Source organism: Vibrio salinus (genome assembly GCF_021272385.1).
Taxonomy (GTDB): domain Bacteria; phylum Pseudomonadota; class Gammaproteobacteria; order Enterobacterales; family Vibrionaceae; genus Vibrio; species Vibrio salinus.
This window is the reverse complement of sequence record NZ_JAJSDZ010000005.1, coordinates 921,970-979,640: the sequence shown is the minus strand read 5'-3', so window position 1 is coordinate 979,640 and position 57,671 is coordinate 921,970. Positions and strand designations below refer to the sequence as shown.

Sequence of the window (57,671 nt, the reverse complement as noted above, 5' to 3'; positions counted from 1 at the left end):
AATAAACACGGTAGATTGATTTTTAAATTAGAATTACATGTATAAGAAAAAAGCATTGCTAATATTTATACATTAGCAATACTTTATTCATATCCTTATATGGATGTATTGGTTTTAAAATATCATTCAAATAGACTTATTATTTTTTCTGCATTTGAGATCCATGTTAAGTTTTTTTGCTGAATTGTATTTAGCGCTTCTAATTTGATCTTGTTTATTAGGATAGGATCTTTTAAAAGATATTTTAAACAATCAATAATACTATCATTTGATTGTTCGTCGAATAGTAATGCATTATGTTTGTCTTGTAAGAGTTCCCGTATATTTTCAGTATCGGGAGCGATGATTGCTTTGCCTTTGGCTAGATATTCTATCAATTTCAATGGTGATGCCCAGGGGGTAACCGCTGGTTGAATTGCAATATCTATTTGATCTAACCAATATGGCATATCTTCACGCTCAACAAGTCCGGTGATATGAAAGTTTTTTTCAATATTCAAACTTTTGGATAGTGTTTTCAATTGTTCAGATACTGGTCCATCACCAACAATTAGAAATATTAAGTCTGGATTTTTTTCGTTAGCAACGAGAGTCATTACTTCGTCTAAGCGGTGCCATTCTCTGCAAAAACCGACAAAACCGATGACAAGTTTATTACAAAATTTATCAGTGCGTTGCACATTTTCAGTATGATAAAAACGTTTTTGATCGATACCATTTGGTATTACTGTAATTCTTTCTTTGGGGACGCCTGCTTTGATGATAAATGAAGCTAAGACGTTTGTGACCGGTAAGACTTGATCTGCATTTTGCCATACATAGCGCTCAGACCATCTGGCTAACCGATCTAATGAGATTCCTCCATATTTTTTTCTTTCTTCATATAATGGCGAATTTACTTCCAATAATAATTTTAATCCAAAAATTTTCTTGACCCATATACCTGCGGGTAAAAATAAATTATATCGCTCATAAATTCCATCAGGTCGATGTTGGATGACAGCTAAACACAGTTTTACGAATACAAATAGTGAATATCCGAATTCAAGTAACTCAGAAATAGCTTTGGGAACACAGGATCTCAGCTTCGAGATCCATCCACCATCACTACCAAATTTAGCATTTTTTGTTACTTCTGGGGCAATAATAATGACTTCATGACCTAAAGATGTAAGTGCTTTTATTATTTCTTCGACATGTACATATTGTCCATCTTTAGATGCAATACGATGATGATATAGTATTTTCATTAAATAATCTCATAGCATGTTAAGTACAAATAAAAATTAATTTTTTCTATTTATACTATTGAAGATTTCATGTTGTTTTTTTGAAGTGGATTCCCACTTAAACTTTTCTGCATACAGTCTGGTTTTATTTCTATCAATAGGACTGTTTAATATATCTGTTATACCATTTTTTATATCATATGCATTTCTATCAACCAATTTTCCGGCTTCTGGTGTCTGGACAACTTCTGGTGTCCCCCAAATATTTGTTGCGACTACTGGAGTTCCGCATGACATGGCTTCCAGAAGAACATTTGCCCAACCTTCTCTACTGGATGCTAAAACCAGTACATCTGATGCTCCGTAATAATCTGACAGTTTTTCTTGAGTTAAACTACCAAGAAAATGCACCCTTTTTTCCATATTTGTTGTTTTTACTAATGTTTTTAATCTTTTTATATCGGGACCCTCTCCAGCGATAAGAAGTTCAACATTTGGGATTTGACTTATAGCATCAATAACCAGATGATGACCTTTTCTTTCTATGAGGTGACCCACTGATATTACGACAGGGTTATCTTCCGACAGATGGAGTTTCTTTCTTAAGTTCATTTGTTTTTCTTTATCAGCGAAAGAAAATAACTCCAAATTTACACCATTGCGTAATGTGCTGACTTTTCCCGGGGAAGCTCCTAGCTTTATCATTTCTTGTCTAAGAGCCTCACATACTGCCATGTTATGATCACTTTGATTCAGAACTTGCTGGATTTGTTTTTTCTGCTTTTTGAAGCTGGGAATTAGATTAATATCGGTACCTCTGGCGGTAACAGTGAATGGCTTATTTAATTTTTTTGCCACTTTTCTAATGGCAACCCCATCCGGATAAAAATAATGCCCATCTATTAAATCGAAATCGTAGCCATTGTTAATTATTTTTTTTGCCTGATTATAGATACTATATGCCAGTGTTAATGGTGTTAGTGTCATTCCTACTTTAGGAATAGCAAGATAGCGAGGGTGATACACATCAATCCCATATCGTTCTTCAAATTCAGGCGCTTTTGCATATTGAGCATAGCTCCCGAATATTTCGTTTTTAGAAGGAAAATAAGGGATTGGTGCAATAACTTTGGCTTCAATATCTGGATAATGTTGCTGAAGTTGGCGTAGACGTGTTTCAACAAATATTCCATGCTTGGGATTGTTTACAAAAGGAAATAAAGTAGAAACGGTTAATATTTTCATAGGTAATTACTGCCGGTTAAGAAATTGGCCAAACATGAGTAAACACCATAGAGCATCGCTATGGTCGCTTCTGCCACTGGTGTGCTCATTAACTAATTTAGTTAAATATTCCGGTTTAAAATATCCACTGTCAAACATCTGTTCTGAGAGAACATTTGTTTTTAGTTTTTCTTTTAATGGTCCTCTGAACCAATTAGACATAGGAATGCTGAATCCCATTTTAGGGCGATAGAGAATATTGTCGTCAACGTATGGTTCCAGTGCTTTTTTGAAGGCATATTTACCTTGCGTTCCCCGGATATTATCAGCGTTATTAATTGAGAATGCCCATTCAATAAATTGATGATCTAGGAGTGGAGCTCTTGTTTCCAGAGAATTTGCCATGCTGGCTCGATCTATTTTTGTCAGAATGTCTCCGGGTAGCCAGGTTTTGATGTCAAGATATTGAATTAACTTAAGTGGGTCTTCTGAAGAAAAATTAGCTGCATGCTGTTTTATTATTTCTAATCCTGAATAACCATTTAATTGCTTTGTATATTCGGATGTAAACAGCATCTTCCGTTGATCCGCACGAAGTCTGGACATTGTATTTCCATAGGCTTCTATTGTATTCATTGCGAGTGACTGGAACGTCGTTTTTGCTCTTAAGCACCGGGGTGCCCAGTCTGCTTTAGGGTATAACACTCCCAATGTACCAAATAGAGGTTTACGTAGTTGATGCGGTATTTTAGAACGTAAATTTTCTTCTGCCATTTGAAGGCGATAACGACGATAACCAGCGAAAACTTCATCACCACCATCTCCCGAAAGGGCAACTTTTACAGATTGTCTGGCTAATTGGCATACCTTATAGGTTGGGAGTGCAGAGCTATCGGCAAAAGGTTCATCATATATATCAATTAGTCGATCAATAAGATCATAATCATCAGATGATACAATTTTTGATATATGGTTGGTTTTGTATCTATGAGCAAGTTGATTTGCATATTCACTTTCATCATAAGATTTCTCATTAAAGCCGATGGCACAAGTTGTAACAGGATTATTTTGTAGGTTAGCCATCATAGCGACGATAGCACTTGAGTCGACGCCCCCTGATAAGAAGGCCCCCAGAGGGACATCGGCTAGCATTCTAATTTGAACCGCTTCTTTTAAATTACAGATCAAAGAGTCTTGAGTATCTTGCCAGGACAATGTTGATTTTGGTGTTTGGAGATCCCAGTATTGAACTGGTTTAAGTGTAGATCCTGGTGTTAGAAGCAAATAATGAGCAGGATTTAATTTGAAAATATTCTTATAAGCTGTGTATGGATCTGGAAGGTATCCATACATAAGGTATTCTTCTGCAATTTCATTGCGCAATGTTTTGTCTATGTCAGGGTGGCCCAAAAGAACTTTTAGTTCTGAGCCGAAAATGAACTGACCTTTTCGTGTTTGTGTATAATATAAAGGTTTCTTACCTAACCGATCCCGTGCAATGAAAAGCTGTTGTTTATAACGATCCCATAAGGCGAAAGAGAACATCCCTTGAAAACGTTCGACGCAGTTTACTCCCCATTCTTCCCAGGCATGAACAATGACTTCGGTATCTGAGAGTGTTTCAAATTGATGTCCCAGTTCACTGAGCTCAGTGACTAAGATTTTATAGTTGTATATTTCCCCATTAAAAACAACGCAGACAGATTTTGTTTCGTTAAAAACCGGCTGGTGACCTCCTGATAAGTCAATGATCGACAGTCGTCTATGGGCCAAACCTATATTATTATCAATAAAATAACCTTCATCATCCGGCCCTCTATGACTTTGTAACCGGTTAATAGTTTGTAATATTTCTTTATTTATAGGAGAGGCTTGTTGTATGTTGAAAATCCCTGATATTCCGCACATTTTAGTCCTCCATATCGACTTGTAAGGGGCTCATATATTCTGCTGTGTTATTAGAGTAATGGTGTTATAGCTTATTGTATTACCTTAATTATCTTTGTTTTTGTGTCTGGTATTTCTTAAAAATATTGTTTTTAAACGGTTAGATGATAAAACTGTACTGGAAATGGCGATGATATCTGCATATGCTTGTTTTTTTAGTAGAATTTTATAGGATTTAAGCAGTTTTATTTTTAAGTCATTACTTGAACAATAATTATTGATGCAGTACCAATAAATGATTCTTTTTGTATCACCTTTTGCATTTTTTAATGATATTTCAGATGCTTCTTTGTTACTTATTTTTAATGTCGATGTATCGTCTAATGACCACTCTTCTTTGTTATATAAGTGATTTCTACTACTAATCAGCTCACCATGTTTTTCTCCTAAATAATATCTTGCAGAGAAAAATTGAACTGAGTGGTCTGATGAAGAGGCTAATATGGTTTGATCAGCATCAGGAAATGAAATATCCCATTTTGAAGACGGTATTTGCTTGAGTTGTGGTGATAATGCTATCGGTTTATTTATTTGAAATGTACTGTAGTAAATGGATTTACTCCAAGCTGTAAAGATCGAGAAAATAACTATTATACATATTGAAACTTTAAGTTGAGAGTGAATTTTAATTGCTGATTTTTGTGAGGTGGTCGTTATGTTTATGGCTTCTCTCTCTTCATCCTGGAAATAATATGCAATGAAAAACATAAAAATGATGACGAGACTAAAGAAAAACCACCCATAAATAAGGTGATCAGCACCTGTGGCATATTTCATATTACTGAAATTACCAATCATAATGATACCATAAGCCCTAATTCCATTAGCAATTATAGGAAAAGTGGAGGAAAATATAATGAATAGAAAGAATTTCCACCACTTCTTAAAGAAAATAAATGAAAATAAAGTCCCAAGAGCGATGCTTGATATAAGAAAGCGTATACCAGAACAAGCTTCTGCTATTTCAAACTGCCCATTAGGTAATGTAAGGTACATGCCTTCTCTGTAGATCGGAATACCGCTTAATTGGACAAGAGATACAGATATTTCTGCAGTAATATTTTGTAGGAATGGTATTAATTCTTCTCCAAATGGAATGCAGAACGTTAAATAAAGTATTGGGAAATAATATGCTTTTGCGGCTTTTGTGCCAATCATTGCCCAAATAATGAGTTGCAAGCTTGTGATGGTAGCTATATGTTCAAAGAAAGCTATATTGGCAGTGTGACCTATTATCCATAATATGCAAGGCAGGATAAGAAGAGCAACAGGTATCCAGGATATAGTGACAGATGCATCCTTTGCTTTTTGCCTTTCTTGCCAGACTAACCATATACTAATCGGTATTATTAAATAACAGTGTTCATATGTTTTGGAGTGCTCCCATACACCAATCATATTGATTAATGATTTATGAAAGAATACTAACCATGCAGCAAAAGGAAGAGTGAATCTCAGTAGAAGCATGCTTAGCATAAGCTATCCCTGTCTTTTAAATAACTTAATAATGGTGCTAGTTTCGCTTCCCAGCTGTAGGTTTGTTTTAACCAGTCTCTAGATTTACTCGCTGATTGTTTGTTGTTTGTTAATAGATCAATAACCCAGTTTGTGATCTCATCTGAAGATTCTGATACATGGAGATGATCTTTTGGGTAATTTTCGATTCCTTCAATACCTCGTCTTGTTGTGATGACGATTTTCTCCATTGCCATGGCTTCCAGAATCTTGTTTTGTATCCCTCTGGCTATCTGCATGGGGGCGACAGCAGCTTTTGCATGTGATAAATACGGGCGGATATCTTCGACTCTTCCTGTCACTATTATTCCGGGGATTTCCTGAAGGTTCAGTACTTGTTTAGAAGGTGAGCTACCAACAATATAAAACAAACTGTCAGGCAGTTTTTTGTTTACTTTGGTCCAGACATGTTCCGCAAACCAGCTTACTGCATCTGCATTTGCCCAATAATCCATTGCACCTGTAAAAACAATGTAGTTTTGTTCTTTTAAAGAATATTGTTCGCTAAGCTTTATATCTGTTTCAGGTGAAAAAAAATCACAATCGATCCCGTTACATAGAGTTCGAATTTTTTGTTGTTGCTCTTTAGCTAACATATTTTGAAATGTAGCGGTTTCTGCTTCAGATACAAAACAGCTAATTGAAAATTTATCAGCAACATGTTTTTCATATTGTTCAAGAGTTTTATGTTCTCTTGTGTAGATCCAGCGCATTAAACCTTTTCTTTTTTCTGCATATTGTCTCCATTTGTCCGAATCGATATCCGCAAAGTGTATGACATTATGCATTTCTGGTAATTTATCGCCCAATAGGTACTGGGCCATACAGCTGGAGAATACGAAAGCCGTTTTTATGTTGTTTTCAATAATTGTTTTTTGTACCCAATGATTCATCTTATGGCTGTGATAGTACGGCAATGTAATGGGGGTGCCTGAAAATATAGCACTTAACCCTTTTATCTTTGATTTAGTTGTATTTAATTCAACAAAGAATGCATCTTTGCATAAGAGCCGTACATCATTTTTATATTGAAAATCAAAAGGATCATCGATAAAACATCCTAAATAAATATCATAGTGCTTGTTTAAATATTTAAGAATATTACATGTCGCGATTTTATCTCCTTTATTTGCAGGGAAAGGGATTCTATGACAGAGATAAAGCAGCTTTTCTTTCATTATATTATGTTATCCCAGATACTTTGATAGATTGGGCCCAATAACTCGACTTAAAGTTAGTGGCATTTTTTTCCACATACTGATAAAAAATTTATATTTGGGATTGTTTGGTGAAAAATTAGGCAATTGTTTGCTTTTTACTAAAGCTACTTTGTAATGCAACTTTTCCTCTTGCATACCCCAGTTTTTTTTGTATTTAAAAGACCCAGAGTTATGTTTACTTCTTCCAAAATCAAAGCTTTTTATTCCTTTTTCCCTGGCGGTGCACATGAGTTGGTAATACATGTAGTCGTTACTTTTTAAAGAGCGGGCTTGAAGTGTTCCGCCTCCGTAGTAAGGAAGTACGTTACCTTTATAGTAGAAACTGAGGACACTGGATATAGCATGATTTTGATTATCATTAATAATAAGTGTTTCACATTGGTTTCCAAATGTACGTTTCAGGTTTAAAAATAGCTTTTTACTGAATACCGGAGTTCCCAGGTTGCGAACACTTTCAGCATATACGTCATAGCATAATTCGGGATTATCAGTATTATTCCAGCTAAGCTCATTGTTTAACGAATGCCGGACAACGGCTCTTTGTTTCCTTTTTATAGAAGTTAGAATTTGTTCTGAAGAGTCTTCAATAGTCGTAAAAAATGTTGAATGGTGGCAATGTGCTTGCCATGGTTCCCTGGATTCACGACAGTATTTGTCACGTATTTCTACATAATCGACATTTAAATCGCATCCCAGTTTATAAGCTTTAGCTTCCAGCTCATGACGAATATCTTCATCATTTGCGATTACCCCGCCATAGACGCAGAAGGGGGTAGAGATTAGAGCATGACCAAAAATCAGGCTTTTCTGTTCAAAAAGAGGAAGCAAACCCACAATTTTTTCTTCTTCTCCCCTTGTTGCCAGAAGGTAATGCTGACGATGATTAAATACTTCTGTAATTACATTAATCCATCCTGATAAATGGAAAAAAGTGCCATCAGAATGGTTATCAACATAATGATCCCAGTTAGCAAAATCTTGATCAGTTATTTTTCTGATCTTTAGAGTTGCGTTCATCTTGTTACCCATTTAATTGATATGTATTGCTTACTGTGTCCCAGCTAAAGTCAGTCAGTAATCGGTTTAATCTTTTTTCCATTCGACTAATATTCAGGTAATGCCTAAATCGTGATTTGATTGGTATACCAGATACTCTTGGTTGCTCTGTATCAATTTCCCAAGGATGGAAATAGAAACTATAGGGTTGACCTGTTTGTTCAATAAATTTTTGTATCAGAAATTTACTAAGATGATAAGGATAAAGTCTGAAAAAGCCACCTCCACCAATTGGTACATTAAATCCGACACTATTATTAGTTGGTATTGGTATTTCTATTATTCCTTCAGGTCTTAAATATTTGAATCGAGGCCAATCTGGAGCACCATATAAATCATGTTTAACCGGGTATGTGCTACTACTGAAAGTAAAACCTAAATCTGCTAAAATGCTGAAAGCCCACTCATTACTTGGGTCGATGGAAAAACTTGGTGCTCTGTATCCACGAACTTCAATACCGGATGTATCTTCTAAAAACGTTTTTGCTCTGTAGATATCTTCCCGGAACGTTTTCGGCGATTGAGTATTTGCCCTTTTATGGGCGTAGCCGTGACTGGCTAATTCGTGACCATTGTCCGCAATTTTTTTTACTAGCGTAGGGCAAGCTTCTGCCACCCAACCCAACATAAAGAAAGTTGCTTTAGCATTATGATTTTCAAAAATTTCTAATAATCGTTCTGTATTCCTTTCTACTCGGATCGAATATTCTGAGCCCCAATTTTTAAATTGAATTTTATTCTCAAACGCAGCGACATGAAAATAATCTTCGACATCAACAGTCATAGCATTACAGCTTGTCTGAACCATGATTTGACTACCTTATCTATTTGAATCAAATATCCTTATTTGCCTAACGCCCTTTACCAAATAAAATTATTTCTGCTGTTCTCAGTAATATGAGTAAATCGAAAAGAAAACCTCGATTTTTAATGTAATACAAATCATATTTCAATTTTTCTACAGCATCTTGTTTGCTGCTTCCGTAAGGATATTTCAACTGAGCCCAGCCGGTTAAACCTGGTTTAACATTGAACCTATGGTTGTAGTACGGAATATCAAGTTCAAATTCCTCTGTAAATTGAGGACGTTCAGGTCTTGGTCCGACAAATCCCATATCTCCTCTTATAACATTAAACAGCTGTGGTAATTCGTCGATTCTATATTTTCTTATAAAGTTTCCCACTTTAGTGACACGAGGATCACTTTTCTGAGCCCATTTGACACCATCTTTCTCTGCATCAGTTTTCATGCTTCTGAATTTATAGATATCAAATGTTTTTCCTTCCAAACCAGTCCGTTTCTGAGAGTACAAAATAGGGGACTTCCAGCCATCTTCAAGTTTGATTGCAAATGCTGTCAGTATCATGATTGGCCAGGTAAGAGCGAATATCACTAATGCAATTAAACAGTTAAAAAGCCAGTCTATTGATTTGTGAAGTGGGTTATAGTAGTTAGTTGAACCGTAAATAATCCATGAGGGATAAATCTGATTAACGGCAACCTGCCCGGTTTCACTTTCAAAAAAGTCTATAATATCAGTAATTTTTATACCGTATTTTTTACATATGAATAAACTGTCATTTGGTAATACATTTCGTCGCTCATCACATGCAATCACTATCTCATCAATATCGTGATTTAATACAAATTGTTCTAAAGGCTGGTTTAACTCAATTTTGGTTTCGTTTTTTATGCCATTTTCTGAATCGCCACTCATTGGTATAAATGCAACAAATTCAATACCAATACGATCAGTTTTTCTTCGCATATACTGTTCAATTATTTTTGCTCTCTCTCCTGCTCCCAGAACTAAGACCCTACGTATTCCAATACTTTGATAGGGAGTTTTACTAATGATATAACGTACCAACGCTAAAGCTAAAAAAGTGCTGAAAAGATAATATTCGGAGAAATTAGCCGATACTTCATCAAGTATGGTAATTGAGAAAATAAGCTTGATAATAAAATAAGCAAGTAATATTCCGACGAAAATTCTTATAGTAATGCCGTTAAATGTCTCTCGCAGTCGTTGATTATATAGCCCAACAGAAAGAATACATAAAGAAATAATAGACATAAAGATAACTGGATATACAAATGATGATTCCCAGTTATATTCAAATGTATCGGAGATAAAAGCTTTATTCAAAACCATCTCATTAATAAGATATGTTGCAAGTATGGCAATTAAATCTGCTGCTATTATTATGATGCTGCTCAGTTTTAGTTCGTTAAAATGTGACCTACTCATATATTCAACCCTACTATTAATTAATAGCAATGATTAACATTAATTTGATTATTTTTGCTATTTCAATGTGTTAAGCTTTGTTGACTAATAATCCTTAAGCCTTACTATCAATAGAAATTAAATTTTATGTACTCTTTAACATGTAATAAACGCTTATGTAAATTACAAATTTGTTAATTCAAGTAAAATGAGTAGGTTAACTAGTTTAGCCTATTCATACTTAGCAATTTTTTAAAAATGATATACTTGTTTGAGAACTTTTTATTTATTAGAATAATTAGATGGTTATAATTCTCATTAATATCTTTTGTTAATTATGACACTTAAGTTAACGTTTTCTATATATGTTCATCATATTATGATGACATATTTTACTATGCTTTTTAGCTTTGTCGAAAACTTTTGTGTGAAATTGTCTGTTGTCTAATTTGTGAGACAATAGAGGATTGCTGATAAAAGTATAGGTGCTATTAAGTGATTGTATATTATTATTGATATTAATAAATTGTCTAACAGTCGCCTTCCGCCCCATCGTCGTCAGTTTGTTTTAAAAAAAAGACGAAGAAGTAGGGAGGACACTCAAATTTACGGTGGATATTACCATGAAAGGACTTGGTAGATTATTATTTTTCGTTTCTCGCTGTATCGTTCTGTGTTGTTCTTTATTTATCATTGCCTGCTCGAGTTCTCTTCCGGAGTTACCTTCTGCAACAGTACATGCCTCTTTAACAAAAAATATTGATGATTATTCTTATTTGATTGGTCCTGGAGATAATTTGAATGTGTTTGTTTGGGGAAACCCTGAGGTTTCAGGTGATTACACCGTCAGGCCAGATGGAATGATAACAACCTCTTTAGTGGAAGATATTAAAGCTTCAGGGAAAACACCTACAGAACTCGCAAGAGAGATTGAATCCCGATTATCACAGTATATTAGAGAGCCCATTGTGTCGGTGATAGTGAAGGGGTTTACCGGTCCATTTAGTGAACAGGTTCGTGTAATTGGAGAAGCATCTGAACCCAAGGCGATAAGTTATATAGAAAATATGTCTTTGTTGGATGTAATGATTCAGGTTGGTGGATTGACAGAATATGCGGATGGAAATAATGCCAGTTTAATAAGAGTAGTGAATGGAAAGCAAAGGCAATTTGGGTTGAAAATTGATGATTTGCTTACAGATGGTGATATTAAAGCAAATGTCGATATCTTACCGGGAGATATCATTATTATCCCTGAAGCATGGTTTTAAATAAGGGCATATAAATGCAAGAAATGTTTGAAGAAATTATCCAGTATATTCAGGGAATTTGGCTCAAAAGACGTTACATTATGGTCGTGAGTTGGATTGTATGTGTGCTTGGGTGGATTTTTATTACATTACTGCCAAATCAATATACTTCAGAAGCACGAGTATATGCTGATACTCGATCAATATTACAACCTTTGCTGCATGGATTAGCCGTCCAGACGGATCCATCAAGGGAATTAAAGTTAATGGTTAAAACTTTATTAAGTCGTTCAAATTTAGAAACGATTGCCCGGGATGTCGATGCTGACGTAAGAGCTAAAAACAGCGAAGAATATGAAGATATTATCAAGGATTTAGAGTCTAATATAGATATTCGCTCTGCGGGAAGAGAAAATTTATATTCAATCAGTTACACTGGACTGGAGCCAAGTTATACGAAAGAGGTCGTTCAGGCTGCTCTTAATGTGTTTGTAGAGAATACCCTCTCAGAACAGCGGTTAGATACCGATAATGCTAGTCAGGTCATTGCCGGCCAAATTTCTGATTACAAATCCCGATTACAGAGTGCAGAAGCGAAGCTTGCTGAGTTTAAGCGCAAATATAGTGGATTAATGCCGGGAAGTGATCGCAATTACTATTCTATGTTGTCTAAAAATAAATCTGAATTGGAAGATGCTCAGTTAGCGTTAAAAGAAGCGGAAACAAAGCTGAAGTCTATCAAATCACAGTTGCAGCAAGAAGAGTCAAGAGCTGGAGCTCTTGTTTCAAGAGGAAAAACTGAGTATGACGATCGAATTATTGCACTTCATCAAAGGTTAGATGATCTTTCATTTCGTTATACGGATAAACATCCAGATGTAGTAGAAACACGTCATCAGCTTAAGAAACTGGAGGCTCTGAAGAAAAAAAGGCTTGCTACCTATACTGTGAAAGATGTGTTGGCCAATAATCTGGTTTACCAGGACATAAAGAAAAATTACAGTGAGTCTGAAAGTGATGTCGCATCTCTTAGAGTGCGTGTTCAGAGTTATGAAAAAAAGATTGCCGAGCTTCAGAAAAATATAGATACCGTCCCGGATGTTGAAGCTAAGCTTACAGCTTTAACTCGTGATTATCGCATTACTAAAGAAAAGTATGAGCAGCTATTGTCGCGTAAGGAAAGTGCACTGATCTCACAAAGTGTTGGTGACTCATCAGATGATATCAAGTTCCGAATCATTGATGCACCAAGAGTTCCAGAAAAACCATCAGGTCCACCAAGAGCTTTATTTTTGACTGCTATTCTTATTCTCGGCATTGGCGGAGGGATTGGTCTTTCTTTTTTTGTTAGCCAAATATCTCCCGTTATTTCATCTACCGGTCAGATTATGCAGGCTGTTGGGTGCCCTGTATATGGTGTCGTAGGTGCAACTGATATTTCTTGTATGGTTGCGTGGGAAAAAAGGAAAACAAGATATTTTATCCTCTCTAATATTTTGTTGGTGATACTTTTTGTGGCTTTTTTAACAATTAGCATAGTCCCATCTTTGCAAGAATATCTGATGCATGGAGTGAGCGCATAGTGAGTACTATTGAAAAAGCAATGGGGAAATTGAATCATTCTTCTTCTGGTGTTGCTTCAATGACCGATTCAGAACATTTGCAGAAAAATGAAGCAAAGTACATAAAAGAAAATATAACGTTCCAAATAAAACCAGAGCAGCATAACCGGAGCATTTTTATTGATGATGAGCGGCTGGAAAGGTTAGGAATGATAAGTAATAACAGCAGCTTAAAAGAAAGATTCATTAAAGATGAATTTAGGGTGATTAAACATAAATTACTAAAAAATTCAGTTGTTGCGGAAAATGGCGCTAAAAAGCATAACCGAAATTTAATTATGATTTCCAGCGCAAATGCAAATGAAGGGAAAACGTTTATTTCGATAAATTTAGCGTTAAGTATTGCGTCAGAAAGAGATAAGACAGTTCTACTTATCGATGCCGATGTATTAAGTCCCAGTGTAGCAGATACATTAGGGTTTGGAGAGAAACCCGGATTAAACGATTATTTATTGGGTAATGTAGATGATATCGGTGAGATTATTTACCCAACCTCAATCCCTGACTTTCGTATTATGCCTGCGGGTGTGTCTCATGACATGAGTTATGAATTGCTTTCCAGCTCCAGAATGGAAGCTTTGATGGAAGAATTGGCAAATCGTTATCCGGATAGGATTATTTTGCTTGATAGTCCTCCATTAATAGGGGTGGTTGAAACAGTTACGATGTCAAATTTGGTTGATCAGGTGATTGTTGTCGTTGAACAGAATAAAACAAAAGTTTCTGATGTAAAACAAGCAGTTTCACTTTTAAATAACGATGTTGATATAGGATTCGTTATAAATAAAGCGGTGCACAAAGCCGGTAGTGGATACGGTTATGGGTACGGCTATGGATACGGCTATGGTACAAAGGATAAGAATAAATAAGAGCTGTCTGATTCTTCTGGTGCTTTGGTTTATGCGGTATAGCTATGCTGCTGATGTTGTCGTGACACCAAGAATAGAGAGTAAATTTACTTATACAGATAACGTTAATTTAACCAGTGAAGATAAAAGAAGCAGTAATATTACTTCTCTTATTGCCGGTTTGAAATTAAAGTCTGATGGTAATAATGGCAATTTATCTCTCGATTACCAAATTGAGCAGCTCCTATATTCTTATGATTCAGATAAAGATAAATTGTATAACAAATTGAGTTTTTCTGCGGATAAGGGGTTATTTTCAAAGATAAATCTCAGAGGTAAAGCGATAGCTTCGGTTTCGAATGTTGCCCGAAGTATAAAAGAAAATGCGAATACAGATGTTTCAACCGAAAATACGATTGAAAGTCGTAATGTCGGAGTCGGGTTGTCTTATCAGAGTAATCCCTCTGGTGTTATGGATTTACTTGCAAGTATCGATAGTTCACTTACTGATAATGAAGATAGTGTGGGTGATAATACCACTTACACCGGACAAATTGTTTCTAAGCAAGGTCGTGCGGTAAAGAAATATTTCTGGTCTGTTGATTATGACTATAAAGCTACAGTTGGGAAAGAGGATGAAAAGAGTACTGGTTCGTCCGAGTTAGATCAAAAATTTGGGTTACAGCCAGTTAATAGATTCAGCCCTTTGGTGCATTTGTACTATGAGGAATATAGTGGACAAACAGATGATGATAGTGCGGATTCTTCCAGCTGGGGCCCTGGTGTAAGGTACTACATCGATAAGCGTTCTTATATTGAACTTGGGTACGATTTTGTATTAGATGGCGATAATTCAGACTTTTGGCGAGGCGGAGTACATCTTAATCCATCAGAAAAGACTGTTCTTGATTTTAACTATACGAAGCGCTTTTATGGAAATGCTTATGCTTTTTCTTTAACTCATAAGACGAGAAGACTGACTAATTCTATTTTTTATGTAGAGGAAGTAACAAATTATAATAGAGAGCTTTATGTCGAAGGTAGCCAAATAGAGCAACTGACTATTTCTAAAAAGTTGTCATGGTTATCGTCCTTAGCATTACGTCGGACTACTGTGAATCTGGAAGTTTCTTCTGAAAAACAAAAGTCAATGAATAGCCTATCGATACAAAGTGCGAATGTTGATAAATATAGTAGTAAGTTATCTTTAGAACATCATTTAACAAGACAAACAACATTATCTCCTGGTTTTGAGTTTGAGTCCTACGATTTTTATAATCAGGGACAAATAACTCAGGAGGATTACTATCGAAACTGGAGTATTGCCTTTACTAAAAATTTTGCCAGTGATTTATCTATGAACTTAGATCTATCTTATAAAGATCGTTCATCGACAAATAGTAATGATGCATATCAGGAAAGCAGAATTAGTATAAACATTAGGAAAGAACTTTAGTTATGTATGAGTCTTTTTTTGGTTTTTCTGATAAACCATTCAAGTTAAGTCCAGATCCTCATTTTTTTTATGGGAGTGCACACCATAATAAAGCCATCTCTTATCTGCGTTATGGATTAGAATTAGGTGAAGGTTTTATTGTCATTACCGGCCCTATAGGTACAGGGAAAACAACCATAGCCAGGAGTTTAATCTCTTCTCTTGATGAATCTATTGTTGCTATTCAAATTGCTACAACGCGATTAACACCAGAAGCATTAGTGTCTTTGATAGCTGCCAATTTTGGATTGCAAGTTGAAGGGTTAGGGAAAGCGGATGTTCTGAGGCGGTTAGAAGCTTTTTTAAATAACTTACATCGCCAAGGGAAAAGAGCATTACTGGTTCTTGATGAAGCGCAAAATCTGTCATCTGAAACGATAGAAGAATTGAGAATGCTGTCTAATTTTCAGATTGATGATAAGCCCCTTATTCAAAGCTTTTTACTTGGACAGGAAGAGTTAAAACCTATCATTGAGCTTCCTGAAATGGAGCAGTTTAGGCAAAGAATTATTGCTTCGTGTCATCTGAAACCTTTCGATAATGAAGAAACGAAGAATTACATACAGCATCGGCTTAAATTGGTTGGTTGGAGTGATAATCCACAATTAAATAGTGAGGCTTTTGAGTTAATTGCGGATTATACGAAAGGAGTACCTCGTAAAATTAATATTTTTATGGATAGGCTTTTTCTTTTTGCTTTTCTGGAAAATATAACATTCATCTCAACGGAACACATTGAAAGTGTTAAAACTGAGATGGGGGATGAACTCTCAGGAGGGCTACAGAATGCTTCCAAATACAAAATGCGAAACCTAAACGGTGCCGATACCGATACTGGCGTTAAAGTTACTCACAATGACTTGCATGATATAGAAAAAGTGTATAAAACTTTAGCGGAAGTGACTAAAGTTTTAGATGATGTTCTATACCGTAAGACTTTGACTATAAAACATTTGGATAAAATGATTAGAGAGAAGAGAAAAATTTTATCTGAGACCGAGGATGATAAAAGCTTTCAAAAGTTGGCAGGAAAACGTTGGCTTAAGGAGCTAATCAAAGACAGAGATAATGAACTGTAATATAAGGATTTTTATGTGCTTAAAAGTGTTTTAGTTGTTTGTGCTGGTAATATATGTCGTTCTCCTTACGCTGAATATACACTCCGAAAACTGTTGCCGGATCTAAAGGTGACGTCTGCTGGCACAATAGTCAGTATTAGTCATTTGGAAGGGAAACCTGCTGATTTTATGGCGGTGCAAATTGCGTCTGAGTATGGCATTAATTTAAAAGAACACAGAGCCAGACAATTAACATCTGAATTAATTAATGAACATGATGTTATTTTGGTCATGGAGAGAGAGCAACTGGAAGAAATCTGTCATAATTTTCCTGAGGCAAATTATAAAGCTTTTCTATTTTCTCGCTGGATTGGTGCAGTCAATATAGACGATCCATATCAGAAAGATGATCTGACTTTTCGTCTCGTTTTTAACAAGATAGAAGATGCTGCATTAGAATGGGTACGTAAGTTTTAATTTCTCATGTATGATACGGTTTGTATATAGAAAATGCGTTTTTGCCTACTATTATTAATGATGAAAAGGCAGAATGAGTACTCATGATATGTATACAAAACCAACGACTCCAATGAATAACAACGCTTTGAGTATTTCTGGCATGTATGACCCTTTGACTCAGTTATACAATAAGGAATTATTTACACAAGTTGCAGATTCGTTATTACGCATTTCAATTCGTCAGAAAATGCCGGTATCGCTCGCTATGATTTATTTTGCTCATTATGCTTCTCTGAAAGATAAGTATGGCAATTCAGCAGCTGATAATCTGATAAGAGAAAGTGCTCATTTACTTCAATCCATTTCAAGAGACAGCGATGTTCTGTCTCACTACAGTGAAGACAAGTTTGCTCTTCTTTTGTATAACTGCAATTACATATCATCTAAAATTGTTGCCGAGAGAATCCAGAAACATGTCAAAGAGGATTTGGGTAATCAACAACATGAAGTCAGTATTACTATTGGGTTGGCTGAATTTGATGCGAGATATGCCAGTTCTAAAGATAACATTTCCGATCAACTGGTTCATGATGCGTTGGAATCATTAACTAAAGTTTAAAAGCGCTAAGTTGAAAGTCCTGATATACAATAGAGTGCTTCTTTTTGTCTGGTTAATTTTTGTGATTGTTTCTCATCTCCAAATCAGCGAAAATACCCCGCAATTTATTAACCATTGAGATTAGATACCCAATATCGATATATTCGGTATCGGATCTGTTTATACGAAGATTTTTAGTCATGTCTAATGTTCCTCAAGAAGTATCCAGGCGTCGTACGTTTGCAATCATTTCTCACCCGGATGCGGGTAAGACCACTATTACAGAAAAAGTCCTGTTATTCGGACGTGCCATTCAGCAGGCTGGTACGGTAAAAGGACGGGGTGCGGCTCACCATGCCAAGTCAGACTGGATGGATATGGAGAAAGAACGTGGGATATCTATTACCACTTCTGTGATGCAGTTTCCTTATAACGACTGTCTGGTTAACCTTTTGGATACTCCGGGACATGAGGATTTCTCAGAAGATACTTATCGTACACTGACCGCGGTGGATTCTTGCCTTATGGTCATTGATGCGGCGAAAGGTGTCGAAGATCGTACCCGTAAATTAATGGAAGTCACCCGTTTAAGGGATACGCCAATCCTGACCTTTATGAACAAGCTAGACCGTGATATTCGTGATCCAATGGAATTAATGGATGAAGTAGAAAACGAGCTTAATATCATGTGTGCTCCGATTACCTGGCCGATCGGTTGTGGTAAGGAGTTCAAAGGGGTGTATCACATTCATCGCGATGAAACGATTTTGTATTCAACCGGACAGGGCCATACGATACAGGAAGTGAAGATTATAAAAGGTCTGGATAATACGGACCTTGACACTGCTGTTGGAGATGAACTCGCCTCCCAGCTTCGTGATGATCTTGAACTGGTATTGGGTGCCTCTAATGAATTCGATGAAGAATTGTTTCTTCAGGGTGAATTAACACCGGTTTTCTTCGGTACTGCACTGGGTAACTTTGGTGTTGATCATATGCTGGATGGATTAACAGAATGGGCACCATCTCCCAAACCAAGACATGCAAATGAGCGGGTTGTTGAAGCGACAGAAGAAAAGTTCTCTGGTTTTGTATTTAAAATTCAGGCCAATATGGATCCTAAGCACCGGGACAGAATTGCTTTCTTACGCGTGGTTTCCGGCGCTTATACGCAGGGAATGAAAATGAATCATGTACGTACCGGGAAACAGGTTAGTATCTCTGATGCTGTCACTTTCATGGCTGGTGATCGAGCCAGAGCAGAAGAAGCATTTGCCGGTGATATTATTGGCTTGCATAACCATGGCACCATTCAGATTGGTGATACTTTCACTCAGGGAGAAACGCTGAAATTTGCCGGGATTCCTAATTTCGCTCCGGAATTATTCCGGCGTATCAGGCTGAAAGATCCATTGAAGCAGAAGCAGTTGTTAAAAGGTTTGGTGCAGTTGTCAGAGGAGGGGGCTGTACAGGTATTTCGTCCTTTGCAGAATAACGATCTGATTGTTGGGGCTGTTGGTGTCCTTCAGTTTGATGTTGTTGTTGCCCGTTTGAAATCGGAGTACAACGTTGAGGCGATTTATGAGAGCGTCAATGTGGCAACCGCCCGCTGGGTCGAGTGCGATGATGCTAAGAAACTGGAAGAGTTTAAGCGGAAAAATGAGTCTCACTTATCTTTGGATGGGGGCGATAATTTAGCGTATATCGCACCAACAATGGTGAATTTAAATTTGGCTCAGGAACGTTTTCCGGATGTGGATTTTCGGGCGACACGGGAACATTAATCTTATATCTGATAATAAAGCTCCATGTCTGGAGCTTTATTTTTACCGGTATTATCTTTTGCCTTTATTTTTTCTCTGTTTCTTTCCCTGTTTTTTTGTCTTATCTTTGGCCGCTGATGTTTTGACTTTCTTTTTCTTTTTAAAAATAGGTTTTTTGTGTTTAGCACGTAAGCCATCGATAAAGCGCTCTTTAACTTCTTCTTTCAGATAGCGCTGAATTCTGTCCATCATTGGTTGGTCGTGTGCTTCTACTAACGATATTGCAATGCCTTTTTTACCGGCCCGGGCTGTTCGTCCTATTCGGTGAACAAATACATCAGCAGTTCTTGGTAAATCATAATTGATTACGTGGCTGATATCAGGAATATCAATGCCCCGCGCAGCAACGTCAGTAGCAAGAAGAACATTGACGGTGCCGTCCCTGAAACGGGCTATGGCGTTATTTCTTCTGTCCTGTGGCATTTCTCCCTGAATCCAGGCGCACTCAATTTGTTCTGATTCCAGAACAGCACGCAGGGCCGCTAACCGTTCCCGGGTCTTAACAAATACAATAGCCCGTTCAGACTGCTCTGTTAATATCTTTTTCAGTAAGTCATTCTTGTGCGTCAGGGTGTCCGCCCGGTGATACCACTGCGTGATTTTTTTACGCTCTCGTCTGGGTGGTTCTGCGTCCACTTTTGCCGGGTTGTTAAGAAGATCGGCCGTAAATCCTTCCACCCCTTTTCCTTCTAATGTGGCAGAGAAGAGTAATGTCTGTTTTCTCCATCTGCATTCTCCGGACAGTCTGTCTACGGTTGGTGCAAATCCCATATCGAGCATACGGTCTGCTTCGTCGAGAATCAGCCATTCAATGGCCCGGCAGTCAAACCTTTCAGCTTCAATGTATTCCATTAACCTGCCTGGGGTTGCAACAACGATGTCCTGTGTTTGTGCGAGAATATCAGCATGTTCCTGATACTGAACGCCTCCGGTAATTGTAAATATATTTAGCCGTGTATGTGTGGCTAGCAGTTTAGCCTGCTCGGCGACCTGAATGGCAAGTTCGCGTGTGGGGGTTAGGATCAGAATTCTTGCCGGTCCCGGATTACGGCGCGGAAAATCCTGCAGATACTGTAATGCAGGCAGAACAAATGCGGCTGTTTTACCTGTGCCTGTTGGGGCCGATGCCAGCACATCTTTACCATCAAGAGCCTCTGGTATTGCCTGAGCCTGGATGTGAGTTGGTCTGTCAAATCCGGCTTCTTCAATCGCTTGTAGAATGTTTGGGTCGAGGTCTAAATCGGCAAAAGTTCGTATCACAAGCAGCTTCTCCGCGGTCATAAGATCAAATAAGGGGCGGTATTATAGTGGGATCTTCTCTGTTGATCACACTTTATTTCTACATCTTAAGATAAAAGTCCTTAGTTAAGGAGATAAAATCATGGCTGTATTGACCGTTACAGAGAATGGTGAGTGCTTCTTCACAAACATTACCAGGCTGCTTACTCAGGTGTATCAGGTATCTTGACGCTGTTTTGTTTGTTGTTGGGAAGACACGACACAGATGAGTGGTATACCATCCGCAATTTTGAGCAAGTTCCAGAAATCGTTCAGTTTCCGTTGCCGGAAGAATAAAATTGGCTACGCCGTTCTCTGTGGTTAACGTAAAGGCCTGTTCAAGTAGAATATGATGTTTTAGTTTTATGGTGTGTCTTGCTTTGGCTCTTTGATTTAGCCGGGCTGTTTTCCCGGAGTTGAAATACGGTGGATTACAAATGATTCCGGAAAATTTCTTTTCTGGTTGATAATGAGTAATATCCTCTTTTTGAACAGATATTCGTTCCGCCCAAGGCGACATCAGACAGTTTTTTCTTGCTGATTGAATAGCATAGTCATCAATATCCAATGCTGTAATGGCTATTTCCTTATATCGCTGAGCGACCATCAGAGCCAGTAATCCGGTTCCTGTCCCGATATCCAGTACGTGTCCGTGTGAAGGGACCGAAGCCCAGGCGCCAAGCAGTACTCCGTCGGTACTGACAGGCATGCCGGAGTGCCCCCCCACAATGGTAAATTGTTTAAACCGAAAATCTTTTGTTAATTTGTTGTTTGTCATTTGTTGGTTTTTTATGCTAGTAAAAAATACTTTACGATCTATAAAACACTAAATTTATCGCTTTTCTTGAATATTTTATTCTATTTGCTCACTATGCGCCTCTTATTAGTACCGTTGGGTACTAATAAGCAAATACAAAAATAAACACAACATGATAAAAAGGGTGTTCTGTGAAACAGACATTAAAATTATTCGATATTATTGCATTAGGTTTTATGCTTTTTGCATTTTTCCTTGGTGCTGGTAATGTTATCTTTCCGCCTCTGGCAGGACAACTTGCCGGGACAAATTTATTTCCTGCAATGAGTGGTTTTTTATTGACGGCAGTTGGGTTACCTCTTATTGGTATTATCGCAGTTGCGTTAGTTGGTGGTAGTTGGGAACATCTGACAAGAGATTTACCTAAGCGTGTTTCCACTATCATGGCTTCTTTGATTTTTATTATTATTGGTCCGGCATTTGCCGCGCCAAGAACCGGACTTGTCGCTTATGAAATGGCGGTAAATCCGTTATTTCATTCGACCGGCGCTTTTTATCTGACTCTTTTTTCGGTCCTGTTTTTTTCCATTGCCGGTCTATTGTCTTGGTATCAGGGAAAACTTATTGATCTTATTGGTAAAGTTCTTACTCCTGCTCTTTTTATCGGTTTAGTGATTGTCGCTGTCGGAGTGTTTTCTAACCCTCAGGGAATGATGCAAACTCCGGTTGGAGATTACCTTGTTCAGCCATTAACGAAAGGTTTCCTGGAAGGCTATAATACAATGGATACCTTTGCCTCTCTGATGTTTGGTATGCTGATGGTTGATTCCCTGAAAAACAAAGGAATTACCGAAAGTAAAGCCACTACGAAATATCTTATTGCTGCCGCTTTTATTGCCGCCGCCGGACTGGCATTTGTTTATACTTCACTTTTTTATTTGGGAGCGACCAGTTCCTCTATTGCCAGTGGTGTGGATAACGGTGGTACGATATTAAGTATTTATATACAGGCTCTGTTTGGTACTAAAGGACAATTTGTTCTGTCAGTTATTGTTTTGCTGGCTTGCCTGACGACGGCAATAGGCCTGATTTCTGCCTGTTCAGATTATTTCAGTGCTTATACTCCATTTAATTATAAAACCTGGGTTGTTATTAACAGCATTCTGTGTGCTGTGATAGCTAACGTTGGACTTGCACAGTTAATTACCCTTTCTATCCCGGTTTTATTTGCATTGTATCCGGTGGCGATAGCATTAGTTGCATTAACGTTTATCCGGGATTATTTTTCAAATAAACAGGCGACATATCGTGTTGTTCTTCTTACGGCGTTTATTTTTGCATTAATCGATGCAGCAAAAGTAGCGGGTATTGATGTTTCAGCACTCTCAATGCTTCCTCTGTTTAGCATTGGTATGGCATGGTTACTGCCAACCTCTATTGCTATTTCTGTGATGTATTTTGTTCCTGAGAATAAGCGAGTGGTTTCCTCTGAAGCAATAAAAGGTTAGATGATTCGTTCCTCTCACTTTGGATTTTAAGTGAGAGGATAGTTTTCACCTTAGCAATTTTAAACTTTCCCTGTATCTTCATCACATTTTTCAGTACAATTCCGCGGTTAATTCTACACCAGAAAATTGAGCAAACATGTTTGAAATCAACCCAATTAAAAACCGTCTTCAGGATGTGTCAGAGCGCACAGAAGTCCTAAGGGGGTATCTTTGACTACGACATTAGAAAAGAACGTTTAGAGGAAGTGAATGCTGAGCTTGAACAACCGGATGTCTGGAATGAACCAGAACGGGCTCAGGCTTTAGGCAAAGAGCGTTCATCCCTGGAACTTGTTGTTGAGACAATTGATCAGTTGAATCAGGGTGTTGATGACGTTGAAGGATTACTGGAACTGGCCATTGAAGCAGAAGATCAGGAGACCTTTGATGAAATTGAACCGGAGCTGGCTGATCTGGAAGCAAAACTGGAGAAACTTGAGTTTCGTCGTATGTTCTCCGGAGAACACGATGTCTCTGACTGTTACCTGGACCTTCAGTCTGGCTCTGGAGGTACGGAAGCTCAGGATTGGACATCAATGTTGTTGCGTATGTACCTCCGCTGGGCCGAAGATAAAGGATTTAAAGTTGAAGTTATCGAGGTTTCCGAAGGGGAAGTTGCCGGGCTGAAGTCTGCAACGGTGAAATTGTCAGGCGAATATGCCTATGGTTGGTTACGGACAGAAACCGGGGTTCACCGTTTGGTTCGTAAGTCACCATTTGACTCCGGTGGCCGACGTCATACCTCTTTTGCTTCGGCGTTTGTTTATCCTGAAGTTGATGACAATATTGCCATTGATATTAATCCTTCTGATTTGCGGATAGATGTCTATCGGGCTTCCGGTGCCGGTGGTCAGCACGTTAACACGACTGAATCGGCTGTGCGTATCACGCACTTACCAACCAACATTGTTGTTCAGTGTCAGAATGATCGCTCTCAGCATAAAAATAAAGATCAGGCAATGAAGCAGTTGCGTGCAAAATTATTTGAATATGAGCTGCAGAAGCAGAATGCTGAGAAGCAGGCGAATGAAGACGCTAAATCCGATATCGGATGGGGCAGTCAGATTCGTTCGTATGTATTAGATGATTCCCGGATTAAAGACTTACGTACTGGTGTAGAAAACCGTAATACTCAAGCTGTCCTTGATGGCGATTTAGACAAATTTATTGAAGCTAGCCTGAAATCAGGCCTTTAGCTTTTCACCGATAACAGGGTACATCCAAAATGACTGATGCTATTCAAAACGAAAACACTCAAGAAGAAAATAAGCTCATAGCAGAGCGCCGCAGTAAATTGGAACATATCCGCAAAGACAGCAAGGCGAATGGTCATCCAAATGACTTTCGCCGTGATAGCTTAGCGGGCGACTTGCAGTCTCAATTCGGTGAAAAGACTAAGGAAGAGCTGGAAGAGATGAATCACATTGTGGCGGTTGCCGGCCGTGTGATGGCGAAACGAGGCCCGTTCATTGTGCTTCAGGAAACCTCAGGGCGAATTCAGGCCTATGCGGCTAAACCGGTTCAGAAAGAACTCAAAGCAAAATATCAGGGTTTGGATATCGGTGACATTATTGGCGTGAAAGGGGCGCTTCATAAGTCGGGTAAAGGCGATCTTTACGTGAATATGGAAGAGTACGAGTTACTGACGAAAGCACTACGTCCGCTGCCTGAAAAATTCCACGGTTTAACCGATCAGGAAATGCGTTATCGTCAGCGTTATGTTGACCTTATTGTAAATGAAGACTCTCGTCATACCTTTATCATTCGTTCTAAGCTGGTAAGTGCTATTCGTCAGTTCATGATATCAAAAGGTTATCTGGAAGTTGAAACTCCGATGATGCACGTTATTCCTGGTGGTGCAACGGCCCGTCCTTTTGTGACACATCATAATGCGTTGGATATTGATATGTACCTCCGTGTTGCGCCGGAGCTGTATCTGAAACGTTTGGTTGTCGGTGGATTTGATCGAGTCTTTGAGATTAACCGTAACTTCCGTAATGAAGGACTTTCTATTCGCCATAATCCTGAATTTACGATGATGGAGTTCTACCAGGCGTATTCCGATTACAATGATTTGATGGATTTGACCGAAGAAATGTTAAGCTCGGTTGCGATGGAAGTGCTTGGTTCCACCGTAATGCCATATGGTGATGAAATGGTTGAATTCGGTGGCAAATATGCACGGATGAGTATGCTTGAAGCGATTAAGCACTATAATCCGGATCATGAAGATATTCAGGAGCTTGATTATGACGGTGTGAAAGATCGCGAGCATATGATGGCTATTGCTAAATCGCTTCATATGGAAACGGAAACGTTCTGGACATCCGGTCAGTTGCTTGAAGAAATCTTTGGTGAAACCGCCGAGCCTAAGCTGATCCAGCCAACGTTTATCACCGGTTATCCGGCGGATATTTCGCCATTAGCCCGCCGTAATGATGAGAACCCATTCATTACAGACCGTTTTGAGTTCTTTATTGGTGGACGTGAAGTCGCGAATGGTTTCTCTGAGCTTAATGATGCAGAAGATCAGGATGCTCGTTTTAAAGCTCAGGTTGCGGCTAAAGATGCCGGGGATGATGAAGCCATGTACTACGATGCCGATTACATCACTGCACTGGAACATGGATTGCCACCAACGGCGGGTCAGGGCATTGGTATTGATCGTTTAGCGATGTTGTTTACTAACAGTCATACTATTCGTGACGTCATCTTGTTCCCAGCAATGAGACCACAGGTGAATTAACCACCACTAGTTAAATAAATGTAAAACTTTCAACCCTTACTTTTCATAAGTAAGGGTTTTTTTAATTTATGAAAGTTTTTTGTTTCTTTTTTTATAAGGGTGTAGTTTCATAAAATGGTTATTTTTAGGTGAAGTCTCAAAAGTGAGATGGTATATTTGTTCGACAAGTTGTAAGGTAGCGTCTCAGAAATAAACCAAATTCTAATAAGTATAATTACAGAATATTCACTAACAAATATAAGGAAAAGTTCATGGCTAGTCAGTTCCGAATGGACTCAGTTCCTGGTTCTTTAGTTGTCGTTGGCGGAACTTATGAACCTTGGTTATCCGTGTTAGAACAAGTGGGATGGCGTTGTTCACAGGTTGCAGATCTGAGAAAAGCAGATGCGTTATTTTCGGAGCTGGGACCCTCTATTGGTATTGTCGATTTAAGTAAAGATGAGTTCAGTCTGAACGGTATTGCAAACTTAGTGAGCAGTCACAGGCAGGTTCGCTGGATTGCATTTATTCGCGAGTCTCAACTAAGTTCAGATACAATTTGCCAGTTTATTGTGAACTTTTGTATTGATTTCTTTACAGCTCCAATCCCGGATGCTCAGTTACTAAGTACCATCGGCCATCAATTGGGCATGCTAAAGCTAGAGAAAAAAGTATGGCCAAACTGGGGAATGAATGGTGATCTGGGGCTCATTGGTGAATCAGTGCCGATGAAGCGTCTGAGGGATCAAATTAAACGTATAGGACCTACAGATGTCAGTATTCTTATTCACGGCGAAAGTGGTAGTGGTAAGGAATTAGTTGCAAAAGCGGTTCATCAGACTTCTTCTCGTGCCCAGAGGCCATTTGTTCCTGTTAATTGTCGGGCTATGTCTGAAAAGCGGTTTGAAACGGAGCTTTTTGGTATTGGTTTAGACTTTAGTAACAATGAACATCAGTCTATTTTAGAACAGGCTGACGGAGGAACGATCTTACTTAACGATATTCTTTCGATTACGAAAACTCAGCAACTTAATTTGTTGCGTTTTTTCCAGGAAGGAACCGTTGAAACCTCTCAGGGTTTTAAAAAGGTTGATGTTAGGATTTTAGCGGCCAATTCATCCGATATTGAAAAAGCACTGATTGATGGCGATTTTAATGAAGAGTTGTACCATTATATTAATGTGTTAAGAATTAACGTTCCCAGCCTGAAAGAGAGAATGGCGGACATTCCTTTATTAGCCAATCATTATCTTCAGGTCTTTTCTAAAGAATATAATGCTCAGGCTAAGGGGTTTACTGACAGTTCATTGAAAGCGTTAGCCCGATATCAATGGCCTGGTAATATTCGTGAATTGATGAATCAGATAAAACGGGTTGTACTGATGTCAGACTCGGTGATTCTGGAAGAAGATGCATTGGATCTTCCAAAAAGAAGCGAAGGTAAGATGAGCCTGAAAAATATTCGGGAGCGTTCAGAAAAAGAAGCGTTGATGTTGGTGCTGGAATCGAACGGCGGACAAGTTTCGCAGGCTGCAAAAGAACTGGGTATTTCCAGAGCGACAATGTACCGTTTGCTGAACAAGCATAATCTTCTTTCAGAAGAAGTCTTTTAACCAATCAGCTTTTGTTTATGAGTATAAAAGAGCTTCAGATGAAGCTCTTTTATTTTATTACCAAGATGAAGGTTTATGGACAAGGGTTTGAGTAAACCGTAAAGATATCGTCAATTTTCTCCATTACTTCTTCTGACAGAATCACGTCTTTGCTCTGGATATTGGTTTTTAACTGTTCCATTGTTGTTGCGCCAATAATGGTTGAACCGGTAAAAGGCTGTTGGTTTACAAATGCCAGAGCCATCTGAGCTGGGTTTAATCCATAATCCTGTGCCAACTGTATGTAAGCTTCTGTTGCTTTTATCCCCTGAGGAGTAAAATAGCGTTTAAAGCGTTCATACAGTGTGCATCTTGCGCCTTGCGGACGTGCATTATTGAGATATTTTCCGCTCAGAATGCCAAAAGCCATTGGCGAGTAGGCTAACAGACGAATTCCTTCATAGTGACATATTTCCGATAGACCGACTTCGAAGCTACGGTTTAACAGGTTAAAAGGGTTTTGAATGGTAATAGTTCTGGGAAGATCGTGTTTTTCGGCAAGTCGAAGGTAAGTCATTAATCCCCATGGTGTTTCATTTGAAATACCGATGTACCGGACTTTCCCTGCTCTGACGACATCATTCAGCGCCTCAAGGGTTTCAATTATAGGTGTGTTATCGTTTTTTTGTGCAGATGTTTTATAATTTAATTTTCCGAAATAGTTTGCTTCTCGTTGGGGCCAGTGTACCTGATATAAATCTATATAATCAGTTTGTAATCTTTCCAGACTGGCGTCGACAGCCTGATGAATATTTCGGTGATCAAGTGTCATATTGTCGCGAATGTAGGGGACATTTCTGGGACCAGCTACTTTAGTGGCAAGAATTACTTTTTCTCTTTTACCTGACTTTTTAAGCCAGTGGCCAATAAATTCTTCTGTTTTTCCCTGAGTTTTTGCCATCGGTGGAACCGGATACATTTCTGCCGTATCAATGAAATTGATACCACTATCTAAGGCAAAATCCAATTGTTGCTCTGAGTCCTGTTGAGTATTTTGCTCTCCAAACGTCATGGTTCCTAAGCAAAGTTTACTGACTTCTAAATTTGAGTGGGGAAGTTTAACGTATTGCATCGCACATCCTTTTATCGTTGTTTTTACCGTCAGTGTTAGCGTTTTTAGGCGTCAATGTCCAGTATATAATGTAAGCTTTGTAGAGAAACCGTTTCTTTTCGGATTAATATAGCCGGTTCAGAGATAATAATTTTCCAGAATGTAAGCAGTAAAAAGTGTGCGTAGGTAGAATCCACGAGGCAGCGTTTTTATTGGTTTCCCTGTTGAACTGTAAGCTTCCGTTTTAACTCTTCCGTTTGCAGCTTTAGGACGGAGTTGTAAATATTGTCCATGCTTTGCCGTTATTTGCTCAATTTTTCCTAGGACGATAAATTCCATGAGTTCTTCCCAGTCGTCTTTTAACCATTGTTCTTCTTCTGGTGATGGGCTCCAAATCAATGGTGAGCCTGTCTTTCTTTCTCCAATTGGAATTTCCCGTTCCCCTTCAACAGGCACCCAGAGTACACGGGATAATTTATTTTTTACATGACTGGTTTCCCAGGTCAGTCCCTGAACTCCGGTTAATGGGGCAACCGATACAAAAGTGGTTTCAAGAGGTTTACCTGTATGGCTGATAGGAATGGTTTTCAGTTCAATTCCCAGCTTGTCAAAATCCTGTTGAGGACGGCTACCCGATGGTGCGCCTAAATGCCATTCAATAAGCTGTCCAATCCAGCCTTTGTCTCTCAGTAGGTTTTCGGGAACGTTAATGTTTGCATCACCGGCCAGTTCGGCAAGTGTGCGTCCTGCGATTGACCGGGCTCTCGTCAGTAGCTCTTCTTCTGTTTTTGGTTCTGGTTTCATATGAAATAAAGATAAAAAATAAATGAAATTCTATCAAACCCCTTGTATGAGATCTTCTGTCATAGTGATCTAATTTTGGATCGTCTCTTATTCATAACTTATCCACAAAGAATGAAATTGTTCAAGCTAAAAGCAAGGTAATGTATGGGTATACAGTGCAAAGATGAATGTTTATACGGAAAAAAATGAAAAAAAATAGACAATTTTTTAAATTAATGTGGATAAAGCCTGATGTGATGGATCTTTGAACAGAAAAATTGCATTCAGGATCTTTGTTGATCTTTTTGTTTGTTCTTATGATGGCTGTTGGACTTAATTTGATGATTTTAAATATTTTTTTTATTAATTGTTTAACTATTGATAATTAAGGGAGTAATTTGAATATTGGTGTTTTTATACTAATTGATATCTTCTTAACAGGGTTATTCACAGAAAAGGTGAATAAATTGAATTTTGTCACAAAAATTTGTTAATAACTTTTTTGAAAAAGATAAAACAGTGATTTTTGGTTCTGACGCATAAAAATTGTCACAATCTTTCTGCGAAATTTGCTCCTGATGGGGATATGTGGAAAAATCATAATAACTTAAATTTTTTTAGAGGTTTGCCAGTGATCGATGGCGATGGTTACCGATTGAATGTTGGTATTGTAATTTGTAACAACCATGGTCAGGTATTCTGGGCGAAACGATACGGACAACACTCCTGGCAATTTCCACAAGGTGGAATCGATGAAGGAGAAACCCCTGAACAAGCTATGTTCCGGGAGTTATATGAAGAGGTTGGGTTAACAAAGAAAGATGTCAAAATTGTAACGACCAGCCGGCATTGGTTAAAGTATAAATTACCAAAACGGTTAGTTCGTTGGGATTCCCAACCCGTCTGTATCGGACAAAAACAGAAATGGTTTCTTCTGCGTTTGGATTGCCAGGAATCCAGAATTAATATGCAGCGAGGAACTACCCCTGAATTTGATGGTTGGCGCTGGGTAAGTTATTGGTACCCGGTAAGACAAGTTGTTTCGTTTAAGAGAGATGTGTATCGTCGTGCGATGAAGGAGTTTTCATCCTCAGCTATGCCTTTTAAAGAGCGTAAGATGAAAAATAAACGTAGATTAAAAAGAGGATAAGCATGCTGTCTCAGCTTCGGAGTATCGTCGAGCAGGTTTCAAAAATAGACAATATTCAGCAGGCTTTACAGGTTTTAGTCAAAGAAACCTGTCAGGCAATGTCTACCGAGTGTTGTACTATTTACCTCGCTAACGAAGAGAAGCAACGATTAGAGCTGATGGCGACTCAGGGATTAAAATTCAGAGGGAATAAGATCCATATCAGTTATAGCGAAGGTCTTGTCGGACTGGTTAAACGTTCTGCGGAACCTTTGAATCTGGCTGAGGCTTCTACCCACCCCAATTTTAAATATTTTAAACAGCTCGGAGAAGAGATTTATCACAGCTTTCTTGGTACTCCTATTATCTATAGAAAACAGATATTAGGTGTTTTAGTGGTTCAGCAGAGGGAACCCAGACAGTTTAATGAGATTGAAGAGTCTTTTATTGTCACATTGGCGGCTCAGTTGGCTGTGATTATGGCTTCTGCTCAGACTCAGGGACTATGGAAGACATCAAAGCGTCCGAAAAGACAGATTCTTTTTACCGGAATACCGGCTTCAAGTGGCGTAGCAATAGGAGAGTATTGGTGGGATAACAGTCAGCCTGAGCTTGGCGATGTTTTGCCTGCTTCCTGTGTTAATCCTGCTTACGAGCAGGAATGGTTGTCCCGGGCCATTGATAGTGCTCTTGCTGATTTTCGTAAATTGCGCAAGAAGCTGGACAGCGATATCAATAAAGATACGTTAGCCATCTTTGATCTTTTTACCCACCTGTTGAATGATCCTATGCTCAGAAACGATCTCAAGACACGGATTCTTGCCGGAGATCGGGCTGACTGGGCCGTCAGACAGGTTGTTGAAGAGTACTCAGAGCGGTTTGCCAGCATGTCCGATACCTATTTACGTGAAAGAGCTCAGGACTTGAAAGAGTTAGGACAACGCCTACTGTTTTTTCTTTATAATAGCGAAAATGAACAGTATGAGATTAGTTCCCCTGTCATTTTAGTTGTTCGGGAACTGACGGCTTCTATTTTAGCCAGTGTACCGAAGGACAAACTCCTTGCAGTTGTTTCTCTTGAGGGGGCTCCTAATTCTCATGCAGCGATTTTGTCCCGGGCTATGGGTATACCGACGGTCATGGGGGTTACGCTCAACCTCGATAAAATTAGTGGGAAACGGGGAATTGTAGATGGCTACAGTGGAGCCGTTTATGTTGAACCGGACCGGGCTTTGATTTATGAGTATCAGGCACTGGCAAGGGAAGAACGGGAACTGGCGGAAATGGCGGATCGTGTTTTACCTGAGCCCGCCGTAACTCTGGATAATCATCGTATTCAGGTCTTATTAAATGCCGGCTTAAGTGCGGATACCAGTCTGGCTGTGGATCAGGGGGTGGATGGTGTCGGTTTGTACCGGACAGAGATATCATTTTTGTTGCAGCAGAGTTTTCCTTCTGAAGAAGAACAGGTTCAAAGATATCGAAAAGTATTACAGAGTTATCCGGGTAAAAACGTTGTGATGCGAACCTTGGATATCGGTGGAGATAAGCCGTTACCCTATTTACCGATTGAAGAAGATAATCCATTTTTAGGTTGGCGTGGTATTCGTTTTTCTTTGGATCATCCGGATATTTTTTTGATTCAGTTGCGGGCTATGATAAGGGCAAGCAACGGTATTAAAAATCTATCTATTTTGCTGCCAATGTTGTCTGGTATTTCTGAATTAGATGATGCTATTCAACTTATTGAGCAGGCGTATCAGGAAGTAAAGGCTTTAGACTATGATGTCGATATGCCGAAAGTCGGTATAATGGTCGAAGTTCCATCGATGCTGTATTTATTGTCTTTAATTGCTCATCGTATCGATTTTATTTCTGTTGGGACCAATGACTTGACGCAATATTTACTTGCTGTCGATCGGAACAATTCCAGAGTTTCTGATGTCTATGAATCATTGCATCCTTCTGTGTTGCAGGCAATGAAGCACATTATTGATGTATGCGAAGCCAAAGGTTTAGATGTTTGTGTTTGCGGAGAGTTGGCCGGTGATCCTATAGGGGCTTTGTTATTGGTTGGAATGGGTTATCAGAAGTTAAGTATGAATACATCCAACGTGGCCAAAATAAAGTACTTGCTCCGAAACTCTTCTGTAAAAGATTTGAAGAAACTTGTCGATGAAGCGTTACTGAAATCCTACGGTCATGATATTTATAGTATGATGTCGGAATATTTTGAGGAAAATAACTTCGCAGGCTTTATTCGTGCGGGTAAAAAATAATAGTAGTAATTAATGATAACAATAGAATTGATTGCACAGTTATTAATGCTGGGTTGTATTGTCGGCGTTCTGGCAGGGTTATTAGGAATTGGGGGCGGGCTGATAGTAGTGCCCGCTTTATTATATCTGTTACCTCAGGTTGGTATTGATCCTGTTGATGCGATGCAGTTTGCTTTAGGGACGTCACTGGCGACAATCATTCTTACATCAGGATCGTCAGCCCTGCATCATTTAAAGTTTGGTAATGTAGAAATATTTGCGGTTAAATTTCTTTTGCCGGGTATCGTTATCGGGGGATTTTGCGGAGCAACCGTTGCTGAATTAATTCCGGGACAGTACCTCCCCAGAATTTTTGGTGTCATTGTCTTCTTGCTTGCCCTGCAAATGTACCGCTCTATAAAAATTGTCAATCAATACCCAATGCCAAATGCGATGTTTACAACCCTATCCGGTGTTATTATCGGTACTATTGCAAGTCTGGCTGGTATTGGTGGTGGGGCTCTGACTGTACCATTTCTGAACCGTTATGGGGTTGAAATGAAAAAAGCCGTGGGCTCATCTTCGGTATGTGGTTGTATTATTGCTATATCGGGAATGATAGGTTTTATATGGCATGGTGCGCATATTGATGTATTGCCGGAATACAGTCTTGGTTATATCTATTTACCAGCATTATTGTTTGTATCCTGCACATCGATGCTGACAACACGAATTGGTGTCAGGTTAGCAACAAAGCTGCCGACAACGATGTTGAAGAAAGTATTTGCTGTTTTTCTTATGTTAGTTTCGATTAACATGCTTTTCCATTAACTTTTCCCGGCATAATTAAAGGTTTATTTATGACCCAAAGTTATTTTCATTTTCCTCATATAGACCCGGTTGTTTTTTCTCTTGGTCCTATTTCTGTGCGTTGGTACGGTTTGATGTATCTGTTTGGTTTTTTGTTTGCTACATGGTTAGCAAATCGAAGGGCTGATAAAAAGGATAGTGGGTGGAACCGTCAGCAGGTTTCGGATTTATTATTTGCGGGCTTTATCGGTGTTGTTATAGGTGGACGACTCGGTTATGTGCTTTTTTATGGGTTTGATTATTTTCTCAATGATCCGCTGTACTTGTTTAAAATCTGGACCGGAGGAATGTCATTCCATGGCGGGTTACTTGGTGTTATTACCGCTATGTTTCTGTATGCAAGAAAAAATGGAAGGACATTTTTTGGGGTATCAGATTTTGTAGCTCCGTTAGTTCCTTTCGGGCTGGGATTGGGGCGGTTAGGTAATTTTCTGAATGGTGAATTATGGGGGAGACCAACGGATGTACCCTGGGCAATAATTTTCCCCGGTGCAGGTCCTTTACCCAGACACCCTTCTCAGTTATACGAATTGTGTCTGGAAGGCATTCTTCTTTTTGTTGTGTTGAATGTCTTCATCCGGAAACCCAGACCAGCGGGGTCGGTATCCGGACTCTTTTTAATAGGTTATGGTTGTGTCCGTATCTTTGTTGAATTTTTCCGTGAGCCTGATGTTCAGTTAGGGTTGTTTGCCGGGGGGATCTCAATGGGACAGATTTTATCAATACCGATGATTTTTGTGGGTGTAGTGCTTATGTTGTGGGCATACAAAGCAAATCATAAAGTTACTCAATAATGAAGTTTATGAGGATTTATAGTGAAACAATATCTTGAGCTTTGTCAGCGAATCGTCGATGAAGGTAAGTGGATCGAAAATGAGCGAACCGGCAAACGTTGTTTAACCGTCATCAATGCCGATTTAACTTATGATGTTGCCGCTAATCATTTTCCGTTGGTTACGACCAGAAAAAGTTTTTGGAAGGCCGCTGTCGCTGAATTGCTAGGATATATCCGTGGTTATGATAATGCTGCTGATTTTCGTAAACTGGGGACGAAAACCTGGGATGCCAATTCTAATGAAAATGAGGCATGGCTTAATAATCCATATCGTAAGGGAACGGATGATATGGGGCGAGTCTATGGTGTTCAGGGACGTAATTGGGCGACACCGGACGGTGGTCACATTGATCAGCTCAGAAAAATTGTAGATGATCTGACCCGGGGAGTCGATGACCGCGGAGAAATTTTAAATTTCTATAACCCTGGTGAATTTCATATGGGATGCCTTCGCCCATGTATGTATAGTCATCATTTTTCTCTTCTGGGAGATACTTTGTATCTGAACAGCACTCAGAGATCGTGTGATGTTCCACTGGGGTTAAATTTTAATATGGTTCAGGTTTATGTATTTTTAGCATTGATGGCCCAAATTTCTGGTAAAAAACCTGGGCTGGCTTATCATAAAATCGTTAATGCTCATATTTATGAAGACCAACTTGAATTAATGCGTGATGTTCAGCTGAAAAGAGAGCCAAAGCCGTCACCTCAGTTCACAATTAATCCTGATATTAAGTCATTGGAAGATTTGGAAACCTGGGTAACGTTGGATGATTTTGAAGTGACAGGTTATGAGTTTCATGAACCCATAAAATATCCGTTCTCTGTATAAAAAATAGTTTATTTATATTGATTTGTTAATAAAAAGTCCGGAGATATTTTACTCCGGGCTTTTTGTTTTACTCTTATATTATTCAGACGGTTAATGCCAGAATAGAGCCCGGAACGATCAGGAACAAAGTAGTCAGGTAACCGACCACAACTGCTTTACTTTTTACGGCCATTTCTGAAATCATGTCAGCTCCTTTCAGTGGAATATTCCTTAAGAAAGGGATGCCAAAGATAACGATAGTGGCCAGAATATTAAAGGTTAAGTGTACCAGAGCGATTTGAAGGGCAAATATGGCAAACTCACCAGATACAGCTGTTGCTGCTAATAGTGCGGTAATACATGTTCCGATATTGGCCCCCAGAGTAAATGGATAGACTTCTTTGACTTTCAGAATTCCAGAGCCGACAAGAGGGACCATTAAGCTGGTAGTTGTGGATGATGACTGAACCAGAACAGTAACAAGGGTGCCGGACGCAATACCGTGAACAGGGCCCCGGCCAATTGCATTTTTTAATATATGTTTGGCTCGTCCCACCATTAATTTTTTCATTAGTTTGCCCATAACAGTGATGGCAATGAAAATTAAGGCTATTCCCAAAAAGATTAAGGTTATCCCACCGGCTACATCACCAAAGCTTGTCAGAAGCTCTTTTAGTGCGTGTATGACCGGTTTTGTGATTGGTTTGATGAAGTTAAAACTTTTAATACTCATATCACCGGTTGAAAGCAGAGGTGATACCAGCCAATGAGAAATCTTTTCTAAAAAGCCAAACATAAGTTCTAAAGGCAGAAAAATGAGCACCGCCAGCAGATTAAAAAAATCGTGGATTGTGGCGCTGGCAAAGGCTCTTTTAAATTCTTCTTTGCAGCGAAGATGTCCCAGACTGACTAATGTGTTTGTTACGGTTGTTCCGATATTGGCTCCCATAATCATAGGAATTGCAGTTTCAACAGGAAGTCCTCCCGCAACAAGCCCTACGATAATGGATGTCACGGTACTGGATGATTGGATCAGAGCTGTTGCTACTAGTCCTATCATCAGTCCGGCAACAGGGTGAGAAGCAAATTCGAAGAGTACTTTTGCCTGATCCCCGGTTGCCCATTTAAAACCACTTCCTACTAGTGCAACAGCAAGAAGTAACAAATATAGCATGAATGCCAAGTTTGCCCAGCGTAGCGTTCGTAGCGTGTTTGTTACGGGGGTTACAGCCGTCGTCGCCTGGTTCATCATTGATATTCTCCATGGTCAGAGACCATTAATTAATAAGCTCGGCGATAGTAGTGCTTAAATATTTCAAAAATATGACAGTGATAAATAATTGATATTTTATATGCATTAATTGTTTTTCTTTTGATTAACCATTTGAAAAATAGTGATTAATACTAATTTTTAAATGTTTCAGATTATAAAGAAAAGTTAGCTTTGTCACATAATGATCATTTTATTGTCATATAAAACATCGAAAATTCCGATATAAAAGCTAAAATAATTCAAAATATTCGAAGTATTAAAGAGAGAGCTTCAAATGTCGCATTTAAACTACAATCACCTCTATTATTTCTGGATGGTTTGCAAAAATAATTCAGTGACGAAAGCGGCGGATGCCCTCTTTTTAACGCCACAAACGGTGACAGGGCAGTTAAAAAGCTTAGAAGAAAGGCTGGGGGGAAAACTGACCAAAAGAGCAGGCCGTAGTATAGAGGCAACGGAACTGGGTCAGTTAGTTTTTAAGTATGCTGACAGAATGTTTGGATTGAGTTATGAAATGTTGGATATTGTTAATTATAGTCAGCGTTCAAATTTGCTATTTGATGTTGGGGTGGCAGATGCTTTATCGAAAGAATTGGTAAGTGAAATTTTATCCTATGCTATCCCATCTGATAGTAAAATCCATTTGCGTTGTTTTGAATCGACTCATGAAATGTTACTTGAACAATTATCACAGCATAAGTTGGATATGATTTTGTCCGATTGCCCTGTTGATTCAACCAGAAGTCCTGGTCTTTTTAGTAAGAAACTCGGCGAAAGTGTGATGAGCTTTTTTACTTATGGTGATTATGATGGGCAGGAGAGCGATTTGATTGAGCATCTGACAACAAAGAAACTGCTTATCCCCGGTAGTCGGACTGCCATGGGGCGAAATGTCATTCATTGGTTTGATCAGCAAGGTATTCAACCGGATATTTTGGGAGAATTTGATGATGTGGCTTTAATGCTGGCGTTTGCCCAGTCACACCAGAATACGGTGTTTATTGCTCCTTCTTCATTTTTGTTAAATCGTACCGCACCTTCAATGCCTAATCTGGTTGGGGAAATCCCTTCTGTTTCCGAAGGTTACTATGTTATTTTTGCTGAAAGAATGATTCAGCACCCTTCTGTTAAAAACTTATGTGATGCTGACTTAAGAAATTTGTTTCATTTGTAAATTGCTACATTTATGACACCATGATGGATATTCAGTAAAATCTATAGCTAATAGTTAAAAATGAGACTCTTTATTCATGATTTTGCATTGTTAATTGGGTTCTTTTTTTTGAGAATACCCTTATTTATTGAAAATGAATATGCAAATGTGTATTCCCAAGATTTGAGGATTTCAAATGATTGACTTAGAAAAGATGGAGGCTAACTCTGGAAGAGCAGTCGCATTGTTAAAAGCGATGGCAAATGAAAGACGATTACAGATCTTATGTTTGTTGCTTGGCACTGAGTTGTCTGTTGGAGCATTAAGCTCAAAATTATCCCTGAGTCAGTCTGCATTATCTCAGCATTTGGCATGGTTAAGACGAGATGGGCTGGTTCAGACCCGGAAAGAGGCTCAGACGGTATTTTATTCGCTTAAAAGTGAGGAAGTGAAGAGAATGATTGAATTACTGCATGATATCTATTGTTCGGTGAGATAATCCGGATATAAAAAAACCGGCGAAGGCCGGTTTTTTTTATCACTGCAGTGATGAATCAGAGCTAAATTACAGAGCTTTGATTGCAGCAGCAAAACGAGACTTATGACGAGCTGCTTTATTCTTGTGAATAAGGCCTTTAGTTGCCATACGGTCTAGGATTGGTGTTACAGCTGTAAATGCTGCAGTTGCAGCTTCTTTATCACCAGCTTCAATAGCTGCGATAGTTTTTTTCATATAAGTGCGCATCATAGAGCGACGGCTAGCGTTGTGCTGACGACGTTTCTCAGCCTGGATAGCGCGCTTCTTAGCAGATTTACTATTTGCCAAGGGTCTTACTCCCAAAAAACATTAGTTCAGTGACATTTTAAGGGCAGGGAATATCCACTATTTGCTCTTAAATGTCAAATGATTTGTGTAAAAACCCGTCGACACAAAACATTTTTTGGCGTCTGGTGGTCTTCACGGTTAAGATGGCGGGATTCTAACAGTATTTTTTTTTGAATGCTAATACTTATATGGCCTAACCCGAACATTCTTAGGGTAAATTGAGTCTATAGCATTTTTTATAAGTTGAGGTATTAGTGAGTAAGCGTCTTATTAAGTCTGGCATGATTGTAAGTGCCATGACCTTAGTCTCTCGTGTTTTGGGATTAGTGAGGGATGTTGTTGTTGCAAATTTGATGGGAGCCGGGGCAAGTGCTGATGTTTTTTTCTTTGCGAATAAAATCCCTAACTTTTTAAGAAGACTTTTCGCTGAAGGCGCCTTTTCTCAAGCATTTGTTCCTGTTCTGACAGAAAGTTATGCTCAGGGCGATATGGATAAGACCCGTCAGTTGATTGCCAAAGCGTCCGGGACACTGGGCGGGATTGTGACTCTTGTGACGTTATTGGGTGTTTTAGGGTCAAGTGTTGTGACGGCTCTTTTTGGCGCTGGCTGGTTTATGGATTGGTTACACGATGGTCCGGCTGCGCCTAAATTTGAATTGGCTAGTTTGCTACTTAAGATAACGTTTCCTTACCTATGGTTTATTACTTTTGTGGCATTGTCCGGCGCAATATTAAATACGATAGGTAAATTTGCTGTTTCTTCGTTTACGCCTGTTTTTCTCAATATATCCATCATTAGCTGTGCTTTGTTTCTGTCTCCTCATCTTGCTCAGCCCGAGATAGGGCTGGCTATAGGGGTCTTCCTGGGAGGATTGATTCAGTTTATTTTTCAATTGCCCTTTCTCAAACGGGCTGGCTTCTTAGTCCGGCCTAAGTGGGGATGGAATGAACCGGGAGTTGTTCAGATCCGAACTCTGATGGTGCCGGCTTTATTTGGTGTTTCAGTCAGTCAGATAAACTTATTGTTCGATACTTTTATTGCCAGTTTTCTGCAGACAGGATCTATCAGTTGGCTATATTATTCTGACCGGCTTCTGGAATTTCCCCTCGGGTTATTTGGTATTGCTATCGCAACCGTTATTTTACCCGCATTATCCCGAAAACATGTGGACGCTCAGCCGGTTGAGTTTTCTCATACCATGGATTGGGGAGTAAGGATGGTTTGCTTGCTGGGGATTCCGGCGATGCTTGGCCTGATGATTCTGGCAAAACCCATGATTATGGTTCTCTTTATGCGTGGTGAGTTTTCTCCGACAGATGTTGAGCAATCTTCCTTGTCTCTACTGGCTTACGCTTCCGGGTTGCTCAGTTTTATGTTAATTAAAGTGTTAGCGCCCGGATACTATTCAAGACAGGATACGAAAACACCGGTGAAATTCGGAATTGTCGCAATGGTATCGAATATGGTATTTAATGCTATTTTTGCCTGGTTTTATGGTTATATCGGTTTAGCTATAGCGACGTCGGTTTCTGCCTTTATTAATATGGGGTTACTTTATCAGGGATTGCATAAGGCTAATGTTTACCAAATTTCCAGAACAACGCTGTTTTTTATTGTTCGCTTATTTATTGCAGGTGTAGGCATGATAGCAGTGATCTGGTACCTTCTTGAAGATATGCAGGTCTGGCTGAACTGGGATCTTCTTCATAGAGCTCTTGCACTGGCAATTATGATAGGTGTCGGTGCATTTGCGTATATTCTGGTGCTTTCCCTTTTGGGAATCCGGCCAAAACATTTAAAAGCGGCGACAGACTAAAGTAGTTTAGTATATAATCCGTCGGTTTTTGCATTGAGTTAAACGTTAGCAGGTAGTCAACAAGCTCCATGGAACTGATCCGAGGTATACAGAATATTCGAGTGCAGCACCAGGGCTGTGTGATGACAATAGGCAATTTCGATGGTGTACATTTAGGCCATCAGGAGGTCTTAAGTCAGGTTTCGAAAAAAGCGAAAGAGCTGGGGTTGCCTTCGGTTGTGATGACATTTGAACCACAACCAATGGAATTATTTGCTAAAGAGCATGCACCTGCGCGTCTAACACGTTTAAGAGACAAATACGTGCAATTGAGTCGATTGGATATCGATCGTTTGTTGTGTGTCAATTTTAATCGCCATTTTGCCGATTTATTAGCAGAGACGTTTATTCGTGACTTGTTGGTAACTCGCTTGGGTGTTAAGTTTCTTGTTGTTGGTGATGACTTCTGTTTTGGTAAAGCCCGGGAGGGCAATTTTGAGATGCTGAAACAGGCCGGAAAACAATACGGCTTTGAAGTCGTCAGCACAAAAAGTTTTTGTGTGCAGTCTTTACGGGTAAGCAGTACTGCTATTCGTGAGGCACTGGCTCAAAATGATTTAGAAGCCGCTTCAGATATGCTGGGGCGCAATTACAGTATCAGTGGTCGGGTATCTCACGGACGCAAGCTGGGACGAACAATCGGATTCCCTACAGCTAATATACCTTTGAAGCGTTGCGTATCGCCTGTGTCCGGAGTTTATGTTGTTGAAGCTTCAGGAATATCGGGCTCGCCTGTTGGTGGCGTCGCTAATATTGGTCAGCGTCCGACAGTTAATGGTGTCCGTCAGCAACTGGAAGTGCATTTGTTTGATTTTCAGGGAAACCTGTATGGCAGACAGCTTGAGGTTGTTCTCTTACATAAATTAAGAGATGAGATTAAATTTGATACATTTGATGCGTTGAAAAAACAAATAAATTTGGATGCTGAAGCAGCAAGGGTGTGGTTGCTTCAGTTTAAGGGCCAACAGAGGTCATGATTTTTGTTGGTATTTAATGTCTAACTTCGCCCAACATAATGGAATTAAGAATCGATGAGTGAGTATAAAGATACCCTGAACTTACCTGAAACAGGGTTTCCAATGCGCGGCGATCTGGCTAAACGTGAGCCAGGTATGCTTGACCGCTGGTACGCCGAAGATTTATACGGTGAAATCCGCAAAGCGAAAAAAGGTAAAAAATCATTTATTTTGCACGATGGTCCTCCCTATGCCAACGGCGATATTCATATTGGTCACGCACTGAATAAGATTCTTAAAGACATTATTGTAAAATCCAAAACACTTTCAGGTTTTGATGCGCCTTATGTGCCTGGCTGGGATTGCCATGGTCTGCCAATCGAATTGATGGTAGAGAAGAAAGTTGGTAAACCAGGACAGAAAGTTACTGCCGCAGAATTCAGGGAAAAATGCCGTGAGTATGCAGCCGGACAGGTTGAAGGTCAGAAAGAAAGCTTTAAACGCTTAGGCATTATGGGTGAATGGGATAAACCATACCGCACTATGGATTTTGCTACAGAAGCGAATATCATCCGGGCTTTAGGCAAAATTGCTGATAATGGTCATCTTCTTAAAGGGTTCAAACCTGTTCACTGGTGTACCGATTGTGGTTCTGCACTGGCCGAAGCGGAAGTTGAATATAAAGATAAAAAATCACCATCTATCGATGTGCGTTTTAAAGCAAAAGATGCGGATTCGGTTTTATCTAAATTTAAGTTAGAAGGTTCTCAGGGTGAAGGTGATTTGTCTGTCGTTATCTGGACAACGACCCCCTGGACGTTGCCGGCTAACCGAGCCGTATGTTTGCACGAAGATCTGGAATACGTCATTGTGCAGGTTAAAGGTGAACAACCTGAACGTATGATTCTGGCTTCTGAGCTGGCTAAATCAGTCATGGAGCGCGCTGGAATTGAAGATTATGAATTCCTGGGTTATGCCAAAGGAGCTGATCTTGAACTGGAGCAATTTTTCCACCCGTTTTATGATTTCTCTGTACCGGCTATTCTCGGCGACCATGTTACGACTGAATCTGGTACTGGTATTGTGCATACGGCTCCCGGCCATGGTCAGGAAGACTTCATTGTTGGTCAGAAATATAACTTGGAAGTAGCGAATCCGGTTGGTTCGAATGGTGTGTTTTTACCTGATACTGAATATTTTGCTGGTCAGCATGTTTTTAAAGCAAACCCTGCCGTTGTTGAATTGCTGAAAGAGAAAGGCGCGTTACTTCATTATGAAGAATTTGAGCACAGTTATCCTCATTGCTGGCGTCATAAGACCCCGATTATTTTCCGTGCCACTCCTCAATGGTTTGTTTCTATGGATCAGGCGGGTCTTCGTTCTCAGGCTCTGGAAGCCATTAAAGGTATCAAATGGATGCCTGACTGGGGTCAAAGCCGAATTGAAGGCATGATTGAAGGTCGTCCTGAATGGTGTATTTCCCGTCAACGGACCTGGGGTGTTCCAATTGCGCTGTTTGTACATAAAGAAACGGCGGAGTTGCATCCTAACTCACTGGAACTGATTGAAAAAGTGGCCAAGTTTGTTGAAGAAAAAGGCATTCAGGCCTGGTGGGATCTGGAACCTGAAGCTGTGCTTGGCGTTGAAGATGCTCAAAACTATGAGAAAGTTCTGGATACTCTGGATGTATGGTTTGATTCCGGTGTGACTCACTATGCTGTTGTTGATAACCGTGAAGAATTTCATGGTAATGAACCTGATATGTATCTGGAAGGTTCCGATCAACACCGCGGTTGGTTCCAGTCATCGCTGATTTCTTCTATGGCAATGAAAGGGAAAGCGCCTTATAAGCAAGTTCTGACTCATGGTTTCGTTGTGGATGGTCAGGGCCGTAAAATGTCGAAATCAATTGGTAATGTTATTGCTCCGAAAGATGTTACTAAGAGATTAGGTGCTGACATTCTACGGTTGTGGGTTGCATCAACGGATTATACCGGAGAAGTGGCGGTTTCTGATGAGATTCTGAAACGCAGTGCCGATGCGTATCGTCGTATCCGTAATACTTCCCGTTTCTTACTTGCAAACCTGAATGGTTTTAATCCGGCAACGGATATTGTTCCGGTGGACGAAATGGTCGCACTTGATCGCTGGGCTGTAGGGCAGGCGCTGGCTGCACAGAATGAAATCGTGAAATCTTACGACGAATACAATACTCATGCCGTGGTGCAACGTCTGATGCATTTCTGTTCAATTGAAATGGGATCATTCTACCTTGATGTCATCAAGGATCGCCAATATACAGCAAAACGTGGTGGTCACGCGCAGCGTAGTTGTCAGACCGCATTGTATTTTATTGTGGAAGCTCTGGTTCGTTGGATGGCACCTGTACTTTCCTTTACGGCAGATGAAATCTGGAATGCGATGCCTGAATTGCAGGCTGATGGTCAAAAACGCGGTAAATTTGTATTTGCAAGCGAATGGTTCGAAGGTCTGTTTGGTCCTGCAGAGGATGAGGAACTCAATGATGCTTTCTGGACGGATATTCAGTCTGTTCGGGGTTCTGTTAATAAATTGCTGGAAGCAGCCCGTAGCGATAAAACTATTGGTGGCTCACTTCAGGCTGAAGTTGTTCTGTTTGCCGATGATGCTTTAGCGGATAAATTAAATAAACTGGAAGATGAATTACGATTTGTTTTACTGACTTCAAAAGCGGAAGTGAAACCTCTGAGAGAGAAGGCAGATACCGCGCACGAAACAGAATTGGAAGGTTTATTTGTTGAAGTCAATGCAACAAAAGCTGAAAAATGTGAACGATGCTGGCACCATACGTCAGATGTCGGTACGATTGCCGGACATGAGCACATTTGTGGTCGCTGTGTGACTAACATTGAAGGTGCGGGTGAAGTTCGTAAATTTGCTTAAGAGGTTTCATGACTAGGCTTTTTGAGAAAAAATCAGGATTGCGCTGGCTATGGTTGGCGCTCCTTGTTTTTATTGCTGATATATTGACTAAGTTGTTAGTAATGAATTCAATGGGCTATGGTCCTGAAAATCAGATTAACGTGCTTCCGTTTTTTAACCTTACCTATGTACATAATCCCGGGGCAGCCTTTAGTTTTTTAAGTGATCAGTCGGGCTGGCAGCGGTGGTTGTTTACCGGCGTAGCCTTTTTTGTTGTGATGTTGCTGCTTTTTTGGATGAAAAAGCTGCCGGTAACTGAAAAATGGAATAATAGTGCTTATGCCTTAATCATTGGTGGTGCACTGGGCAATGTCTGTGATCGTATCGTTCACGGTTTTGTTGTTGATTTTCTTGATTTTTACCTTTTTGGTGAGCATTTCCCTGCATTCAATTTAGCTGATAGTGCCATTTGCATTGGTGCCTGTATGCTGATATTTGATGGCTTTCGTAAGAAAGAATCCTAATAAGCAGAGGTAATAACCTTAGGCGCTGTCTGTTGATTCAGATAGCGCTTTTTGCTATTAACTGATAAATAATTATTCGATGAGCAGTACAAGATGAAAATATTATTAGCAAACCCTAGGGGGTTTTGTGCCGGTGTGGATCGGGCAATCAGCATTGTGGATCGAGCGTTAGAAATGTACCAGCCACCTATCTACGTTCGTCATGAAGTTGTTCATAATCGTTTTGTCGTTGAAGGCTTAAAGAAACGAGGTGCTATTTTTGTTGAGGAACTGAGTGAAGTTCCGGATAACAATATTGTTATTTTTTCTGCTCATGGTGTTTCACAGGCGGTGAGAAATGAAGCGGCCAATCGTGCTCTGACAGTTTTTGATGCGACTTGCCCATTGGTAACCAAGGTGCATATGGAGGTCGCCCGTGCAAGTCGTAAACATATGGAAGTGGTTCTTATTGGTCATGCCGGACATCCTGAAGTAGAGGGGACCATGGGGCAATACTCCAGTAAGGAAGGGGGGATGTATCTGGTTGAACGTTCCGGTGATGTAGATGAGCTTGTTCAGTTGGTTAAGGACCCTTCTAATTTGCATTATGTCAGTCAGACAACACTTTCCGTTGATGAGACGGCGGATGTGATTGACCGGTTGAGAGCGGTTTTCCCTGATATTCAGGGGCCGAGAAAGGACGATATATGTTACGCAACGCAAAACCGGCAGGATGCTGTCCGGGAGCTGGCGCAGCAGGCTGATGTGATGATTGTTGTCGGATCAAAAAATTCGTCTAATTCGACCCGTCTCAAAGAACTGGCTGAAAAGTTAGGGACACCCGGTTATCTGACAGATTGTCCCGAAGATATTAAGGAACACTGGTTTGAAGGCGTAGAAACGGTTGGAGTTACCGCTGGTGCGTCAGCGCCTGAAGAGCTGGTTAACCAGATTATCAGCAAACTGACTTCATTTGATTCCTCTTGTGTTGAAGAGATTCATGGACGGGAAGAGAATATGTTCTTTGAAGTCCCGAAAGAGCTTCAGGTCAAACAGGTTAACTAACCGGATTAGATACGAGTCATAAAAAATCCCCGCACTCTCAGTGAGACGGGGATTTTTGTGGGCTCAGAAGTGTTAACCGAAAAGCTACTCGTGTTTGATTCCCACTATACCCATATCTTCGCTTTCTGTTCCTTTTGATTGCTTGATGACATATCCCATTACCGCTACGGCAAAGATAAATCCGAGAATTGTAGATAATTGCATTGGCAACCCAAATCCAAGAGTATTGTTACTCAGGATAAAACTGGTACAAACTGTTGTCATGAATAAGGCAGGAACCGATGTTACCCAGTGCAGCTTATTATGTCTGATTAGGTAAGCCGATGCGGTCCAAAGCATAATGACGGCTGTACTTTGGTTGGCAAAACCGAAGTAGCGCCAGATAATCCCAAAATCAACCTGAGTAAGTACGCCGCCAAGGACAAATAAAGGCAAAGCCATCATCAGTCTGCTTTTTAGCGTTTTTTGTTCCATATTAAAATATTCAGCAAGAATTAAACGGCTGGATCGGAATGCTGTATCACCGGATGTAATAGGTAAAATAACCACCCCCAGAAATGCCAGAATTCCGCCGAAGACACCTAACAGTCCGAATGAAGAGCTGTATACAACATTACCCGGACCGCCATTTTTTATGGCTTCAGAGAGTCCGTCCAGTGAATCGAAGAAAGATAATGCAATCATGCACCAGATAAGCGCAATAATACCTTCACCGATCATTGCGCCGTAAAAGACGAAACGGCCATTTTTTTCGTTTTCCATACAACGGGCCATCAAAGGGCTTTGGGTTGCATGGAATCCGGAAATTGCACCACAGGCTATGGTGATAAACAGAGCCGGCCATAAAGGCATATCTTTAGGATTCATATTGGAGAACATATCGGTTACTTTGAAGTCACTCATAACAGAGTGTTGTCCGGATACACTGATGGCAATAAACAAACCAACAGACATGAAAATCAACAATGCACCAAAGAACGGATACAGACGTCCGATAATTTTGTCTACAGGGACAATGGTAGCCAGAATATAGTAAGCAAAAATAGCCACAATCATTACCGTACCACTGATATGAAAACTGGTCTGGTTATTGATTAAATTTGTCAGCATTCCAGCCGGAGCCGATACGAAGACAACCCCAACCAGTAACAATAAGACAATGGCAAAGATGTTCATAAAGTGTTTTGCGCCATTGCCCAGATATTTACCGGTAATTGAAGGGACGGATGCTCCGCCGTTTCGAACCGACAGCATTCCTGAAAAATAATCATGAGTAGCTCCGGCAAAAATACAACCGACAACAATCCACAGCATTGCGGCCGGACCGTATAGTGCCCCCATTATCGGGCCGAAAATCGGTCCTACACCGGCAATATTAAGTAATTGTACCAGATAGACTTTTTTTGTAGACATCGGAACGTAGTCGACTCCGTCCTGCTGGGTATAGGCTGGAGTTTGACGTTTGACGTTAATACCGAAGATTCGTTCTATGAAGGCACCGTAAATAAAGTAGCCTCCTATTAATGCTGCGACGCAGGTTAAAAACCAAATCATAGTGTAATCCTTTTGTTTCGTTATTCTAAGTGCGTAGGTACGATGTTCTTATTCATGTTAAATCGTATTGGACGGTAAGAAAAAATGCATTCAGTTCTTAAATAAGAGGCTGTATTTATATTTAAGTGGTTCTGTGACGAGTTAAGTGGTTTTACATTGCAATAGGATTTCTTCTAGCCAGAGTATGCAATTTGGTGTCATAGTTGTAACTAATGGAATATTAAGAGTAATGTTATATGAAAAAGTGGATTGCACTGATGTGTGTTTTATTTCTGTTTGGCTGCTCTGTTACCGATGTGGATTTAGCTAAAGAGGGGAACTGGTATCAGATTGGTTATAATGATGGCATTGCCGGGTTGTTACAACGGTCTAACAGCGCCTTATCTGAACTGGGGATTGTGAATCAGTCTGAATATGACCAGGGATATATCGATGGAGTGGATAAGTACTGCAACCCGAATTTTGCTTATCAGATTGGTTTAAGTGGCCAGTATTACGAAGGTGTATGCAATGGTTTGAAAAATGGGAATAAATTCCGTATGGAATGGAAACGGGGTTGGGAACAATATAACCGTGGAAGAATGTAATCCTCTCTTGTTGTTAGGGGAGCAGAGAGCATCAGCTCTCCTTTGAGGAACGAATGGCCTGTCTGAGGAAACCATCCGAGCGGGATAATGATTGTTCTGCTTCCTGGCAGGATAGCCCGGTAAGTTCCATTAGTATGGCTATTTTTGCATTATTGTTACTTTGTCTCAGTAAGTCTGTTGCTCTGGATTTATTACACTCTGTTGCCTGCATGACAATTCTGATAGCTCGTGCAACCAGTTTTTCGTTGGTTGCTTTGACATCGACCATCAGGTTTTCGTAGCTTTTACCCAGACGGATCATACTGGCCGTGGTCAGCATGTTTAAAACCAGTTTTTGTGCTGTCCCTGATTTCAGGCGGGTAGATCCGGTTAAGGCTTCCGGGCCGACGATAGGAGAAATGGCTATGGTTGCTGATTGGGCGATGGGCGAGTCAGGATTACAGCTGACTGCGACGGTAGTGGCTCCAATTGAATTGGCATAGTCAATTGCGCCAATCACATAGGGAGTGCGGCCACTGGCCGCAATACCAACGACTATATCATCAGGTGTTAGCTTAATGGTTTGTAAGTCGGATTTGCCCTGCTCGCGGGAATCTTCAGCTCCTTCCTTTGCTTTAAACATCGCTTCTTTACCGCCGGCAATTAGTCCGACAACCATTTGATCGGAAACTCCAAATGTTGGGGGACATTCTGATGCATCTAAAACACCTAAACGCCCACTGGTTCCGGCTCCGCAATAAATTAATCGCCCGTTATTTTTAAAACAGTGGGTTATGTTATCTACAGCCCGTGCTATTTGAGGAAGAACTTTTTCAACGGCAAGTGGCACCATTTTATCTTGTCGGTTCAGGCGTTCAACTATGTCGTTGGTGGACAGTAAATCGATATCCATGGTGTCCGGATTCCGGCCTTCTGAGACAAGCAGAGACAGGGTATTGAGTAACGTTTCGTTCGTCATGGTAATCCTTAGTTAATCTGGCAGATAGACACAACCCAGTGTGGTTGCTTTCTGGGCGCCTGTGACAGACGGAAGGTTTGCCGGAAGGTGATGTATCCGGCGGTAGGCCAGCCAGGCAAAAGCCATGGCTTCCATATCGTCTTCATTGATTCCATAAGCTTTTGTCGTGGTAATTGTCCAGTCAGGAAGTTTATTTGTTAATCCATTTATTATTAGTGGGTTATGAACTCCACCGCCACAAACAATGAGCGTTGGCGCTTTTCCCTGACCTAAAGGTTTAACTGATTGATGAATGGTTTGAACTGTGAGTTCAACCAGAGTTCTTTGCACATCTTCTTTTTGAATAGGTTCGCCATATATTTGTAAGCATTTTTTCAGCCAGGATAAATTGAAATATTCTCTTCCGGTACTTTTCGGGAAGGGTTTTGAGAAATAGTTATCGCTAAGTAACAGAGTCAGTAATGCGGTGTTTGTTTCTCCCTGCTTTGCAAATCTGGCATTTTCATCAAACGGTTTTCCCGTATGACATTCGCACCATTCATCAAGCAGCCCATTTCCGGGTCCGGTATCGAATCCCGTTACGCTACCATCGGGTTGTATCACGGAGACGTTGGCAATTCCACCAATATTCAGAATGACCAGAGATGAATGAGATTGCTGAAATACGGCCTGATGAAATGCCGGTACTAAAGGAGCTCCCTGTCCGTTAAAGGCCATATCTTTGCGTCGAAAATCCGCAACGGTTTGTATTCCGGTTCTGGCGGCAATAATATTGGCATCACCAATTTGCATGGTAAAAGGATTTTTACCTTCTGGCTGGTGGTAGATAGTTTGTCCATGACAACCGATAGCTACTATGTCTTTGGCTGAAAAGGACGTTTTTTCCAGTAAAGCAATTACGGATTCCGCATATAATTTTCCCAGACGGTGATCCAGTTCACCTAGCTTACTCAGTGTTATTGTGTGGTTAGCATGCAGTTCTTTCAAGTCTGATGCTAATTTTTCCGGCATAGCAACAAAGTGGCTATCGATTAATTTGGCTGAGCCTTTTTCGATGGTTGCCAATGCCAGATCGATTCCATCCAGACTGGTTCCGGACATAATCCCTAAATAAAGCTCACCTGCCATGTTGATTTATCCTATATAATCAGCATTTAAACTGAATAATGTCACTATCGTCTGACAACTGCAATATCCAAAAGGAGATACTATGGGACCGCTTTGGCTTGATGTCGCAAGTTACGAGTTGAATGCTGAGGAGAGAGAAATTTTAGGGCATCCAACCGTTGGAGGTATTATTCTTTTTGCGAGAAATTATCACGATAGTGAGCAGTTGTCGGCGTTAACTGCATCAATACGAAAAGCCTCTAAACGTCCGGTTTTGATTGGTGTTGATCAGGAAGGAGGAAGAGTTCAGAGATTTCGTGATGGATTTACCACTATTCCCGCAGCGAAACAGTATGCACTGTGTGGTCAGGATGAAAATATTGCTTATCAGGCTGGATGGATGATGGCATCTGAGCTTATTGCTCATGATGTTGATCTGAGTTTCGCTCCTGTTCTGGATCTTGGTTATGAATGTCCGGCCATCGGTGACCGGTCATTCGGTACGGATGTAGAGACCGTTATCCGTTACAGTCAGGCCTACCTTAAAGGAATGAAACAATTGGGTATGGCTACGACCGGGAAGCACTTCCCGGGACATGGCGGAGTGAAAGAAGATTCACATAAAACACTTCCGACAGATAACAGAGATAATATTCTGGATAATGATATGTCGGTGTTTCGTTCCCATATTGAAAATCAGTTACTGGATGCTGTGATGCCGGCTCATGTTGTCTACTCTCAGTATGATAGTCAGCCAGCCAGTGGTTCTTCGTTCTGGCTAAAAGATATTTTGAGAAAAAAACTGGGATTTCAGGGGGCTGTTTTTTCCGATGATTTAAGTATGGAGGGGGCCGCAGTGATGGGCGGAGTCGTTTCCCGGGCACATCAGGCACTGGCTGCCGGATGTGATATGATTCTGGTCTGTAACCGTCCCGAAGCCGCAATCGACGTTCTGGATAATTTACCGGTAATGGAAGTGCCGGTAGCTGAAAATCTGATAAAAAAACAGCAATTCTCTCTGGATGAATTAAGAGGATCTGAAAAGTGGAAACAAGCCAGACAACAGTTAGAGAAGCTTCTTGATAAAGTAGATTAAGAAGAGATACCGATGGCTTCTTTTAGTTGTTTCAGATATCGCCTGCTAACCGGAACGGTATGATTGGAAATTGTAATGATCTCGGCAAGGCCATTGTCGAGTAACCTGATTTCGTTGATGGATGAGGTATTAATCAGATATTGACGATGGCACCGCATCAGGGGCGTTTTTTCTTCAAGTTGTTTTAATGTTAACTGACTGGTGGCCGTCTGCTTGTTTGTTTTAACGTGCACTCCGGAAATATCACTAAATGCATACTCGATTTGTTTTACCGGAATAACCAGAATCCGGTTTAACCCGACACAGGGAATTTGTTCCAGGCATTTTGGGACAATAGTACTGGTGTTTTGGATCATAGACGTTCTTCGGAGAAGCTTATTGATTGTTTTATTCAGACGATCTTCCTGAATCGGCTTTAAAAGGTAGTCAAAAGCGTTATCTTCAAATGCTTTAATGGCATACTGATCATAAGCGGTCACAAAAATAACGAATGGCATGGTGTCAGGATCAAGCATCGATAGCAATTCCATACCGGAAATCTGGGGCATATGAATATCAAGAAATACCACATCCGGTTTTAATTGATTAATCATCTTAAGACCTTCAATCGCATTATTGGCTTCACCAATGACCTGTATCTCTTCGTAGTCTTCTAATTGTGAAATTAACTCTTCTCTGGCCAGCATTTCATCATCAATCACAAGCGTTTTTATCATCATTTTTTACCTGAGTGTATTGGGGAGTAAGAACATCATTCGGGTGTAGGTGTCTGGCTGTATATCAACCAGAAGTTTCGATTTGTCACCAAAATAATGAATCAGACGTTGATTGACTATCTGCATTCCCAAACCTGAGCTGTTTTTTTCTGCCGGATTATAATTTCCGGCATTATCTTCAACGATGATTTTATTTCCCATCGATGTTGATTTTGCATAAATTTTAATTTCGCCATTGCTGAGTAGTGTTGCTATTCCATGTTTAATCGCATTTTCGACTAAAGGTTGTAATGTGAAACTGGGAAGAGTTGTGTCTAGTAATTCATTCGGGATATCGATCGAAACCGTTAGCCTGTCACTAAAGCGAGCCTGCTCAATCATCAGATATGAGTTAACATGTTGTAACTCTTCTTTCAGAGTTACGGTTTCGACATTCTGTTTGAGATTACTGCGAAAAAACTGGGAAAGGTGCTGTACTAAATTTCGGGCTTTTGTCGGATCTTTTCGTATTACGGCACTAATAGTGTTTAAGGCGTTAAACAGAAAATGAGGATTGATTTGGGCCTGTAACAGTTTAATTTCAGCTTTTGATAGCAGTATCTTTTTCTCTTGGTATTCTCCGTAGAGAATTTGACTGGATAGTAATTCAGCAATACCTTCTGCCATAGCAATGTTTATCGATGAAAACAATTTTCTTTTTCTTTCGTAAAGCTTAATGGTCCCAATTACCCGATCTCCGGCCCGGAGTGGAATAATCAATACCGATCCCAGTTTGCAATCGGGAGAAATGGAGCATTGATAGGTTTTTTCTTTACCATCAAGATAAATGATCCGGTTTTCATTGAGCGATTGCATCGTACTTGGGGATGAAATGGGGCTATTGGGAAGGTGATGGTCATTGCCGATCCCAATAAAGGCGAGGATTTTATCTCTGTCGGTAATAGCAACGGCACCGACATTTGTCTCTTCATAAATAATTCTGGCGACTTTATCTGCGTTTTCTGTTGTAAATGCTTCAGAAAGAATTCCAACGGTTCTTTCTGCAATACGAAGGGCCCGCCTGGAAAAGGCCGCTGAATATTGATCAAAAATGGTTTTTCTGTCTTGAAGAATACTCATGAATAATGCGGCACCGACGGAGTTTGCAATGATCATCGGTGCGGCAATGGTCGATACCAGCTGGAATGCTTTATCATAAGGTTCTGCTATCAGGAGAATGATCAGCATTTGCGTTATTTCTGCAATTAATGTGATAACAAAAACGATCCATGTATTAAAAAGAAGTGATTTTTGTCCACGTAAAACAAAATACAAATGGAACAGGCCACCAATAACGCCTTCTGCTGTGGTTGATACTGCACAGGCAACATCTGTGAATCCACCCAGAGAATAGCGGTGAATACCTCCGGTCAGCCCAACGGCAAAGCCGACAACAGGACCACCGAAGAGTCCCCCCATGACGGCTCCAATGGCCCGGGTATTGGCAATGGCATCATTGACTTGCAGGCCGAAATAAGTGCCTAAGATGCAGAAGAGAGAAAATAAGGAATAGGTGGCCAGTTTGATATCAAGTCGGGGGGATATTTTTAGCAGAGGTAGAAATACCGGCGTTTTACTCAACATGTACGCCAACACCAGATAGACGCACATTTGTTGTAGCAGTGACAAAATGATATCCATGACTCACCATAATAATTGATTTTTCTTAGTGTAAGATAAACAGAAAGCGCCGGGCAAGAAAGAGAGGGGTATTAAAAAGTTTTATAACGTGATGGGACTTCGGTGATTTAAGGTTGTAAATTATTATTTACATTTGGTGTTTTTTATTATTTACAGTTGATTTAATATTTCTTGATGATATGGTGATTGCGATTATTTTATGGTTTGTTTGGGTGTAAAAAAATATATACAGGTAGAGTTATGACTAAGAATGAATTAAGTGATATTAATATTGTTGATCAACAAGTACTGATTACCCCCAATCAACTAAAAGATAAAATCCCGCTAAGTGACAATGCCCATGATTTTATTAAATCATCCCGTAAGACCATTGCAGATATTATTCATAAGCGGGATCATCGTTTACTGGTTGTGTGCGGTCCCTGCTCAATCCACGATCTTGATGCGGCAAGAGAATATGCGAAGCGTTTTAAGAAATTAGCCGATGAATTGAAAGATCAGATTTATCTGGTGATGCGGGTTTATTTTGAAAAACCTCGGACAACAGTAGGATGGAAAGGTTTAATCAATGATCCTCATATGGATGGCACCTTTGATATAGAATATGGGTTACATGTCGGTCGTCAGCTTTTGGTTGAACTTGCTGAAATGGAGATCCCTCTTGCCACTGAAGCCTTAGATCCTATCAGTCCTCAGTATCTTGCTGATACTTTTAGCTGGGCTGCGATTGGTGCCCGTACTACAGAATCTCAAACTCACCGTGAAATGGCCAGTGGTTTGTCAATGCCCATTGGATTTAAAAACGGAACAGACGGTAGTCTGGCTACGGCTATTAATGCAATGCAGGCCGCTTCTTCCAGTCATCGCTTTATGGGAATTAATACGGCAGGACAGGTTGCATTACTGACAACCCAGGGTAATCATAACGGACATGTTATTCTTCGGGGTGGAAAAGAGACAAATTATGATTCAGTTTCTGTTGCCGAATGCGAAGAAGAAATGCACAATGCCAATCTTGAGCCATCCCTGATGGTGGATTGCAGCCATGCAAATTCACGTAAAGATTATCGTCGTCAGCCGTTAGTGGCTGAAGATGTAATTAACCAGATCCGTAAAGGAAATACCTCAATCATAGGGTTAATGATTGAAGGTCATTTAAATGAAGGAAATCAGTCGGCTGATTTGCCGTTATCCGAAATGCAATATGGTGTTTCAATTACAGATGCCTGCATCAATTGGGATACAACGGAAGATTTGTTGCGCAGGGCTCATAAAGAATTGATTCCATTTCTGGCAAACCGCATTAAAAATTAAGGGTATCGTTAATGTCTGTTGAACTCGATGAATTACGTGATCAAATTGATGAAGTAGACAAGCTGATGGTTGAGCTGCTTTCCCGTCGTCTGACATTAGTTGAAAAGGTCGGGGAAGTGAAAAGTAAACATGGATTGCCAATTTATGCTCCTGACAGAGAAGCGGCAATGCTTGCTTCCAGAAGAAAGGAAGCAGAGAAACAGGGCGTTCCTCCACAATTAATTGAAGATATCCTCCGCCGTACGATGCGGGAGTCATATTCCAGTGAAAAGGATGCGGGTTTTAAGTGTTTAAAACCTGAGTTGAGACCTGTTGTCATCATTGGCGGGAAAGGTCAGTTAGGTAGCTTATTCGCCCGTATGTTTAAGTTATCCGGGTATCAGGTGAAAATACTCGGAAGTCAGGATTGGGATAAAGCTGATGAATTGTTAAGTGATGCTGGTTTGGTCGTTGTTACTGTACCTATTCATTTGACTCTGGGTGTCATTGATAAATTAACGAATCTGCCCGAAGACTGCATCCTTTGCGATTTAACTTCGGTGAAGAAGAAGCCCTTACAGCACATGTTGGATGCCCATAAAGGTCCGGTTGTTGGGTTACATCCAATGTTTGGGCCAGATGTCCCTAGCTTGGCGAAGCAGGTCATTGTGCATTGCGACGGTCGTAGTAAAGAACAATACCAATGGCTAATTGATCAGTGTGCTATCTGGGGGGCAAGCTTATGTGAGCTTCAAGCTGAAGAACATGACCATTCAATGACATTGATACAGGCATTAAGACACTTTACTTCTTTTGTGTATGGATACCATCTTTCCAAAGAGAATCCGAGTCTGGACAAGTTATTGCGGGTGAGTTCTCCGATATACCGGCTGGAACTGATGATGGTCGGGCGCCTTTTTGGACAGGATCCTAATCTATATGGTGATATTATTCTGTCATCAGAAGAAAATATCGAGATGATTCAGCGTTTCCATAAGCGGTTTACAGAAGCAGTTGAATTACTGAATCATAAAGATAAAAACAGGTTTGTTGACAGTTTCCGGGATGTCAGTGACTGGTTTGGCGATTACTCTTTGCAATTTATGAGTGAAAGTCAGAATTTACTCAAGCACGCCAACGACTCAATTCATCGTGGATGATTCAGGTAACTGTCGGTAAAGTTCGTTACCATTAGTCAGGCAAAAATAAGGAAAGTCGTTCGACTTTCCTTATTTGTTTTCTCCGTGTTCATCTTCGCCAAGTTCGGATAGGTGTTCCAGCTCTCTGTGAAGTAAAGAGTCATCCCCGATGTTCAGTTCAACCAATCGTTTTAAGTGAGCAATACTATTGATATCAATATGCTTAACTTCTACACGAATTGTGCTTTTATTCATTGCAACAATACTGGCAGTAAGCTGAATAACAATATCACTTTCCGGAAGTGGAAATTCAACGTGAATCGATTGTTTATTGTCTAAATCGGGTTCATCGATGGCTGACAGAAGTATGCCGTGTAATGACAGATCCTGAATGGTTGTTGCAACATGTTTGCTCCCTTGTGTAACTAAAGCTGGAGCCCGGTAGAGAACTCTCGCAAATCGGCGGCGTTCTGATTCTGACATAAATATCTCTTTTAAGTTAGCGGGAGTAACTCCCGAAAGTGATTTAAATATAGTGATATATCAATTGTAGAATGTAGTATAAAAAAAGCCGCAATATTTGCGGCTTTTTATTATGGATAATTCGTTATTGTTCACTAATTACTTAGCAATTTTCTTATATTTGATACGATGAGGCTCTGCAGCCTGTGCCCCAAGCGTTTGTTTCAGCCATTCCATGTATTCGGTGTAGTTGCCTTCGTAGAAGTTGACTTTACCTTCATCACGGTAATCAAGAATGTGAGTCGCTATTCTGTCCAAGAACCAGCGGTCATGAGAAATGACCATAGCACATCCCGGGAATTCTAAGAGCGCTTCTTCTAATGCCCGCAGAGTTTCAACATCAAGATCGTTGGTTGGTTCATCGAGTAGCAGTACGTTACCACCTGCTTTGAGTAGTTTTGCCAGGTGGACCCGGTTACGTTCCCCTCCGGATAATTCACCAATGACTTTTTGTTGATCAACACCTTTAAAGTTAAAACGAGAACAATACGCACGAGCCGGAATTTCAAAGTTATTAATGCGAATAATATCCGCACCCTCAGAAATCTCCTGGAAGACTGTATTGTTATCATTCATGCTGTCCCGGAACTGTTCGACAGAGGCTATTTTGACGGTGTCGCCAACATTAATCGTGCCGGAATCGGGTTGCTCTGTACCACTTAACATTTTAAACAGAGTTGATTTACCCGCGCCATTTGGACCAATAATACCTACGATGGCCCCTTTAGGGATGCTAAATGATAGGTTATCAATTAATACGCGATCACCAAATGATTTAGTTAGGTCGGTGACATCGATGACTTTGTCACCAAGACGTTCACCTGGTGGAATGAACAGCTCATTGGTTTCATTACGCTTTTGGTGATCGGAGTTGTTCAGTTCTTCGAATCGGGCCATACGGGCTTTTGATTTCGCCTGACGCCCTTTAGGGTTCTGTCTTACCCATTCAAGTTCTTTTTCGATTGTTTTCTGGCGTGCTTTTTCCTGAGAAGCTTCCTGTTTTAACCGGTCATCTTTTTGTTCAAGCCAGGAAGTGTAGTTTCCCTGCCATGGTATACCTTCCCCCCGGTCCAGTTCCAGAATCCACCCGGCCGCATTATCCAGGAAATAGCGGTCGTGAGTAATGGCAACAACAGTACCACTGTAATCACACAGGAAATGTTCCAGCCAGGCGACAGATTCAGCATCCAGGTGGTTAGTCGGCTCATCCAGAAG

The 57,671-nt window shown here is 40.1% G+C and carries 50 protein-coding genes (2 of these 50 only partly in view); 29 read left to right on the top strand and 21 right to left on the bottom strand.

The genetic code is table 11. The features are described from left to right. Positions 1–19, top strand: partial view of a putative O-glycosylation ligase, exosortase A system-associated gene (locus LRQ06_RS04650; protein WP_232765261.1) — the 3' end only. 1,283 nt of this gene lie to the left of the window's left edge; only the last 19 of its 1,302 coding nucleotides appear in the window; its start codon lies off the left edge, out of view; the stop codon is at positions 17–19. A 103-nt stretch (positions 20–122) separates the two neighbouring features. On the opposite strand, the gene LRQ06_RS04645 is transcribed toward LRQ06_RS04650, so the two are convergent. From LRQ06_RS04645 to LRQ06_RS04610, 8 genes are all read right to left on the bottom strand, one after another. Next, the gene (locus tag LRQ06_RS04645; RefSeq protein WP_232765260.1) at positions 123–1,250 is read right to left on the bottom strand and encodes a glycosyltransferase family 4 protein; all 1,128 of its coding nucleotides are present in this window, start codon (positions 1,248–1,250) and stop codon (positions 123–125) included. Positions 1,251–1,286: 36 nt separating this feature from the next. Then, positions 1,287–2,474, bottom strand: coding sequence for a glycosyltransferase family 4 protein (locus LRQ06_RS04640; RefSeq protein ID WP_232765259.1), 1,188 nt, complete (start codon positions 2,472–2,474; stop codon positions 1,287–1,289). 6 nt (positions 2,475–2,480) lie between these two features. Continuing rightward, a complete protein-coding gene (locus LRQ06_RS04635; protein ID WP_232765258.1) occupies positions 2,481–4,361 on the bottom strand; it encodes an XrtA/PEP-CTERM system amidotransferase in 1,881 nt (626 codons plus the stop codon). Positions 4,362–4,445: 84 nt separating this feature from the next. Then, entirely contained in the window at positions 4,446–5,876 is a 1,431-nt protein-coding gene (xrtA, locus tag LRQ06_RS04630; RefSeq protein WP_232765257.1) for an exosortase A, read from the bottom strand. Continuing rightward, entirely contained in the window at positions 5,870–7,093 is a 1,224-nt protein-coding gene (locus LRQ06_RS04625; RefSeq protein ID WP_232765256.1) for a TIGR03087 family PEP-CTERM/XrtA system glycosyltransferase, read from the bottom strand. The genes xrtA and LRQ06_RS04625 overlap by 7 nt, the downstream gene beginning before the upstream one ends. A 9-nt stretch (positions 7,094–7,102) precedes the next feature. Continuing rightward, a complete protein-coding gene (locus tag LRQ06_RS04620; RefSeq protein WP_232765255.1) occupies positions 7,103–8,152 on the bottom strand; it encodes a FemAB family XrtA/PEP-CTERM system-associated protein in 1,050 nt (349 codons plus the stop codon). Positions 8,153–8,156: 4 nt separating this feature from the next. Next, positions 8,157–8,999 carry an XrtA system polysaccharide deacetylase gene (locus tag LRQ06_RS04615; RefSeq protein ID WP_232765254.1) on the bottom strand — a complete coding sequence of 281 codons (843 nt, stop codon included), beginning with the start codon at positions 8,997–8,999 and terminating at the stop codon, positions 8,157–8,159. A 43-nt stretch (positions 9,000–9,042) separates the two neighbouring features. After that, entirely contained in the window at positions 9,043–10,443 is a 1,401-nt protein-coding gene (locus LRQ06_RS04610; protein ID WP_232765253.1) for a TIGR03013 family XrtA/PEP-CTERM system glycosyltransferase, read from the bottom strand. Between the two features lie 602 nt (positions 10,444–11,045). Between LRQ06_RS04610 and LRQ06_RS04605 the strand changes: the two genes are divergently transcribed. From LRQ06_RS04605 to prfC, 8 genes are all read left to right on the top strand, one after another. Next, positions 11,046–11,693, top strand: a complete 648-nt coding sequence (locus tag LRQ06_RS04605; protein ID WP_232765252.1) for an XrtA/PEP-CTERM system exopolysaccharide export protein — start codon at positions 11,046–11,048, stop codon at positions 11,691–11,693. Positions 11,694–11,707: 14 nt separating this feature from the next. After that, positions 11,708–13,255: an XrtA system polysaccharide chain length determinant gene (locus LRQ06_RS04600; RefSeq protein ID WP_232765251.1), complete on the top strand. Its 1,548-nt coding sequence runs from the start codon at positions 11,708–11,710 to the stop codon at positions 13,253–13,255. Next, positions 13,255–14,163 carry an XrtA-associated tyrosine autokinase gene (locus tag LRQ06_RS04595; RefSeq protein WP_232765250.1) on the top strand — a complete coding sequence of 303 codons (909 nt, stop codon included), beginning with the start codon at positions 13,255–13,257 and terminating at the stop codon, positions 14,161–14,163. Before LRQ06_RS04600 ends, LRQ06_RS04595 begins: the two co-directional genes overlap by 1 nt. Then, positions 14,126–15,598, top strand: coding sequence for a TIGR03016 family PEP-CTERM system-associated outer membrane protein (locus LRQ06_RS04590; RefSeq protein WP_232765249.1), 1,473 nt, complete (start codon positions 14,126–14,128; stop codon positions 15,596–15,598). The genes LRQ06_RS04595 and LRQ06_RS04590 overlap by 38 nt, the downstream gene beginning before the upstream one ends. Before the next feature lie 2 nt (positions 15,599–15,600). After that, positions 15,601–16,716: an XrtA/PEP-CTERM system-associated ATPase gene (locus LRQ06_RS04585; protein WP_232765248.1), complete on the top strand. Its 1,116-nt coding sequence runs from the start codon at positions 15,601–15,603 to the stop codon at positions 16,714–16,716. A gap of 15 nt (positions 16,717–16,731) precedes the next feature. Continuing rightward, on the top strand, positions 16,732–17,172 hold the full coding sequence (locus tag LRQ06_RS04580) for a low molecular weight protein-tyrosine-phosphatase (RefSeq protein ID WP_232765247.1): 441 nt from the start codon (positions 16,732–16,734) through the stop codon (positions 17,170–17,172). Positions 17,173–17,245: 73 nt separating this feature from the next. Continuing rightward, complete coding sequence (locus LRQ06_RS04575) at positions 17,246–17,773, top strand: GGDEF domain-containing protein (RefSeq protein WP_232765246.1); 528 nt, start codon at positions 17,246–17,248, stop codon at positions 17,771–17,773. Positions 17,774–17,952: 179 nt separating this feature from the next. Further along, positions 17,953–19,536, top strand: coding sequence for a peptide chain release factor 3 (gene prfC, locus LRQ06_RS04570; RefSeq protein WP_232765245.1), 1,584 nt, complete (start codon positions 17,953–17,955; stop codon positions 19,534–19,536). Between the two features lie 51 nt (positions 19,537–19,587). Here prfC and srmB read toward each other — a convergent pair whose 3' ends face one another. Then, positions 19,588–20,835 carry an ATP-dependent RNA helicase SrmB gene (gene srmB, locus LRQ06_RS04565; RefSeq protein WP_232765244.1) on the bottom strand — a complete coding sequence of 416 codons (1,248 nt, stop codon included), beginning with the start codon at positions 20,833–20,835 and terminating at the stop codon, positions 19,588–19,590. 79 nt (positions 20,836–20,914) lie between these two features. Next, positions 20,915–21,631: a tRNA1(Val) (adenine(37)-N6)-methyltransferase gene (locus LRQ06_RS04560; protein ID WP_232765243.1), complete on the bottom strand. Its 717-nt coding sequence runs from the start codon at positions 21,629–21,631 to the stop codon at positions 20,915–20,917. A 170-nt stretch (positions 21,632–21,801) separates the two neighbouring features. Here LRQ06_RS04560 and brnQ point away from each other — a divergent pair, with 170 nt between their 5' ends. From brnQ to vpsR, 4 genes are all read left to right on the top strand, one after another. Next, a complete protein-coding gene (gene brnQ, locus LRQ06_RS04555) occupies positions 21,802–23,118 on the top strand; it encodes a branched-chain amino acid transport system II carrier protein (RefSeq protein ID WP_232765242.1) in 1,317 nt (438 codons plus the stop codon). Between the two features lie 136 nt (positions 23,119–23,254). After that, a protein-coding gene (gene prfB, locus LRQ06_RS04550; protein ID WP_232765241.1) for a peptide chain release factor 2 occupies positions 23,255–24,353 on the top strand; the annotation gives its coding sequence in 2 pieces (ribosomal slippage) (positions 23,255–23,329 and positions 23,331–24,353; 1,098 coding nt in all). Between the two features lie 29 nt (positions 24,354–24,382). Then, entirely contained in the window at positions 24,383–25,903 is a 1,521-nt protein-coding gene (lysS, locus tag LRQ06_RS04545) for a lysine--tRNA ligase (RefSeq protein ID WP_232765240.1), read from the top strand. Positions 25,904–26,154: 251 nt separating this feature from the next. Further along, positions 26,155–27,495: a cyclic-di-GMP-binding transcriptional regulator VpsR gene (gene vpsR / locus LRQ06_RS04540; RefSeq protein WP_232765239.1), complete on the top strand. Its 1,341-nt coding sequence runs from the start codon at positions 26,155–26,157 to the stop codon at positions 27,493–27,495. A gap of 73 nt (positions 27,496–27,568) precedes the next feature. On the opposite strand, the gene LRQ06_RS04535 is transcribed toward vpsR, so the two are convergent. Beyond that, a complete protein-coding gene (locus LRQ06_RS04535; RefSeq protein WP_232765238.1) occupies positions 27,569–28,606 on the bottom strand; it encodes an NADP(H)-dependent aldo-keto reductase in 1,038 nt (345 codons plus the stop codon). A gap of 117 nt (positions 28,607–28,723) precedes the next feature. Continuing rightward, positions 28,724–29,389 carry a DNA mismatch repair endonuclease MutH gene (mutH, locus tag LRQ06_RS04530; RefSeq protein WP_232765237.1) on the bottom strand — a complete coding sequence of 222 codons (666 nt, stop codon included), beginning with the start codon at positions 29,387–29,389 and terminating at the stop codon, positions 28,724–28,726. Positions 29,390–29,999: 610 nt separating this feature from the next. Here mutH and rppH point away from each other — a divergent pair. The 5 genes from rppH to LRQ06_RS04505 are packed head-to-tail and all read left to right on the top strand — an operon-like array spanning position 30,000 to position 35,292. Beyond that, positions 30,000–30,518, top strand: a complete 519-nt coding sequence (gene rppH, locus LRQ06_RS04525; protein WP_232765236.1) for an RNA pyrophosphohydrolase — start codon at positions 30,000–30,002, stop codon at positions 30,516–30,518. A gap of 2 nt (positions 30,519–30,520) precedes the next feature. Next, a complete protein-coding gene (gene ptsP / locus LRQ06_RS04520; RefSeq protein ID WP_232765235.1) occupies positions 30,521–32,776 on the top strand; it encodes a phosphoenolpyruvate--protein phosphotransferase in 2,256 nt (751 codons plus the stop codon). Positions 32,777–32,791: 15 nt separating this feature from the next. Further along, complete coding sequence (locus LRQ06_RS04515; protein WP_232765475.1) at positions 32,792–33,586, top strand: sulfite exporter TauE/SafE family protein; 795 nt, start codon at positions 32,792–32,794, stop codon at positions 33,584–33,586. A 29-nt stretch (positions 33,587–33,615) separates the two neighbouring features. Further along, a complete protein-coding gene (gene lgt / locus LRQ06_RS04510; RefSeq protein ID WP_232765234.1) occupies positions 33,616–34,419 on the top strand; it encodes a prolipoprotein diacylglyceryl transferase in 804 nt (267 codons plus the stop codon). Positions 34,420–34,440: 21 nt separating this feature from the next. Next, positions 34,441–35,292 carry a thymidylate synthase gene (locus LRQ06_RS04505; RefSeq protein ID WP_232765233.1) on the top strand — a complete coding sequence of 284 codons (852 nt, stop codon included), beginning with the start codon at positions 34,441–34,443 and terminating at the stop codon, positions 35,290–35,292. 82 nt (positions 35,293–35,374) lie between these two features. Here LRQ06_RS04505 and LRQ06_RS04500 read toward each other — a convergent pair whose 3' ends face one another. Continuing rightward, positions 35,375–36,523: a Na/Pi symporter gene (locus LRQ06_RS04500; protein ID WP_232765232.1), complete on the bottom strand. Its 1,149-nt coding sequence runs from the start codon at positions 36,521–36,523 to the stop codon at positions 35,375–35,377. Between the two features lie 295 nt (positions 36,524–36,818). Between LRQ06_RS04500 and nhaR the strand changes: the two genes are divergently transcribed. Next, a complete protein-coding gene (nhaR, locus tag LRQ06_RS04495; RefSeq protein ID WP_232765231.1) occupies positions 36,819–37,718 on the top strand; it encodes a transcriptional activator NhaR in 900 nt (299 codons plus the stop codon). A gap of 178 nt (positions 37,719–37,896) precedes the next feature. Next, positions 37,897–38,196, top strand: a complete 300-nt coding sequence (locus LRQ06_RS04490; protein ID WP_232765474.1) for an ArsR/SmtB family transcription factor — start codon at positions 37,897–37,899, stop codon at positions 38,194–38,196. 66 nt (positions 38,197–38,262) lie between these two features. On the opposite strand, the gene rpsT is transcribed toward LRQ06_RS04490, so the two are convergent. Further along, positions 38,263–38,523, bottom strand: a complete 261-nt coding sequence (gene rpsT, locus LRQ06_RS04485; protein WP_004397918.1) for a 30S ribosomal protein S20 — start codon at positions 38,521–38,523, stop codon at positions 38,263–38,265. A 254-nt stretch (positions 38,524–38,777) separates the two neighbouring features. Here rpsT and murJ point away from each other — a divergent pair, with 254 nt between their 5' ends. From murJ to ispH, 5 genes are all read left to right on the top strand, one after another. Then, on the top strand, positions 38,778–40,340 hold the full coding sequence (gene murJ, locus LRQ06_RS04480; protein WP_232765230.1) for a murein biosynthesis integral membrane protein MurJ: 1,563 nt from the start codon (positions 38,778–38,780) through the stop codon (positions 40,338–40,340). Between the two features lie 68 nt (positions 40,341–40,408). After that, positions 40,409–41,356, top strand: coding sequence for a bifunctional riboflavin kinase/FAD synthetase (gene ribF, locus LRQ06_RS04475; protein WP_232765229.1), 948 nt, complete (start codon positions 40,409–40,411; stop codon positions 41,354–41,356). A gap of 54 nt (positions 41,357–41,410) precedes the next feature. Further along, positions 41,411–44,257 carry an isoleucine--tRNA ligase gene (gene ileS / locus LRQ06_RS04470; RefSeq protein WP_232765228.1) on the top strand — a complete coding sequence of 949 codons (2,847 nt, stop codon included), beginning with the start codon at positions 41,411–41,413 and terminating at the stop codon, positions 44,255–44,257. Between the two features lie 8 nt (positions 44,258–44,265). Continuing rightward, positions 44,266–44,760 (top strand): signal peptidase II, encoded by a 495-nt coding sequence (gene lspA, locus LRQ06_RS04465; protein ID WP_232765227.1) that lies wholly within the window; start codon positions 44,266–44,268, stop codon positions 44,758–44,760. 93 nt (positions 44,761–44,853) lie between these two features. Then, on the top strand, positions 44,854–45,804 hold the full coding sequence (gene ispH / locus LRQ06_RS04460) for a 4-hydroxy-3-methylbut-2-enyl diphosphate reductase (RefSeq protein WP_232765226.1): 951 nt from the start codon (positions 44,854–44,856) through the stop codon (positions 45,802–45,804). An 84-nt stretch (positions 45,805–45,888) separates the two neighbouring features. On the opposite strand, the gene LRQ06_RS04455 is transcribed toward ispH, so the two are convergent. Continuing rightward, a complete protein-coding gene (locus tag LRQ06_RS04455) occupies positions 45,889–47,358 on the bottom strand; it encodes a carbon starvation CstA family protein (protein ID WP_232765225.1) in 1,470 nt (489 codons plus the stop codon). Positions 47,359–47,594: 236 nt separating this feature from the next. Here LRQ06_RS04455 and LRQ06_RS04450 point away from each other — a divergent pair, with 236 nt between their 5' ends. Beyond that, entirely contained in the window at positions 47,595–47,945 is a 351-nt protein-coding gene (locus tag LRQ06_RS04450; protein WP_232765224.1) for a DUF2799 domain-containing protein, read from the top strand. A 31-nt stretch (positions 47,946–47,976) separates the two neighbouring features. On the opposite strand, the gene murQ is transcribed toward LRQ06_RS04450, so the two are convergent. Both murQ and LRQ06_RS04440 read right to left on the bottom strand, forming a co-directional pair. Beyond that, entirely contained in the window at positions 47,977–48,903 is a 927-nt protein-coding gene (gene murQ / locus LRQ06_RS04445) for an N-acetylmuramic acid 6-phosphate etherase (RefSeq protein WP_232765223.1), read from the bottom strand. A gap of 12 nt (positions 48,904–48,915) precedes the next feature. After that, the gene (locus LRQ06_RS04440; protein ID WP_232765222.1) at positions 48,916–50,031 is read right to left on the bottom strand and encodes an anhydro-N-acetylmuramic acid kinase; all 1,116 of its coding nucleotides are present in this window, start codon (positions 50,029–50,031) and stop codon (positions 48,916–48,918) included. An 82-nt stretch (positions 50,032–50,113) separates the two neighbouring features. On the opposite strand from LRQ06_RS04440, the gene nagZ reads away from it, so the two are divergent. Further along, a complete protein-coding gene (gene nagZ, locus LRQ06_RS04435; RefSeq protein WP_232765221.1) occupies positions 50,114–51,106 on the top strand; it encodes a beta-N-acetylhexosaminidase in 993 nt (330 codons plus the stop codon). Here the strand turns inward: nagZ and btsR are convergent. Both btsR and LRQ06_RS04425 read right to left on the bottom strand, forming a co-directional pair. Then, positions 51,103–51,822 (bottom strand): two-component system response regulator BtsR, encoded by a 720-nt coding sequence (gene btsR / locus LRQ06_RS04430; protein WP_232765473.1) that lies wholly within the window; start codon positions 51,820–51,822, stop codon positions 51,103–51,105. The genes nagZ and btsR overlap by 4 nt on opposite strands. A gap of 6 nt (positions 51,823–51,828) precedes the next feature. Continuing rightward, on the bottom strand, positions 51,829–53,502 hold the full coding sequence (locus LRQ06_RS04425) for a sensor histidine kinase (protein WP_232765220.1): 1,674 nt from the start codon (positions 53,500–53,502) through the stop codon (positions 51,829–51,831). A gap of 240 nt (positions 53,503–53,742) precedes the next feature. On the opposite strand from LRQ06_RS04425, the gene LRQ06_RS04420 reads away from it, so the two are divergent. Further along, entirely contained in the window at positions 53,743–54,816 is a 1,074-nt protein-coding gene (locus LRQ06_RS04420; RefSeq protein ID WP_232765219.1) for a 3-deoxy-7-phosphoheptulonate synthase, read from the top strand. Between the two features lie 11 nt (positions 54,817–54,827). Further along, positions 54,828–55,955, top strand: a complete 1,128-nt coding sequence (gene tyrA, locus LRQ06_RS04415; protein ID WP_232765218.1) for a bifunctional chorismate mutase/prephenate dehydrogenase — start codon at positions 54,828–54,830, stop codon at positions 55,953–55,955. A 69-nt stretch (positions 55,956–56,024) separates the two neighbouring features. Here the strand turns inward: tyrA and LRQ06_RS04410 are convergent, their stop codons facing one another. Next, complete coding sequence (locus LRQ06_RS04410; protein ID WP_232765217.1) at positions 56,025–56,417, bottom strand: PilZ domain-containing protein; 393 nt, start codon at positions 56,415–56,417, stop codon at positions 56,025–56,027. A gap of 138 nt (positions 56,418–56,555) precedes the next feature. Further along, positions 56,556–57,671 carry the 3' portion of an energy-dependent translational throttle protein EttA gene (gene ettA / locus LRQ06_RS04405; protein ID WP_232765216.1) on the bottom strand. 552 nt of this gene lie beyond the right edge of the window, so the window shows 1,116 of its 1,668 coding nt (coding positions 553–1,668); its start codon lies off the right edge, out of view; the stop codon is at positions 56,556–56,558.

Coding starts and splice junctions, on each gene's coding strand:
- LRQ06_RS04645 (WP_232765260.1), bottom strand. CDS start 1,250: ATGAAAATACTATATCATCATCGTATTGCATCTAAAGATGGACAATAT.
- LRQ06_RS04640 (WP_232765259.1), bottom strand. CDS start 2,474: ATGAAAATATTAACCGTTTCTACTTTATTTCCTTTTGTAAACAATCCC.
- LRQ06_RS04635 (WP_232765258.1), bottom strand. CDS start 4,361: ATGTGCGGAATATCAGGGATTTTCAACATACAACAAGCCTCTCCTATA.
- xrtA (WP_232765257.1), bottom strand. CDS start 5,876: ATGCTAAGCATGCTTCTACTGAGATTCACTCTTCCTTTTGCTGCATGG.
- LRQ06_RS04625 (WP_232765256.1), bottom strand. CDS start 7,093: ATGAAAGAAAAGCTGCTTTATCTCTGTCATAGAATCCCTTTCCCTGCA.
- LRQ06_RS04620 (WP_232765255.1), bottom strand. CDS start 8,152: ATGAACGCAACTCTAAAGATCAGAAAAATAACTGATCAAGATTTTGCT.
- LRQ06_RS04615 (WP_232765254.1), bottom strand. CDS start 8,999: ATGGTTCAGACAAGCTGTAATGCTATGACTGTTGATGTCGAAGATTAT.
- LRQ06_RS04610 (WP_232765253.1), bottom strand. CDS start 10,443: ATGAGTAGGTCACATTTTAACGAACTAAAACTGAGCAGCATCATAATA.
- LRQ06_RS04605 (WP_232765252.1), top strand. CDS start 11,046: ATGAAAGGACTTGGTAGATTATTATTTTTCGTTTCTCGCTGTATCGTT.
- LRQ06_RS04600 (WP_232765251.1), top strand. CDS start 11,708: ATGCAAGAAATGTTTGAAGAAATTATCCAGTATATTCAGGGAATTTGG.
- LRQ06_RS04590 (WP_232765249.1), top strand. CDS start 14,126: ATGGATACGGCTATGGTACAAAGGATAAGAATAAATAAGAGCTGTCTG.
- LRQ06_RS04585 (WP_232765248.1), top strand. CDS start 15,601: ATGTATGAGTCTTTTTTTGGTTTTTCTGATAAACCATTCAAGTTAAGT.
- LRQ06_RS04575 (WP_232765246.1), top strand. CDS start 17,246: ATGAGTACTCATGATATGTATACAAAACCAACGACTCCAATGAATAAC.
- prfC (WP_232765245.1), top strand. CDS start 17,953: ATGTCTAATGTTCCTCAAGAAGTATCCAGGCGTCGTACGTTTGCAATC.
- LRQ06_RS04560 (WP_232765243.1), bottom strand. CDS start 21,631: ATGACAAACAACAAATTAACAAAAGATTTTCGGTTTAAACAATTTACC.
- lysS (WP_232765240.1), top strand. CDS start 24,383: ATGACTGATGCTATTCAAAACGAAAACACTCAAGAAGAAAATAAGCTC.
- vpsR (WP_232765239.1), top strand. CDS start 26,155: ATGGCTAGTCAGTTCCGAATGGACTCAGTTCCTGGTTCTTTAGTTGTC.
- LRQ06_RS04535 (WP_232765238.1), bottom strand. CDS start 28,606: ATGCAATACGTTAAACTTCCCCACTCAAATTTAGAAGTCAGTAAACTT.
- mutH (WP_232765237.1), bottom strand. CDS start 29,389: ATGAAACCAGAACCAAAAACAGAAGAAGAGCTACTGACGAGAGCCCGG.
- ptsP (WP_232765235.1), top strand. CDS start 30,521: ATGCTGTCTCAGCTTCGGAGTATCGTCGAGCAGGTTTCAAAAATAGAC.
- lgt (WP_232765234.1), top strand. CDS start 33,616: ATGACCCAAAGTTATTTTCATTTTCCTCATATAGACCCGGTTGTTTTT.
- LRQ06_RS04500 (WP_232765232.1), bottom strand. CDS start 36,523: ATGATGAACCAGGCGACGACGGCTGTAACCCCCGTAACAAACACGCTA.
- nhaR (WP_232765231.1), top strand. CDS start 36,819: ATGTCGCATTTAAACTACAATCACCTCTATTATTTCTGGATGGTTTGC.
- ribF (WP_232765229.1), top strand. CDS start 40,409: ATGGAACTGATCCGAGGTATACAGAATATTCGAGTGCAGCACCAGGGC.
- ileS (WP_232765228.1), top strand. CDS start 41,411: ATGAGTGAGTATAAAGATACCCTGAACTTACCTGAAACAGGGTTTCCA.
- lspA (WP_232765227.1), top strand. CDS start 44,266: ATGACTAGGCTTTTTGAGAAAAAATCAGGATTGCGCTGGCTATGGTTG.
- ispH (WP_232765226.1), top strand. CDS start 44,854: ATGAAAATATTATTAGCAAACCCTAGGGGGTTTTGTGCCGGTGTGGAT.
- LRQ06_RS04455 (WP_232765225.1), bottom strand. CDS start 47,358: ATGATTTGGTTTTTAACCTGCGTCGCAGCATTAATAGGAGGCTACTTT.
- LRQ06_RS04450 (WP_232765224.1), top strand. CDS start 47,595: ATGAAAAAGTGGATTGCACTGATGTGTGTTTTATTTCTGTTTGGCTGC.
- murQ (WP_232765223.1), bottom strand. CDS start 48,903: ATGACGAACGAAACGTTACTCAATACCCTGTCTCTGCTTGTCTCAGAA.
- LRQ06_RS04440 (WP_232765222.1), bottom strand. CDS start 50,031: ATGGCAGGTGAGCTTTATTTAGGGATTATGTCCGGAACCAGTCTGGAT.
- nagZ (WP_232765221.1), top strand. CDS start 50,114: ATGGGACCGCTTTGGCTTGATGTCGCAAGTTACGAGTTGAATGCTGAG.
- btsR (WP_232765473.1), bottom strand. CDS start 51,822: ATGATAAAAACGCTTGTGATTGATGATGAAATGCTGGCCAGAGAAGAG.
- LRQ06_RS04425 (WP_232765220.1), bottom strand. CDS start 53,502: ATGGATATCATTTTGTCACTGCTACAACAAATGTGCGTCTATCTGGTG.
- LRQ06_RS04420 (WP_232765219.1), top strand. CDS start 53,743: ATGACTAAGAATGAATTAAGTGATATTAATATTGTTGATCAACAAGTA.
- tyrA (WP_232765218.1), top strand. CDS start 54,828: ATGTCTGTTGAACTCGATGAATTACGTGATCAAATTGATGAAGTAGAC.
- LRQ06_RS04410 (WP_232765217.1), bottom strand. CDS start 56,417: ATGTCAGAATCAGAACGCCGCCGATTTGCGAGAGTTCTCTACCGGGCT.